This window comes from Streptomyces odontomachicola, from assembly GCF_039605595.1.
Taxonomy (GTDB): Bacteria; Actinomycetota; Actinomycetes; order Streptomycetales; family Streptomycetaceae; genus Streptomyces.
The window spans coordinates 1-56,020 of sequence record NZ_JBCFOK010000018.1 but is presented as its reverse complement, the minus strand read 5'-3'; the positions used below and the strand labels follow the sequence as shown (position 1 = coordinate 56,020).

48 protein-coding genes (1 of these 48 cut by a window edge) are annotated in these 56,020 nt (G+C 73.0%); 25 read left to right on the top strand and 23 right to left on the bottom strand.

What is annotated here, in order from left to right:
* Positions 1–147, top strand: the 3' end of a protein-coding gene (locus tag ABEE00_RS28655; RefSeq protein WP_345748620.1) for a hypothetical protein. 939 nt of this gene lie to the left of the window's left edge; the window shows 147 of its 1,086 coding nt (coding positions 940–1,086); its start codon lies off the left edge, out of view; it ends in the stop codon at positions 145–147.
* 135 nt (positions 148–282) lie between these two features.
* Here the strand turns inward: ABEE00_RS28655 and ABEE00_RS28650 are convergent, their stop codons facing one another.
* Positions 283–564, bottom strand: a complete 282-nt coding sequence (locus ABEE00_RS28650) for a hypothetical protein (RefSeq protein ID WP_345748619.1) — start codon at positions 562–564, stop codon at positions 283–285.
* 308 nt (positions 565–872) lie between these two features.
* Here ABEE00_RS28650 and ABEE00_RS28645 point away from each other — a divergent pair, with 308 nt between their 5' ends.
* Positions 873–1,343 (top strand): Fur family transcriptional regulator, encoded by a 471-nt coding sequence (locus ABEE00_RS28645; RefSeq protein ID WP_345748618.1) that lies wholly within the window; start codon positions 873–875, stop codon positions 1,341–1,343.
* 46 nt (positions 1,344–1,389) lie between these two features.
* Here the strand turns inward: ABEE00_RS28645 and ABEE00_RS28640 are convergent, their stop codons facing one another.
* A complete protein-coding gene (locus ABEE00_RS28640) occupies positions 1,390–2,928 on the bottom strand; it encodes a UbiD family decarboxylase (protein ID WP_345748617.1) in 1,539 nt (512 codons plus the stop codon).
* A 163-nt stretch (positions 2,929–3,091) separates the two neighbouring features.
* Between ABEE00_RS28640 and ABEE00_RS28635 the strand changes: the two genes are divergently transcribed.
* From ABEE00_RS28635 to ABEE00_RS28625, 3 genes are all read left to right on the top strand, one after another.
* Entirely contained in the window at positions 3,092–4,015 is a 924-nt protein-coding gene (locus tag ABEE00_RS28635) for an AraC family transcriptional regulator (RefSeq protein WP_345748616.1), read from the top strand.
* 237 nt (positions 4,016–4,252) lie between these two features.
* Positions 4,253–5,842, top strand: a complete 1,590-nt coding sequence (locus tag ABEE00_RS28630; protein ID WP_345748615.1) for an MFS transporter — start codon at positions 4,253–4,255, stop codon at positions 5,840–5,842.
* Positions 5,839–6,462 (top strand): TetR/AcrR family transcriptional regulator, encoded by a 624-nt coding sequence (locus ABEE00_RS28625; RefSeq protein WP_345748614.1) that lies wholly within the window; start codon positions 5,839–5,841, stop codon positions 6,460–6,462. Before ABEE00_RS28630 ends, ABEE00_RS28625 begins: the two co-directional genes overlap by 4 nt.
* 115 nt (positions 6,463–6,577) lie before the next feature.
* Here ABEE00_RS28625 and ABEE00_RS28620 read toward each other — a convergent pair whose 3' ends face one another.
* The 3 genes from ABEE00_RS28620 to ABEE00_RS28610 form a co-directional block, all read right to left on the bottom strand.
* Positions 6,578–7,078, bottom strand: coding sequence for a nuclear transport factor 2 family protein (locus tag ABEE00_RS28620; RefSeq protein WP_345748613.1), 501 nt, complete (start codon positions 7,076–7,078; stop codon positions 6,578–6,580).
* Positions 7,079–7,154: 76 nt separating this feature from the next.
* Positions 7,155–7,682: a flavin reductase family protein gene (locus ABEE00_RS28615; protein ID WP_345748612.1), complete on the bottom strand. Its 528-nt coding sequence runs from the start codon at positions 7,680–7,682 to the stop codon at positions 7,155–7,157.
* Entirely contained in the window at positions 7,679–8,140 is a 462-nt protein-coding gene (locus ABEE00_RS28610) for an ester cyclase (protein ID WP_345748611.1), read from the bottom strand. The genes ABEE00_RS28615 and ABEE00_RS28610 overlap by 4 nt, the downstream gene beginning before the upstream one ends.
* A 270-nt stretch (positions 8,141–8,410) precedes the next feature.
* Between ABEE00_RS28610 and ABEE00_RS28605 the strand changes: the two genes are divergently transcribed.
* The 5 genes from ABEE00_RS28605 to ABEE00_RS28585 are packed head-to-tail and all read left to right on the top strand — an operon-like array spanning position 8,411 to position 13,115.
* Positions 8,411–9,565, top strand: a complete 1,155-nt coding sequence (locus ABEE00_RS28605) for an LLM class flavin-dependent oxidoreductase (protein ID WP_345748610.1) — start codon at positions 8,411–8,413, stop codon at positions 9,563–9,565.
* Complete coding sequence (locus ABEE00_RS28600; protein WP_345748609.1) at positions 9,562–10,263, top strand: amino acid synthesis family protein; 702 nt, start codon at positions 9,562–9,564, stop codon at positions 10,261–10,263. Before ABEE00_RS28605 ends, ABEE00_RS28600 begins: the two co-directional genes overlap by 4 nt.
* Complete coding sequence (locus tag ABEE00_RS28595) at positions 10,260–10,820, top strand: amino acid synthesis family protein (protein ID WP_345748608.1); 561 nt, start codon at positions 10,260–10,262, stop codon at positions 10,818–10,820. The genes ABEE00_RS28600 and ABEE00_RS28595 overlap by 4 nt, the downstream gene beginning before the upstream one ends.
* Positions 10,817–11,641 (top strand): alpha/beta fold hydrolase, encoded by an 825-nt coding sequence (locus ABEE00_RS28590; protein ID WP_345748607.1) that lies wholly within the window; start codon positions 10,817–10,819, stop codon positions 11,639–11,641. Before ABEE00_RS28595 ends, ABEE00_RS28590 begins: the two co-directional genes overlap by 4 nt.
* A complete protein-coding gene (locus ABEE00_RS28585; RefSeq protein WP_345748606.1) occupies positions 11,613–13,115 on the top strand; it encodes an aldehyde dehydrogenase in 1,503 nt (500 codons plus the stop codon). Before ABEE00_RS28590 ends, ABEE00_RS28585 begins: the two co-directional genes overlap by 29 nt.
* Positions 13,116–13,194: 79 nt before the next feature.
* Here ABEE00_RS28585 and ABEE00_RS28580 read toward each other — a convergent pair whose 3' ends face one another.
* Positions 13,195–13,920: a GntR family transcriptional regulator gene (locus ABEE00_RS28580; RefSeq protein WP_345748605.1), complete on the bottom strand. Its 726-nt coding sequence runs from the start codon at positions 13,918–13,920 to the stop codon at positions 13,195–13,197.
* 203 nt (positions 13,921–14,123) lie between these two features.
* Here ABEE00_RS28580 and ABEE00_RS28575 point away from each other — a divergent pair, with 203 nt between their 5' ends.
* The 5 genes from ABEE00_RS28575 (at position 14,124) to ABEE00_RS28555 (ending at position 19,564) form a co-directional block, all read left to right on the top strand.
* Positions 14,124–15,629 (top strand): purine-cytosine permease family protein, encoded by a 1,506-nt coding sequence (locus tag ABEE00_RS28575; protein ID WP_345748604.1) that lies wholly within the window; start codon positions 14,124–14,126, stop codon positions 15,627–15,629.
* Positions 15,630–15,817: 188 nt separating this feature from the next.
* Complete coding sequence (locus tag ABEE00_RS28570; protein WP_451918690.1) at positions 15,818–17,041, top strand: low temperature requirement protein A; 1,224 nt, start codon at positions 15,818–15,820, stop codon at positions 17,039–17,041.
* 184 nt (positions 17,042–17,225) lie between these two features.
* Entirely contained in the window at positions 17,226–18,113 is an 888-nt protein-coding gene (bla, locus tag ABEE00_RS28565) for a class A beta-lactamase (protein ID WP_345748602.1), read from the top strand.
* Between the two features lie 135 nt (positions 18,114–18,248).
* A complete protein-coding gene (locus tag ABEE00_RS28560; RefSeq protein WP_345748601.1) occupies positions 18,249–18,728 on the top strand; it encodes a DUF7144 family membrane protein in 480 nt (159 codons plus the stop codon).
* Positions 18,725–19,564: a YhjD/YihY/BrkB family envelope integrity protein gene (locus ABEE00_RS28555; RefSeq protein WP_345748600.1), complete on the top strand. Its 840-nt coding sequence runs from the start codon at positions 18,725–18,727 to the stop codon at positions 19,562–19,564. The genes ABEE00_RS28560 and ABEE00_RS28555 overlap by 4 nt, the downstream gene beginning before the upstream one ends.
* A 74-nt stretch (positions 19,565–19,638) precedes the next feature.
* Here ABEE00_RS28555 and ABEE00_RS28550 read toward each other — a convergent pair whose 3' ends face one another.
* A complete protein-coding gene (locus tag ABEE00_RS28550; protein WP_345748599.1) occupies positions 19,639–21,042 on the bottom strand; it encodes a DUF2252 domain-containing protein in 1,404 nt (467 codons plus the stop codon).
* 119 nt (positions 21,043–21,161) lie between these two features.
* Here ABEE00_RS28550 and ABEE00_RS28545 point away from each other — a divergent pair, with 119 nt between their 5' ends.
* Complete coding sequence (locus ABEE00_RS28545; RefSeq protein ID WP_345748598.1) at positions 21,162–22,559, top strand: cation:proton antiporter; 1,398 nt, start codon at positions 21,162–21,164, stop codon at positions 22,557–22,559.
* 99 nt (positions 22,560–22,658) lie between these two features.
* Here ABEE00_RS28545 and ABEE00_RS28540 read toward each other — a convergent pair whose 3' ends face one another.
* Positions 22,659–23,096 carry a DUF7144 family membrane protein gene (locus ABEE00_RS28540; RefSeq protein ID WP_345748597.1) on the bottom strand — a complete coding sequence of 146 codons (438 nt, stop codon included), beginning with the start codon at positions 23,094–23,096 and terminating at the stop codon, positions 22,659–22,661.
* A 239-nt stretch (positions 23,097–23,335) separates the two neighbouring features.
* On the opposite strand from ABEE00_RS28540, the gene ABEE00_RS28535 reads away from it, so the two are divergent.
* A complete protein-coding gene (locus ABEE00_RS28535; protein ID WP_345748596.1) occupies positions 23,336–23,593 on the top strand; it encodes a hypothetical protein in 258 nt (85 codons plus the stop codon).
* Positions 23,594–23,623: 30 nt separating this feature from the next.
* On the opposite strand, the gene ABEE00_RS28530 is transcribed toward ABEE00_RS28535, so the two are convergent.
* Together ABEE00_RS28530 and ABEE00_RS28525 are read right to left on the bottom strand one after the other, a co-directional pair.
* Positions 23,624–26,182 (bottom strand): winged helix-turn-helix domain-containing protein, encoded by a 2,559-nt coding sequence (locus ABEE00_RS28530; protein ID WP_345748595.1) that lies wholly within the window; start codon positions 26,180–26,182, stop codon positions 23,624–23,626.
* A 175-nt stretch (positions 26,183–26,357) separates the two neighbouring features.
* The gene (locus ABEE00_RS28525) at positions 26,358–26,876 is read right to left on the bottom strand and encodes a DUF1269 domain-containing protein (protein WP_345748757.1); all 519 of its coding nucleotides are present in this window, start codon (positions 26,874–26,876) and stop codon (positions 26,358–26,360) included.
* Positions 26,877–27,093: 217 nt separating this feature from the next.
* Here ABEE00_RS28525 and ABEE00_RS28520 point away from each other — a divergent pair, with 217 nt between their 5' ends.
* The 3 genes from ABEE00_RS28520 to ABEE00_RS28510 are packed head-to-tail and all read left to right on the top strand — an operon-like array spanning position 27,094 to position 32,802.
* Positions 27,094–28,563, top strand: a complete 1,470-nt coding sequence (locus ABEE00_RS28520; RefSeq protein WP_345748594.1) for a hypothetical protein — start codon at positions 27,094–27,096, stop codon at positions 28,561–28,563.
* A 49-nt stretch (positions 28,564–28,612) separates the two neighbouring features.
* Complete coding sequence (locus ABEE00_RS28515) at positions 28,613–31,327, top strand: MGH1-like glycoside hydrolase domain-containing protein (RefSeq protein WP_345748593.1); 2,715 nt, start codon at positions 28,613–28,615, stop codon at positions 31,325–31,327.
* Positions 31,324–32,802: an alpha-amylase family protein gene (locus ABEE00_RS28510; RefSeq protein WP_345748592.1), complete on the top strand. Its 1,479-nt coding sequence runs from the start codon at positions 31,324–31,326 to the stop codon at positions 32,800–32,802. Before ABEE00_RS28515 ends, ABEE00_RS28510 begins: the two co-directional genes overlap by 4 nt.
* 29 nt (positions 32,803–32,831) lie before the next feature.
* On the opposite strand, the gene ABEE00_RS28505 is transcribed toward ABEE00_RS28510, so the two are convergent.
* From ABEE00_RS28505 to ABEE00_RS28490, 4 genes are all read right to left on the bottom strand, one after another.
* Positions 32,832–34,235, bottom strand: coding sequence for an MFS transporter (locus ABEE00_RS28505; protein ID WP_345748591.1), 1,404 nt, complete (start codon positions 34,233–34,235; stop codon positions 32,832–32,834).
* Entirely contained in the window at positions 34,232–35,632 is a 1,401-nt protein-coding gene (locus ABEE00_RS28500) for a diacylglycerol/lipid kinase family protein (RefSeq protein WP_345748590.1), read from the bottom strand. The genes ABEE00_RS28505 and ABEE00_RS28500 overlap by 4 nt, the downstream gene beginning before the upstream one ends.
* A 36-nt stretch (positions 35,633–35,668) precedes the next feature.
* Positions 35,669–37,381, bottom strand: coding sequence for a SulP family inorganic anion transporter (locus ABEE00_RS28495; protein ID WP_345748589.1), 1,713 nt, complete (start codon positions 37,379–37,381; stop codon positions 35,669–35,671).
* Positions 37,382–37,770: 389 nt separating this feature from the next.
* On the bottom strand, positions 37,771–38,778 hold the full coding sequence (locus tag ABEE00_RS28490) for a helix-turn-helix transcriptional regulator (RefSeq protein WP_345748588.1): 1,008 nt from the start codon (positions 38,776–38,778) through the stop codon (positions 37,771–37,773).
* A gap of 60 nt (positions 38,779–38,838) precedes the next feature.
* Here ABEE00_RS28490 and ABEE00_RS28485 point away from each other — a divergent pair, with 60 nt between their 5' ends.
* Positions 38,839–41,145 (top strand): ATP-binding cassette domain-containing protein, encoded by a 2,307-nt coding sequence (locus tag ABEE00_RS28485; protein ID WP_345748587.1) that lies wholly within the window; start codon positions 38,839–38,841, stop codon positions 41,143–41,145.
* Positions 41,146–41,167: 22 nt separating this feature from the next.
* Here ABEE00_RS28485 and ABEE00_RS28480 read toward each other — a convergent pair whose 3' ends face one another.
* From ABEE00_RS28480 to manD, 4 genes are all read right to left on the bottom strand, one after another.
* Entirely contained in the window at positions 41,168–42,205 is a 1,038-nt protein-coding gene (locus ABEE00_RS28480) for an L-idonate 5-dehydrogenase (protein ID WP_345748586.1), read from the bottom strand.
* Positions 42,202–43,650: an MFS transporter gene (locus ABEE00_RS28475; protein ID WP_345748585.1), complete on the bottom strand. Its 1,449-nt coding sequence runs from the start codon at positions 43,648–43,650 to the stop codon at positions 42,202–42,204. Before ABEE00_RS28475 ends, ABEE00_RS28480 begins: the two co-directional genes overlap by 4 nt.
* Before the next feature lie 75 nt (positions 43,651–43,725).
* Positions 43,726–45,240, bottom strand: a complete 1,515-nt coding sequence (locus ABEE00_RS28470) for a mannitol dehydrogenase family protein (RefSeq protein ID WP_345748584.1) — start codon at positions 45,238–45,240, stop codon at positions 43,726–43,728.
* Positions 45,241–45,245: 5 nt separating this feature from the next.
* Positions 45,246–46,454: a D-mannonate dehydratase ManD gene (gene manD / locus ABEE00_RS28465; RefSeq protein WP_345748583.1), complete on the bottom strand. Its 1,209-nt coding sequence runs from the start codon at positions 46,452–46,454 to the stop codon at positions 45,246–45,248.
* Between the two features lie 183 nt (positions 46,455–46,637).
* On the opposite strand from manD, the gene ABEE00_RS28460 reads away from it, so the two are divergent.
* Together ABEE00_RS28460 and ABEE00_RS28455 are read left to right on the top strand one after the other, a co-directional pair.
* Positions 46,638–47,357, top strand: a complete 720-nt coding sequence (locus tag ABEE00_RS28460; RefSeq protein WP_345748582.1) for a GntR family transcriptional regulator — start codon at positions 46,638–46,640, stop codon at positions 47,355–47,357.
* Positions 47,358–47,462: 105 nt separating this feature from the next.
* The gene (locus ABEE00_RS28455; RefSeq protein ID WP_345748581.1) at positions 47,463–48,449 is read left to right on the top strand and encodes an SGNH/GDSL hydrolase family protein; all 987 of its coding nucleotides are present in this window, start codon (positions 47,463–47,465) and stop codon (positions 48,447–48,449) included.
* Between the two features lie 97 nt (positions 48,450–48,546).
* Here the strand turns inward: ABEE00_RS28455 and ABEE00_RS28450 are convergent, their stop codons facing one another.
* Positions 48,547–48,999 carry a flavodoxin family protein gene (locus ABEE00_RS28450; protein WP_345748580.1) on the bottom strand — a complete coding sequence of 151 codons (453 nt, stop codon included), beginning with the start codon at positions 48,997–48,999 and terminating at the stop codon, positions 48,547–48,549.
* A gap of 138 nt (positions 49,000–49,137) precedes the next feature.
* On the opposite strand from ABEE00_RS28450, the gene ABEE00_RS28445 reads away from it, so the two are divergent.
* The gene (locus ABEE00_RS28445; RefSeq protein WP_345748579.1) at positions 49,138–50,313 is read left to right on the top strand and encodes a chitinase; all 1,176 of its coding nucleotides are present in this window, start codon (positions 49,138–49,140) and stop codon (positions 50,311–50,313) included.
* 79 nt (positions 50,314–50,392) lie between these two features.
* On the opposite strand, the gene ABEE00_RS28440 is transcribed toward ABEE00_RS28445, so the two are convergent.
* From ABEE00_RS28440 to ABEE00_RS28425, 4 genes are all read right to left on the bottom strand, one after another.
* The gene (locus ABEE00_RS28440) at positions 50,393–51,091 is read right to left on the bottom strand and encodes a transglycosylase SLT domain-containing protein (RefSeq protein WP_345748578.1); all 699 of its coding nucleotides are present in this window, start codon (positions 51,089–51,091) and stop codon (positions 50,393–50,395) included.
* Positions 51,092–51,706: 615 nt separating this feature from the next.
* A complete protein-coding gene (locus ABEE00_RS28435) occupies positions 51,707–52,645 on the bottom strand; it encodes a glycine betaine ABC transporter substrate-binding protein (protein WP_345748577.1) in 939 nt (312 codons plus the stop codon).
* 220 nt (positions 52,646–52,865) lie between these two features.
* Complete coding sequence (locus tag ABEE00_RS28430) at positions 52,866–53,858, bottom strand: NAD-dependent epimerase/dehydratase family protein (RefSeq protein ID WP_345748576.1); 993 nt, start codon at positions 53,856–53,858, stop codon at positions 52,866–52,868.
* A gap of 137 nt (positions 53,859–53,995) precedes the next feature.
* Entirely contained in the window at positions 53,996–54,472 is a 477-nt protein-coding gene (locus ABEE00_RS28425; RefSeq protein WP_345748575.1) for a DUF309 domain-containing protein, read from the bottom strand.
* Between the two features lie 280 nt (positions 54,473–54,752).
* On the opposite strand from ABEE00_RS28425, the gene ABEE00_RS28420 reads away from it, so the two are divergent.
* Complete coding sequence (locus ABEE00_RS28420; RefSeq protein ID WP_345748574.1) at positions 54,753–55,901, top strand: D-alanyl-D-alanine carboxypeptidase family protein; 1,149 nt, start codon at positions 54,753–54,755, stop codon at positions 55,899–55,901.
* Positions 55,902–56,020: the final 119 nt, after the last annotated feature.

Here is a 56,020-nt window from a genome sequence, read left to right as displayed (position 1 = left end):
CCGCGTTCGCTCTACGCCGTGAGCAATCTGCACGAGACGGACCGCGCATTCTTCGCCACCAGCCCGGAGTTCGAGACGCGCCTGGTGAATGCCTTCGCGAAGCGGTCGGCCGAGCGCCGCGACTGCGAGGACCTGAGGATGCCGTGAGCGGGAGTACGCCGCGAACGGGAGTACGCCGTGAGCGGGAGCATGCGTGAGCCCGAGGACGCCGTAAGCACGAGGACACCGTGAGCCTGAGGACGCCGTGAGCTCACAGCTCCGTGAGGCGCCGTACCCTCCGGCTCAGAGCGAGCGCTCCGCCCCGTAGCAGGTCTCGCACAGCACCCGGCGCCCCGGCTGGTCGCCGGTCGACTTGCCGGTACCCCGAGGCTGGTGGATCACGGTCCGTATGACCCTCGCGTGCGTGCCGCAGACGACCAGGCAGCAGCGCGAGCAGAAGCCGATCACGGGCCGGCCACCCGTGCCGCCCGCACCATCGCCGCCCTCCGCATCATGCGCGCCATCCACGTGATGCGCGCCGGCCGCGCCATCGGCGCCGTCCTGCTGGCAGTCGTAACAGATCATGGTCAACTCCGTTCGGGTCGGAGCGCAGGGCTGCTCACGCCCAAGTGCCGTGGCTTCTTGGGCGATTCAGGCGTCCAGCGCGGGTGGTCGAGGCCGGCGACGGAGAACTCACGCCAGCCGGCAAAGGTGGCCGCATCTTCGCCGGCCACTGGCAAGTGAACCATGCTAGATTGGACGGAGTCAATTCTCTGCGGGAGCTCCAGATAGACCTCGGGCCCCCGGGAGTGCGGCGGGCCGCGAAAGTCCGCGAGGCGCTGTCGGAGCCCCCCGCTAGAGTTGAGTCAGTCAACAGAGGAGGGGACCGCGCCATGGACCAGCAGGCAGTCGATCTGCTCAAGGCCAAGGGCCTGCGCAACACTGCACAGCGCCGGGCCATACTGGTCGCGCTGCGCGGCCACGCGCACTCCACCGCCACCGAGCTGGAGAGCAGGGTGAGCGCGGCCCTGGAGGAGAACGCCTCGTCCGGCGGCCTCTCCCGGCAGGGTCTCTACAACGTCCTCGACGACCTCACCCAGGCCGAGTTGATCCGCTGCATCGAGCCCGCGGGATCCCCCGCGCGTTATGAGCTGCGCGTCGGGGACAACCACCACCATCTGGTGTGCCGCGGCTGCGGGCGCATCGACGACGTCGACTGCACCGCGGGCCGCACGCCCTGCCTGGACCCGGAGGACGCGAAGGGCTTCGCCATCGACGAGGCCGAGATCGTCTGGTGGGGCCTGTGCGGCTCGTGCCGAAGAGACAGCGCGACGACGAACACCGCGCGGTCTTCCGCGTCCTGAAGGGCGGGCGGCCCGCACGCCCCACGGCCGCACGGCGGGTGGCGTCTTACGTCGTCGCGCCCCCGTCACCGTCACTGTCCCCGTTCCCGTAGCCGTAGGCGGTCCAGTTGTCCAGGACATGCTGGCGCAGTTCCGCAGGGTAGGAGGTGCGGAACGAGGCGGTGGTGCCGCGTACGGTGCCGTCGAACTCCTCGGGGCGCAGGCAGCTCGTGACCGACTTCCCGCCGCGGCCGGCCGCGGCCTCCTCGGCGGTGAGGTAGGGGACCATCGGGATGCCGGGCGCCTCGGGGAAGACGTATTCGCTCTCGCCCGGGCGGCTGCGCGTCGCCATCGCCCACACGACCTGCCCCGTGTCGGTGATGTCGATGTCGTCGCCCACGAGGAGCACCTTGGGCACCAGCCAGCCGGTGTGCGAGGAGAAGAGGACGTCCGCGACCCATCGCACCAGTTCGGCCTCGGTGGTCCGCATCCGGCCGAGCCGCGCGGTGTCGACGGCGAGCACGATCCAGCAGGTGGCCGCCTCGTACGAACACCAGGCGAGGGACACCGGCAGGCCGGCGGACCGCAGCAGGTCCAGGCTGGTCGCGGAGATCATCGTGCCCCAGATGGTGTGGTTCTCCTCCGGGGGCAGCCCGGCGGCGCAGACCGGGAGGACCGGGTCGTCGCGGTGGGTCACGGCCTCCACGTGGAAGACGGGCTGGCGCTTGCCGTGGCCGAAGGAATAGCCGTGGTATTCCCCCATCGGTCCCTCGGGCGCCGTCTCGTCGGGGCTGATGTGTCCCTCGAGGACGATCTCGGAAGTGGCGGGCACGTGCAGGCCGTTGGTCTCCGTCTCGACGACCTCGACCGGGCTGCCGGTGAGTGCGCCCACGTAGCCGTCCTCGTTCACGTGCGCGGGCAGCGGCATGCCCGCGGCGGCGAGCGCGGCGGGCGGGGCGCCCAGGACCATGGCCCACGGGGTGGGCTCGCCGCGTTCCCGCCACATCGCGTGGATCATGCCGATGTGCTGCTGCGGCATCGCGGGACCGGTCAGCGTGGTGCGGTCGTGCAGCATGGTGCGGGCGACCGACCAGCTCGTCCAACTGCCGTCAGGAGTGCGGACGATGTGGAAGCCGTAGGTGCCGAAGTAGCGGCCGCCGTCCTCCTGGTGCAGCAGTGGTACGGGGAATTCCTCGAGGTCCACGGCGTCGCCGGTGCGGATGTTCTCCTTGCAGGGCGCGGCGCCCCGCCCCTCCGGCGCGGCCACGGGCGGCACCGGCCGCGCGTGCATCGCGGTGATCAGGTGCTCCAGGATCTCCCGCGGGGTGCTGTGCCGCGGGAGGCCGAAGTGCGCGGCGATCCTGCCGTACGCGCCCCGCCCCGGCGTGCTCATCCCGGCGGGCGCGCCGAGGATGCGGTGTCCGCGCGCGCCCGTGCTGAGCGAGCCGAAGAGCGGTGCGGGTGCGCGGGTTTCATAGGCGCGGCGCGTGACGGCGCCCACCTCCAGGTGCGGGTCGACGGTGCGCCCGACGGCCACGGCGTCGCCGTCGGCGAGGAGGCCGCCGAGGAAGTCGCGGAAGTTCAGCGCGGGGCCTTGCTGCGTCATGCGGGTTACCTCGTCCTCGGGTGCGGTGCGGGGGCAGGCCGCGCGCCAGGCGCAGAGGCTCGACCTTTTCGGTCAGCCCAGCGAGCGGTACGGCAGGCGGCCTGCTCAATAGCCTCACGCTAAGTACGCATTCGCGGGGTACGGTGCTCGGAGAGGACAGGTGATGAGCAGAAACGGACAGGTTGGCGCGGGCGAGGCCGTATCGCGGATCCCGCGCGTCCCCTTCCCCGCGACGCCCGGTGGGCCGCCCGGGGTGGAGGTCCTGGACCTCGCGGGGCTGGGCACCGTGACGCGCGCGCCCGGCACGGAGTCCGGCGCCCCCGTGCGGCCCGCCTTCCATCAGCTCATCTCCGTACGCGCGGGCACGCTGCACTGCTCGGTGGACTCGACGGAGTGCGCCGTGGGTGAGGGTGCCTGGCTGTGGGTGAGGCCGGGGCAGATCTTCCAGCTCGCGGCCGGCCCCGTACGCGACGGGAAAGCGGACGCCCCCGAAGGCACCGTCGTCCTCTTCCAGCCCAGCTTCCTCGACCGCGCCACGACCGGGCTCGCGCGGCTGGACCGGCGGGCCTGGCGACTGCCGCTGACTCCCGAGGGGGCGGCGGGCGAGCAGGTGCGACGGACGCTGGAGATGGTGGAGGAGCAGTACCGGCGGTTGACGGATCTCCCCCTGGAGGTCCATGTCGAGGTGGTGCGCCATCTGCTGGGCGTCCTCGTGCTGCGGCTGTCCCATCTGCCGGGCGGGCAGCGGAATCCGGGCGCGGGCGGTCCCGCGTTCCGCCGCTTCCAGGAGGCCGTGGAGCGGGACTTCGCGCGCCGGCACCGCGTGGAGGACTACGCGCACGAGCTGGGCTACAGCGTCCGCACCCTCACCCGGGCCACCCGCGCCGCGGTCGGGCGCGGGGCGAAGGGGTTCCTCGACGACCGCCTCGTGCTGGAGGCGAAGCGGCTGCTGCTGCACACCGATCTGAGCGCGGCGGCGGTGGGCGAGCGGCTGGGGTTCCCCGAGCCGACGGTCTTCGCGCGCTTCTTCCGCCGGGGCACGGGCGAGACGCCGACGGCCTTCCGGCGGCGCGCGACGGGCGGCTGACCTCGCACGACGGGCGCCCGACGCCGCGCGAGGGACCCACGCCCCGGCACCACGTGAGGGGCACGCCTCCCCACGGAGCCGCGCAAGAGGCACGCCCCGCACCACGAGCGCCCGACACTGCGCGAGAGACCCACACCCCGGCACCGCACGAGAGGCCCGCCTCCCCCGCACCCCCCACCCACGTGGCCGGACTCACACCCCCACCCCCCACTTGTCATCGTACGATGACATCGCTTGATGACATCGAACGACGGGAGGCTCCCCACCGTGCAGTCAGCGGACCCCGCGCAGACGAATCCGGCGGCGGGCAGCGCGACCCCACCGCGGAGGGCGTGGCGGGAGCGGGCGTTGGTGCCGGTGTTGCTCTCGGTCGGGATGCTGGTCGCGGTGATCAGCAGCCTGGGTGCGCCGCTGATCCCGACGATCGCGCGTGTCCATCACGTACCCCTCGGTGCCGCGCAGTGGTCGCTGACCGTGACGATGCTGATGGGCGCGGTGTCCACTCCCCTGATGGGGCGGCTCGGCGACGGGCCGCACCGGCGGCGGGTGATCCTCGCCGGGCTGGCCGTGGTGCTCTTCGCGAGCCTGCTCGCGGCGCTGCCCACCGGCTTCGCCGGGCTGCTGGTGGGGCGCGGGTTGCAGGGCATCGGCCTCGGGCTGACCCCGCTCGCGATGGCCACGGCGCGTGACGCGCTGCCGCACGAACGCGCCCGGCACGCGGTGGCCACCCTCTCCCTCACCTCGGCGGCCGGCATCGGGCTCGGCTATCCGCTGACCGGGCTGCTCGCTCAATATCTGGGCCTGCAGGCCGGGTTCTGGTTCGCGGCGGTGGCCGCCGCGCTGGCGCTGGCCGCGCTCGCGCTCGTTCTCCCCGCTTCGCCCTCGCGCCCCCGCAATCCGCTGGACGTGGCGGGTGCGGTGCTGCTGGCCGGGGGCATGGCCGGGCTGCTGTACGCGGCGACCGTCGGCGAACACTGGGGCTGGGCCTCGCCCCGGCTCCTCGCGCTGGCCGGGATATCCGTGCTGCTGCTCGTGTGGTGGGTGGTGCACGAACTGCGTACCGCGCACCCGCTGGTGGACGTGCGGCTGGTCAAGGACCGCGAGGTGCTGGCCGCGAATCTGACCGCGCTGCTCTCCGGGGTGGCGATGTACGTGATGCTGTCGCTGGTGAGCCAGTACGTGCAGACGCCGGAGTCGGCGGGGTACGGATTCGGCGCCTCGGTCGTGGTGGCGGGGCTCGTGCTGGTGCCGTTCTCCGCGGCCAGCATGGTCTCCGGGCGGCTCGTGCGGCTGGTCTCGGGCACCGTCTCGCTCGCCCATGTGCTCGCGGCGGGCTGTGTGCTGTCGCTGTGCGGGACCGCGCTCTTCGCCTGGAAGCACGACGGCATGTGGCAGGTGCTGGTGACCATGGGGCTCATCGGCCTGGGCGCGGGGGTGACCATGTCCGTGATGCCCGCGCTGATCGTGAGCTCGGTGCCGGCGCACGAGACCGGCAGCGCGATGAGCTTCAACCAGGTGGTGAAGTACATCGGTTACTCCATGGGCAGCGCCTTCGCTGCGACCGTGCTCGCCTCGCACACGACCGGCGGCGGGATGCCGGCCGAGGGCGGTTACCGGGTGGCCGCGCTGTCCTCCTGCGCGGTGTGGGTGGTCACGGCGCTGAGCGGCTGGCTGCTGGCTCGCGCGCGGCGCACCACCGGGCCCGACACCTCGGCGCCCGCCGGCTCCGACGCCCCCGGGCTCGTACGGGGAACCCGCGCGGAGTCACGTACGGTAGCCGTGACCCAGGGTGAGAACGAGGCGCGGGCGGACACGGAGGCACGGTGAGCGAGAGCGGCGGCGCCGCACGGCGCAGGGATTCGGCGCAGAGCCGCGCGCTGCTTCTGCGCGCCGCCGGCGAACTGTTCTCGGAGCGTGGTTTCGACCGCACCACCATCAGGGACATCGGGCGGCGCGCGGGCGTGGACCCCGCGCTCATCGCCCGCTACTTCGGCGGCAAGACCCAGCTCTACCTGGCCGCCGTCGTCGCCGAGCGGAGCGAGGAGGGCGAGGGCGCGAGCGGTCCGGCCGACCTCCTGGAGGGCAACCGCCTGGCGGAGATCCTGGAGCGGACCGACCGGCGCGGCCTCGTACCCATCCTCCAAGTCGCGGTGCAGCACCTGAGCGAGCCGGAGGCGCAGCAGGCCGCGCGCGCCGCGCTGCACCAGCGGCTGGTGGAGCCGCTGCACCGGCGCTTCGCCGCTGAGGGGTGCGAACGGCCCCTGCTGCGCGCCGAGTTGGTGGTGTCCTCGGTGATCGGGATCGTGCAGGGGCGGCGGTCCGGCGCGTTCGACGAGCTCGGCTCCGCGAGCCCCGAGGAGCTCGCGGAGCTGCTGATCGGCATGCTCGGCGCGGAACGCGAGCCGGCGGAGCGCGAGTCGGCGAAACGCGAGCCCGCGGAGCACTGACCGGGCCGAGCACCGACCCGGCAGAGCACCGACCCGGCAGAGCACCGACCCGGCGAAACGCCGACCCGCCCGAACACCGGCCCCGCGGACCCGACATCAGCCGCACGCCCCGGCCTCACACCTCCGGCGCGACCCCCTCCGGCAGTACCGGCGGCCGGCCCGTCGTCCAGAGCGCGCGGATCGCGAGGCGGCTGATGCGCCAGCCCGCCTCCGTACGCCGCAGCTCCGCCTCGCACAGGCCGCCGACGGTGAAGACCGGTTCGGCGCCGGGGCCGCGTGCCGCCAGGGTCTCCTCGCGGTGGACGTGCGCCATCAGCGCGTTCCAGCTCGCGGTGGCCGTCCGCGCGCCGGGTTCGGCCTCGGCCAGCACTCCGGAGGCGAGGTGCTGCGTGCGCTCGAACCTGCCCACCGCCTCCTCGGAGTGCCGGACCGCCTCCTCGCCCCGCACGGTGCCGATGGGTGTCTCGGCCCGTACGTCCTCGGTGAAGTACGCACGGGCCCAGCCCTCCTCGAACTTCCGCTCGTCGAGGGCGCGGAAGAAGCGGTGGACGAGGGCGTCGATCTCGAAGTGATCCGCGTATGCGGTCTGCGCGGTCTGCGCGGCCTGTGTGGTCATGCACAGAGCCTCGTACTTGAACGGGACTTCAAGTCAAGAGCCCTGCGATGCCCCCCCGATGACCCGCCCCGCGACCTCACTGCGCCGCCTGCTCCAGCCGTCCTCCGTCGTAGAACCCTCCGGCGCTGTAGACCAGCGGCGGCCGGTCGGAGGAGGCGGCCTCGACCACGCGGCCCACGAACACGGTGTGCGTCGCGGTCTGGATGCGCTCCTCGATGCGGGCCTCCAGCGCGGCGGCACTGTGGTCGATGAGCGGCGAACCGTTCCCCGCGGTGCTCCACCGCAGGCCGGCGAACTTGTCCTGGCTCTTGCCCGCGAACACCGAGGCCACCGGGAGCTGGTCGGCCGCGAGGATGCTGATGCCCATGTGCTCGGCGCGGAACAGCGGTTCATAGGTGGAGGACGTGCGCTGCACGCACACCATGACCAGCGGCGGGCTCAGCGAGAGGCTGGAGAAGGCGTTGACCGCGAGGCCGCGCGGGCGCTCGCCGTCCATGGTGGTGACGATCGTGACGCCGGTGACGAACTTCCGGTGCACGCCCTTGACCTGGTCCTCCGGGGCGTCCTGGAGGAGACCGCCGTCGGCGTGTGCGCTGCTGCTCATGCGGTGGCCGCCTTCCGGTCGGAGTTCTCGGACGCGCCGGACCCCTCGAACGCGCTGTGCAGCGGGATGATCCCGAGCGCGTGCAGCATCTGCCGCGGGTCCCAGGTGACCCACTCCTCGGCGATCAGCCCGTCCCGTACGCGGGAGAAGGTCGCGCCCGAGACGGTGAGCCGGCGGCCGGTGGGCGGGACGTCCAGCAGGGTGCCGGTGTGGGTGCCGCTGCTGTGCCAGCGGACGGCCATCCGGTCGCCCTCGATCACGCAGTCGTCGATCGCGGTGCGCAGGTCGGGCATCCCGGCGCGGCAGGCGGCGATGCCGCTCTTCAGGTCCTCCAGACTCTGTTCGGAGCGGCCGTGGCGCACGTATCCGGGCGCCGCCAGCCGGTCCAGGGCCTCGGTCTCGCCCCGGTTCCAGGCCGCCTCCCACGCCTCCTCGACCCTGCTTCTGAGGTCGCTCATCGCACTCCTTCCGCGGTGGTGGCCGTGGTGCTGTGATGTGGCAGGAAGCTATGAACGGCCACTCTTGCATGTCAATAGTCCGCGCGGATCCGATGCCTTGGCGGTGCCCCCAACTGCCCGCCCACCTGGCGTAACCAAGGGTTCTGCGACTCAACAAGCCAGCGTGACGCACCTCTTGACGCCCGGAAAACGGCGCTCCTATGTTCCTTCTTGCATGCAAGAGATGCTGCGCGTTCCGAGAGGACCACGACGGTTCCGAGAGGCAGACCCATGCGTTTTTCGATCTTTCACGCGCTCGGCGCTCCCGGCAGGCTGGGCGACTACCACCAACTGATGCGCGAGGCGCGGGAGTACGCGGTGGCCGCCGAGCAGGCCGGCTTCTGGTCCGCCTGGTACACCGAGCACCACTTCGGGCACGAGGGCCAGGAGCTGACCCCCAACCCGGTGCTCATGGGCGCCGACATAGCCGCGCGCACCGAGCGGCTGCGCATCGGACAGGCGGCGAGCATCGTCACCTTCTGGCATCCGCTGCGCCTGGCCGAGGACCTGGCCCTGCTCGACCAGCTCTCCGGCGGCCGCGTCGAGGTCGGGGTGGGCCGCGGCCTGTACGGGAGGGAGGCGGTCAACCTCAACCCGCAGGCGGACCCGCGCGATCCGGAGCAGAACAGGGCGCTGTTCGAGGAGACCATGGAGGTGCTGCGCAAGGCGTGGTCGGGCGAGTTCTTCGCACACCACGGCCGCTTCTACGACTTCCCCGCGCCCGGTGTGCAGTGGAACCACCCGCTCTCACCGCCCAGCGAGGAGTTCATGCGGGACGGCGTGATCGAGAAGCTGAAGGTGGTGCCCGCGCCGCACCAGCGCCCGCATCCGCCGTTGTGGCAGGTCATCGACTCGCCCCGGTCCATCGAGTCGGCCGCACGCGAAGGGGTGCAGGGCATCTTCTGGATGCCGCCCATATCCGAGCTCAAGAAGCGCTTCGACCTGTATCGGCGCACCGCGTCCGAGGCATCGGGGCGCGCGTACGCACCGGGTGAGGGCCTCGCCCTCGTACGCGATGTGTACGTGGCCGACACCATGGAGCAGGCGCGCGCCGACTTCGAGCACGCGCTGATGCAGACGTACCAGTGGGTCACGCACTGGCGCGGGCTCGGCAACCTCATGGAGGACGGCGAAGAGGTGGGCCCGCAGCACGAGTTGAGCTTCGACTTCCTGGACGAGCGCAATCTGCTGGTCGGCACGCCCGAGCACGTCGCCGGGAAGATCGAGGAGCTGCGGGACGAGATCGGCCTGGAGCATCTGATGCTGTGGACCACCCACCCCGGGCTGCCGCACGAGAAGGCCATGCGCAGCCTGGAGCTGTTCTCGGAGAAGGTCATGCCGCGCTTCTCCGGCGAGGGCCTTTCCGGCGAGGGTGACCGCCCGTGAGCGCGACGCCGGACGAGGGCGCGACTCCGGACGAGGGCGCGATGCCGCGCGAGGGCGCAACACCGCGAGAAACCGCCACGCCGCCCGCGAGTCCGATCCGCCGGATCGTCGCCTCCTGCGAGGAGCTGACGGCCGAGCTGGGCGAGCCGGTGAGCACGCCCGTACGCCGGGGCGCTGTGGCCGTCGCCGTGCGCAACCCCTGGGCGGGCCGCGGCGTGCTCGACGACCTCCAGCCGGAGGTGGAGGAGCTGGCCCCGGTGCTGGCCCGCGAGATCGCCGACCGGCTCACGGCGATGCTGGGCGGGGCCGGCGCGGTGGCCTCCTTCGGCAAGGCCGCGCTGGTGGGCCTGGACGGCGAGGCCGAGCACGGTGACGCGCTGATCCACACCCCGTACTTCGGCAACGTCCTGCGCGAGCTCCTGGACGGCACCTCGATCATCGCGTTCAGCGAGGAGCGCGCGGCGCCTGGCACCACCGTGACGGTGCCGGTCTGGCACAAGAACGAGGCGGCGACCCGCTCGCACTACGCCGCCACGCAGATCCGCGTACCGGACGGGCCGCGCCCGGACGAGCTGGTCATCACCGCCGCCGCGGCCACGGGGCCGCGCCCCAACGCCCGTATCGGGGACCGGCGGAGCGATCCCGTCGTGACCCTGGAGACGCTGGAAACCCCGGAATCCCTGGAGGGAACCCGATGAGCCCGATGAAGCTGCGCAAGACCGTCACCCTGCTCGACGAGGTGCACACCGAGGGCGGCCGCGCCGTCTCGCCGCCCGCCCAGACCGCGGTGGTCGCCGCCGTGATCACCAACCCCTGGGCGGGGCAGGGGTTCGTGGACGACCTGGCGCCCGGCATCGACGAAGTGGCCCCGGAATTGGGCGCGTTGCTGGCCCCTCTGGTGGTCAAGGCCCTGGGCCGCCCGGTCGAGGCGTACGGCAAGGCCGCGGTCGTCGGTCTCGACGGCGAGGTCGAGCACGGCTCGGGGCTGATCCACACGCTCAAGTTCGGCGATCACTTCCGTACCGCCGCCGCTGCCACCACCCTGCTGCCCGCGCTGGAGAAGCGGGCGGCGGCCGGCACCGTCTTCGACATCCCGCTCAAGCACATCACCGACGCCACGGTGCGTTCGCACCACCAGAGCGTGGAGGTCCGCATTCCCGACGCGCCGCGCGCCGACGAGATCGTGGTCGCGCTGGCCGCAGCCGCGCAGGGCCGCCCGCAGGCACGCCTCGCACCACTGGCGACCGAGCAGTGAGTCCGGGCCACCCAGCGGGAGACCCCGCAGCGCTCGCGTACGACGACGAAGGCGCGGGCACTCCCCTGCTCCTGCTCCACGGCGTCGGCCTCGACCGCCGCATGTGGGACCGCTGCCGCCCCGCGCTGTCGGCCAGGCACCGCACCCGGGCCCTCGACCTGCGCGGACACGGCGCCTCCCCGCACGCCGAGCCGGGCGTGACGCTCAGCGACCTCGCCGAGGACGTGCTCCAGCACATCGGTGAACCGACCGGCGAACCGGCCCACTTGGTCGGCTTCTCCCTCGGCGCGCTGGTCGCCGCGCGCGCCGCGCTGATGCACCCTTCCGCCGTCGCCTCGTTGACCCTGGTCAGCTCGGTGGCCCGGCGCACCGAGCGGCAGCGCGAGGACGTACTGCGGCGCCTGGAACGGGCCCGTACCGATCGCGAGGCCTCGGCTGAGGCGGCCGTCGAGCGCTGGTTCACGCCCGAATGGCGGGCCGCAGAACCGGAGTTGGCCGCCTCCGTACGCGAGACCCTGCTGCGCCAGGACCCCGGCTCGTACCTGGCCTGCTACGAGGTCTTCGCGCGCGCCGACGCGCTGCTGTGGCCCCGGCTGCCACTGCTCACCGCGCCGGCGCTGGCCGTCACGGGCGCCGAAGACCCGGGCTCCACACCGGAGATGACCCGCGAGCTGGCCTCGGCGCTCCCCCGCGCCCGGCACGCGATCGTCCCCGGCGCCCGCCACCTGCTGCCCCTGGAGGATCCCGGGGCCCTGACCGCACACATCCTCCGACTCACCGAGGAGGTGGACCGTGAACGCGCCACCACTGCCGCGTCATGACCACTACATCGGCGGCGCGCCCGTGCCGCCCGCGACCGGCGCGTACCTGCCCAGCGTCAATCCCACGACGGGGGCGGCCTGGTACGAGACCGCGCGCGGCGACGCCCAGGACGCGCGCCGCGCCGTGGAGACCGCGGCCGCCGCGTTCGAGAATCCCGCCTGGCGCGATCTGCCCCAGCCCAGGCGTGCCGCGCTGCTGCGCCGCCTGGCCGAGCTGATCGGCGAGCACGGCGAGCAGCTCGCGCGCACCGAGACCCTCGACAACGGCAAGCTGCTCACCGAGATGCGGGCCCAACTGGCCAGCCTCCCGGACTATTTCCACTACTACGCGGGCCTCGCCGACAAGCCGCACGGGCACACCATCCCCGCGGCCCGCAAGGAGATCCTCAACTACACGGTGCGCGAGCCGCTCGGCGTGGTCGTGGCGATCACCCCGTGGAACTCGCCGCTGCTGCTCACCGCCACCAAGATCGCCCCGGCCCTGGCGGCGGGCAACACCGTGGTGATCAAGCCCTCCGAGCACACCTCGGCCTCGCTGCTGGAGCTGGTCCCGCTCTTCGAGAAGGCCGGCTTCCCGCCCGGGGTGGTGAACGTGGTGACCGGCTACGGCGACGAGGTGGGCACACCCCTGGTCGAACACCCCCGCGTGGCCAAGGTGTCCTTCACCGGCAGCACCGCCACGGGGTCGCGGATCGCCGCGCACTGCGGCTCGCGCTTCGTGCGCAGCACCCTCGAACTGGGCGGCAAGTCGCCCAACATCGTCTTCCCCGACGCGGACCTCGGCAACGCCGTCACCGGCATCGTGGCCGGAGTGTTCGCGGCGGCGGGCCAGACATGTGTGGCGGGCAGCCGCGTCTTCGCGCACCGGTCGGTGTACGAGGAGGTGGTGGCACGCGTCTCGGAGCGCGCCGCCGCGATCAGGCTCGGCGACCCGTTGCAGCCCGAGACCCAGTTGGGGCCGCTGGCCATCGAGAGCCAGCGCGACAGGGTGGAGGAGTACGTGCGCCTGGGCCGGACCGAGGGAGCGCGCACCACCACGGGCGGTCAGCGCCCCGACCCGGAATCCGGTCTTGACCAGGGCTTCTTCTACCGGCCCACGGTGTTCGTGGATGCGGACAACTCCATGCGGCTGTGCCAGGAGGAGATCTTCGGCCCGGTCACGGCCGTGCTGCCCTTCGACTCCGAGGACGAGCTGGTCGCGCAGGCCAACGGCACCGACTACGGGCTGGCCGCGGGCGTGTGGACCCGCGACCTGTCCCGCGCGCACCGGGTGGCCGCGCGCCTGGAGGCCGGAACGGTGTGGGTGAACACCTACCGCTCGATGTCCCCCATGTCACCGCGCTCCGGTTTCAAGTCGAGCGGCATGGGCGTCGAGCACGGCACCGAGGCGCTGGAGGAGTACACGCGGCTCAAGAGTGTGTGGATCGACACAGGCGAGGGTCCTGCGGACGACCCCTTCGTCCTGCGTTCGTGAGGCTGCGTCCTGCGCTCGTGAGGCGTGCCGCGCTCATGTGCGGCGGCCGGCCCGCGCTCCCGGGCGGCGGCACCGGTGCTCACTCGCCGTCCGCCCGCTCCTCCCCCTCCTCCGGGGCCCGCCGGTCCAGGCTGTCCATCAGCGCCCGGTAACTGGCCCGCACATGCTCGCGCATGACCCGCTCGGCGCCCTCGCCGTCCTTGGCGTCGATGAGCTCCAGCACCCGCTGGTGCTCGGACTCCGAACGGGTCGGGCGGCCCGGCTGGGAGAGGGAGGTGTGCACGAGGCGGTGGTAGGAGAGCTGGTTCATGAGCGTCTGGTAGTGCTCGGCGAGCTTGGCGTTGTCGGCGCCGCGCACCACCAGGTCGTGGAATTCGTGCACCAGCTCCGCGTACCGTTCCTGGTCGCCGTCGGCGACGGCCTTGTCTGCGCGGGACAGGTTCTCCTCCAGCTCGGCCAGTTCGGGAACCCGCCCGCGCTGGGCGAGCAGCCGGGCCGCCGCGCCCTCCAACAGCTCCTTCATCTGGAAGAGTTCGGTGATCTCCCGCCGGGAGGGCGCCGAGACGAAGGTGCCGACCCGGGGCCTGATGTCGACCAGGCCCTCGGTCTGGAGCTGCTTGAGGGCCTCGCGCACCGGGGTGCGGCTCACGCCGAACGCCTCCGAGAGCACGATCTCCGACAGGCTGGTGCCCGGGGCCAGCTCCCCGGAGATGATGCGGCCGCGCAGCTCGTCTATCACACGGCTGCGGACGCTGGTGCCCTTGAGCGGCTGCTTGCGGAAACCCGCTGCTGATGCATCTGGCATGGCACAAAAAGCTAGGTAGAGTTCGCAGTTCGCGTCAAGGAGATCGGCCGCCCTCCGCGGCTCTCACCCCCATAAATCCTCTTCACCAGGCCCCCGTTGCGGCACCTTCGCCGGGCCCTCCCCTCCCCCTGCCCGTGCACGCATTCCCCGTAACTGGCATGCAACAACCCACCACCCCTCTACCCGCTCCAGGGAGCCGCACCATGAGTCACCCCTCCGCCGGGCCGGGAAGCGCGGCGCAGCCACGCGACCACGGCTACCGGGACAACATCGCGCAGGTCGAGCCCTATGGGATCGATCACATCCCGGACGTCGAGCGGCACGGGAAGCCCTCGTCGCAGTTCTTCATCTGGTTCGCCGCCGGTCTCAACTTCCCCATCATGCTGCTGGGCTTCAGCGCCGCCTCGCTCGGCCTGTCGCTGACCGCGGCGATCTGGGCCATCGTCGCCGGTGCGCTGGTCGGCGCCGTCACCATGGGCGTGATGTCGCGCATGGGCGTCCACCTGGGCGTTCCGCAGCAGATGCAGGCGCGGGGACCGCTCGGCTATGTCGGCAACCTGCTGCCGGTGGCCTACATCAACGTCTTCGCCGGGATCGGCTGGGCCGCGGTGACCGTCATCCTCGGCGGCAAGGCGCTCGGGGTGCTGCTCGGCATCCCGTTCTGGATCTCGGCCGTGATCCTGACGGCCCTTCAGCTCACCGTCGCGGTGTTCGGCTACAACATGATCCACTACCTGGAACGCATCCTGGCCTACGTACTGCTGGCCCTGTTCCTGCTGGTCACCGTCGTCTCGCTGGTCCGCGGCAGCTCCTTCCTGGAGGCCGACGCCAACGCGCCCGAGTACCACGGGCCCACGGCGGGCTGGATCACCCTGGCCGGGCACTTCCTCGCGTTCCTCATCGCCTGGCTGCCCTTCGCCTCGGACTACTCGCGCTATCTGCCCTCCACGCCGGGCGTCAGCCGCAAGGCCGGAGTCCTCACCACGCTGGGCAACTTCCTCACGCTCTCGTGGCTGGGCATCACCGGCGCGGTGCTGGCCGGGGCCTCGGACGCCACCGACCCGATCACCGCGCTCAAGGAGCTCACGGGCCCCTGGTGGGTGCCGGCGATGCTCGCGATCCTGCTGTCCTCCTTCTCGCAGAACTTCCTCAACGTGTACGGCGGCGCCATCTCGCTCCAGACGCTCGGGCTGCCCCTCAAGCGCAGCACCTGCGTCAGCCTCATCTGCGTGTGCGCGCTGGGCGTGAGCCTGTGGGCGGCCGACGGGATCTACACGTCCTTCGAGGTGTTCCTGAACCTCACCGCGTACTTCATCGCGCCCTACACCGCCGTGCTGCTGATGGACTACTACTTCGGGCCGCGCCGCGACCGCTCGCGCATCCCGGAGCTGTACGACCGCAGCCGGGTGCTCGAATGGGGCTTCGTGGCCTGGGCGGTGGGCGCGCTGAGCGCGGTGCCGTTCTGGAAGTCGGACCTCTACACCGGCTTCCTCGCCGCGCGGCACCCGGAGTGGGGCGAGGTCTCGTACTACATCGGCTTCCTCGTCGCCGGGCTCGTCTTCCTCGCCACCCGCAACCTGCCCCCGCTGTGGCACCGCACCCCCGCGGGCCGGCAGGGCGCGGACGCCGGGCGGCCGGAGCGGGACGGGCGTGCCGAGGGGGACGGGCCTGCCGAGAAGGCCGAAGGCGCGGAGCACGCGCCGTCCTGATCACCCGTCAGCCCGGCCGCCTCGCGCGGCAGGTGAGGCCCGCGCGTGCGTCCCTTCGGAGGGCCGAGGGGACGCACGCGGGGCATCGCCCCAGGTCCGGAACGGTATGCGGCATCATGCCCCGCATGAGCAACTCCGATCACACCGACACCGCAGGGCGCGGCAGACTGGCGCACCGCCTGCTGCCGATGACCGGCCGGGACCCCGACGAGAGCGGGCGCGCGGCCACACCTCTTGAGCTGCTGTTCGACCTGACCTTCGTGGTCGCCGTCGGCACGGCGGCGTCGCAGTTCGCCGAGCTGATCGCGGCCGGCCACACCGTGCAGGCGGTCGGCGCCTTCGTGCTGGCGATGTTCGCCATCACCGTGGCGTGGATCAGCTTCAGCTGGTTCGCCTCCGCCTTCGACACCGACGACTGGCTGCACCGGGCGCTGACCATGGTGCAGATGATCGGCGTCGTGGTGCTCGCGCTGGGACTCCCGGCGATGTACCACTCCGTCGACGAGGGCGACCACCTCGAACTGCGCGTCGTGGTGCTGGGCTACGTCGTGATGCGGGTGGCGATGGTGTGCCAGTGGTGGCGCGCCTCGCGCAGTTCGGACGACTTCCGCTCGGTGGCGCACGCGAACATCCTGTGGACCGTGATCGCCCAGATCGGCTGGGTCGCGGTCGCCTTCGTGAAGCTGCCGCTCGCGGCCGTGTTCCCCTGCGTCCTCGTGCTCGGCGCGCTGGAACTGCTGCTTCCCGTGCTCACCCAGGGCCACGCGGGCGGGACCCCTTGGCACCCACACCATGTCGCCGAGCGCTACAGCCTGTTCGCCATCATCGCGCTCGGCGAGGGCGTGGTCGGCACCGTCGCCTCCTCCGGCGAACTGCTCGGCGGCGCCGACGGCACGGAGTGGACCGGCAACGCGATCGCCGTCGTCGTGGCGGGCGTCGGCCTGACCTTCGGCATGTGGTGGGTGTACTTCGCGACGCCCTTCGGCGAGGTGCTGGAGCACCGCAGGCGCCGCGGCTACCTGTTCGGGTACGGGCACATCCCGCTGTTCATGGGCATCGCGGGCGCGGGGGCCGGACTGCACGTGGCGGGGCTCCAGTTGGAGCACCACTCGAAGGTGGGCGAGGTCGCCGTGGTGCTGTCCCTGGCGATTCCGGTGGGCGTGTTCCTGCTGATGGTGTACCTGCTGCACACCCTGCTGCTGTCCGCCGCCGACGCCTTCCACCTGCTGCTGATCTCGCTCACCCTCGCGGTGCTGCTCGCCGCCGTGCTGCTGGCCGCCGCCGGTGTCGCGCTCGCCGTGTGCCTGCTGGTGGTGATGCTGGCCCCGTTCGTGACCGTGGTCGGCTTCGAGACGGTGGGCCACCGGCACCAGCAGCGGATGCTGGAGGACCTCGCGGGACGGGCCCGCTGAAAGCCCACGCGCGGAGGGCGCGTACGGAGGCCGCGTACGGGGGCGTACGGGGCCGCGCGGGCTGTCACGCGGAAGCTGTTATGCGGGAACGGCATCGAACTGCGCATTCCAGTCTTGGACCACATGAGTCGGCTCGGGCAGTGTGACCGCACCCCTGCAAGCAGACCGGAGGTCAGTCCAGCCCATGCCCCGTACCACCACGCTGCGCGGTTCCCTCGCCGCTCTCTGCGCCCTCACGCTCGTGCCCCTCGCCGCCTGCACGCAGGAGGCCGACGGTGCCCCGGCCCGGGACACCACGGACGCCGCCTTCAAGAAACTGGAGGGGAAGTACGACGCCCGGCTGGGCGTGTACGCCGTGGACACCGGGTCGGGGCGCTCGGTCTCGTACAACGCGGACCGGCGGTTCGCCTACGCCTCCAGCCACAAGGCGTTCTCGGCAGCGGCCGTGCTGCGCTCGCACAGTGACAAGGAGCTGGACAAGAGGCTCCACTACACGCGGGACGAGGTGCTGCCGCACTCCCCCGTCACCGAGAAGCACGTGCGGGACGGCGTCACCGTGCGGCAAGCCGCCGCTGCCGCCGTCCAGCACAGCGACAACACCGCGGCCAATCTGCTCTTCGAGGAGATCGGCGGACCGAAGAAGCTGGGCGCCTTCCTCGCCGGGCTCGGCGACGGCACCACCCGCGTCAGCCGCGTCGAGCCCGACCTGAACGAGGCAGCGCCCGGCGACACACGGGACACCACCACCCCGCGCGCCTTCACCGAGGACCTGCGCAAGGTGGCCCTGGGCAAGGTGCTCGGCAAGGGCGACCGCGCCCGGCTCCTGCACTGGATGGGCGACAACAGCACCGGCGCGACGCTCACAGAGGCGGGCGTGCCGAAGAGCTGGAAGGTCGCGGGCAAGAGCGGCGGCGGCCGCTACGCCTCGCGCAACGACATCACCGTCGTCACGCCTCCCGGCCACGCGCCCCTCGTCATGTCGATCATGTCCCGGCGCGGCGAGCGCGACGCGGCGTACGACGACAAGCTGATCTCCTCGGCCGCGCGCACGGTGGCGGACGAGCTCTCTTGACACGGGGTCTCCCGAGGCGGCTCTCCCGATACGGCCGCTCCCGCGCGGAGTTCACACCTACCGGGTGACGAGAACCCCTCGGCCGCGCGCCACCCTCGACCCCACCATCGACGTACGGCTGAGGGGGTGGCGAGGATGGCCGAGGGAGCCTCGACCGGGAGGCTGCACACGGGGTACGTGCCCGCCGACGCCCCGGCGGCCGACCCGCGGGTCACCAGGATGTCCGTCAGCGGCGTCGTCTTCGCCGCCATCGCGCTGCTGCTCGGCGGGCTGTTCCACGCGATCCTGGGGCTCGCCGTGATGATCGACGACGGCATGTCGGAGCCGCCGCGCAGCTACCTCTACGACTGGAGCTCGCAGGGCTGGGCGTGGCTGCACCTGGGCTTCGGGGTCGCCGCTGTGGCCGCCGCGCTGAACCTTTTCAGCGCCCGTCCCTCCGCACGCGTCATCGGCATCGGGGTCGCCGTGCTCAGCGCGGTGAAGAACTTCTTCTTCGTGCCGTACTCCGGCGTGTGGTCGGCGGTCATCATCGGCCTCGACGTGCTGGTCATCTGGTCCCTGACCCGGTACGGGCCCGAGCAGGCGCGGAAGGTGTACGGGGCTCAGCCGAGGTGAAACCGCCGGGCGCGCCCCGCACCGCGCGCGGCGCGCGGCGCCTCGCGGGACGGGTCGCCCGGCAGCTCGCCGGCATCAGCGTGCTGGACATGGCGACCCGCCTCGCCGCGCAGGCGTTCCTCACCGCGCTGCCGCTGCTCTTCGTTCTCGCGAGCTACTGCCCCGACTCCGTGCGCGAGCAACTGCGCGCCTCGCTGCGGGAGTTGCTGGGCGCGGGCGGCGCCGCGATGCGGCAGATCGACGCCGTGTACGCGGGCACCGCGCGCTCCCCCGAGGCGTGGGGAGCGGCGAGCGCCGCGGTGGCCCTCGTCTCGGCGACCGCGCTCACCCGGGTGCTCCAGCGGCTGTGCGAGCGCTCCTGGCACCTGCCGCGCGCGGGAGCCCGCACCGCGGTGTGGCGGTGGGTCCTGTGGCTGCTGGTGTGGGCCGCGGCGCTGGTCTTCCAGGGCGTGCTGCGGAACGGGTTCGGCGCGGGTGCGGTGCTGGGCGTGCCGCTCAAGGCGCTCGCGGCGGTCGGCCTGTGGTGGTGGACCCAGCACCTGCTGCTGGCCGGGCGCGTGCGGTGGCTCCCGCTGCTTCCCGGCGCGCTGCTCACGGGCGTCGGGACCACGGCGTTCGCGGCGACCTCGGGCCTGTGGATGCCGCGTTCGCTCCAGCAGAGCGTGGACCGCTTCGGCCTGCTCGGATCGGTCTTCACGCTGCTGTCGTGGCTGATCCTCTTCTGCGCCGTGGTGGTCGTGGGGATCGCGGTCGGCCAAGTCCTCGCGTACGAGGAGCGGTTGAGGCGCAGGCTGGGACCGCCGGAGGGTCTGGAGGCCGAGCCGGGTGCCCTGTGAGCGCGGGCTCCCAGCGGGCCCGGGTGCTCTGTGAGCGCGGATGCCCTGCGCGCGGGCGCCCTCGCGGGCGGCCCTCAGCCCGCCGCCGTGGTGATCCGGCCGTCCTTCGCGGCGCGGGCCAGCGCGTCGTGGTCGCTCTCGTTCTGGTCGGCGTACCGCTCGGCGAACTCCGCGACGGCGTACTCGAAGCTCTGGCCGCGGCCCAGGTAGGCGGCGATGGCGATGCGGTCGCCCGAGCGCGCGTGGGCGCGGGCCAGCGCCGTGCCGCACACCTCCCCGAACAGCCGCATGGTGCGCGGGCTCATCACGTCGGCCTGCGGGATCGCCTTCCAGTCGCGCAACTGGCGTACGTAGAAGTCCCGTTGCCGCCCGTCGATGCCCTCGACGCGTTCCCAGCCCAGGAAGATGTCGCTCGCCGCCTGCATCAGCCGCTGGCCGGTGACCACCCGTTCGCCCTGGTTCTGGAAGCCGGGGGACGCCGTGTGCGGGGCGAGCACCGACTCCCCCGCCTCCTTGGCCTGGAGCAGCAGCGGGTCCTCCTCGTCCCTGCCGAGCAGCAGGATGATCCAGCACCGGGTGCCGACGCTGCCGACCCCGACGACCTTGCGGGCCATGTCGACCACCCGGTACTGGCGCAGCAGCGATGCGCGGTCCGCCGACAGGCTGTGCGCATAGCGCTCGACCAGCCCGCGCAGCTGCCGGTCGAGCCGGTGCCTGTCGGTCTCGGGCAGCAGGTCCGACGCGGGCACCACCAGGGGCGGGTCGGCCGCGATGCGCCGGGCGCCGCCGAGCCGGTGGGTGAGCCTGGCGTACGCCTGGAGGTGGTCGCGGCTGCGGGCCCTGGTCAGGGTGCGGGACAGCCGTTCGCGTGCCTTGGCCCCCAACTCCCCCGCCATGGCCGTGTACAGCTCGTCGGCGTCGGTGTGCGCGTACCACACCTCCAGGTGCCGCATCCCGGAGAAGCCGATCATCGCCTCGCGGTAGGAGCGGACCGCGGCGCGCAGCACCGCCGCGCGCTGCTTGTCGGTGAAGCCGTTGGCGCGCCCCGCCACGGCGAGACTCGCGGACAGCCGCTTGACGTCCCACTCCCAGGGCCCCGACAGGGTCTCGTCGAAGTCGTTGATGTCGAAGAGCAGGTGCCGCTCGGGCGAGGCGAGCAGGCGGAAGTTCAACAGGTGCGCGTCGCCGCACAGTTGGGCCGTCAGGCCGGTGGCGGGCGTGCCGGCCAGGTCGGCTGCCATCAGCGCGGCCGCCCCGCGCAGGAAGCGGAACGGCGACTCCAGCATCCGGCCGTAGCGCAGCGGCACCAGCTCGGGCACCCGGGACGCCGAGTGCTCCTCCAGCACCGACACCGGGTCCGGCCTGCCGGGCCGCGGGGCGTACTCCGCGTGGGCCGCGCGCGGCACCCGGGTGCGCACCGCCTTGCCGTGGGCAGCGCGCTCTCCTGCGGTACGCGGAGGGTTCCCGTTCCAAGTCATGGCCGACGCACCCTTCTGAGGCGAGGGTTGAGGCCCCGACCCTCGCGCGCGCGGAGCGGCGGGGCATCACACGCCGGGGGTGATGCCGACCCGCCCTCCGCGGCCCATACCGGAGTGTCATGACGTCCGTTCCGGGGCTCCTCATCGCCGCGTCGGTGGCGCTCTACGCGCTCCTCTCCGCGCGCGCTGCCGCGGCCGCGATCTCGGGTCCGATGGTGTTCGTCGCCGTCGGCGTCGCACTGGGGCCGCCGGGACTGGGCTGGATCAGCCCCGTACGCGACGCGCAGACGGTGGAGACGCTGCTGGAGACCGCGCTGGTGCTGGTGCTGTTCGCGGACGCGGCCGCGCTCAGGTTCGGGGGGCTGCGCCGCGGCAGGTTCCTCCCCCTGCGGCTGCTCGCGATCGGGCTGCCGCTCACCCTGGCGCTCGGCACCCTGGCCGCCTGGCCCCTGCTGCCGGGGCTCGGCTTCTGGGAACTCGCGCTGGTCGGCACCGTCCTCGCGCCCACCGACGCGTCGCTGAGCCGGCCCGCGATCGCCGAGCCCCGGGTGCCACCGCTGGTGCGCCAGGGACTCAACGCGGAGAGCGGACTCAACGACGGCCTGGCCGTGCCGTTCTTCGTGATCTTCCTGGCGGCGGCCGCCGGGAGCGGGCAGCACGGCGAATCCCCGGGCGTGGGCGAGGTGTTCGTCCGCGCGCTGCTGCTGTCCACGGTGTGCGGCGCGGTGCTCGGCCTGCTCGGCGGCTTCGGCCTGGCGCGCTCCCTGCGCCGCCGCTGGACGGGCGCGGAGTGGGTGGGCATCGTGCCGGCCGCCGCGGCCCTGGCCTCGTTCGCCGCTGCCGACGCGCTGCACGGCAGCGGCTTCATCGCCGCGTGGGTGGCGGGGCTGGCCTTCGCCGCCGCGTACCGGAAGGGCGCGCGGGAGCCCGTACGGGAAGCGCCCGCCGCTCACCGCGCACTGCCCCGCGTCGGCGAGGTCGCCGGTCTCACCGACCAGTTGGGCGCGCTGGCGACCATGCTGTCCTTCTTCGCCTTCGGCGCGGTGCTGCTCGGCCCGGCGCTGGAGGAGCTGACCTGGCGCATGACGGTGTACGCGGTCCTGAGCCTCACCGTCGTGCGGATGCTCCCGGTGGCGCTGTCCCTGCTGCGCTCGGGGCTGGCCCGGCCGACGGTGGCCTACCTCGCGTGGTTCGGCCCCCGCGGTCTCGCCTCGCTCGTGCTGGGCCTGCTGGTCGTGCACGAGGAACTCCCCGGCGGCGGGCAGGTGTCCGCCGTGGTGGCCGTCACGGTGGGCCTCAGCGTGCTGGCGCACGGCGTCAGCGCGGGGTGGCTGGCGGCGCGTTACGGCCGCTGGTACGCGGGGGCCGCCGCCCGCGCGCCGGGGGCCGCGCTGCGGGAGAGCGTGCTGCCCGAGGACGAGGAGGGTGAGGGGCGGCCGGGACCTGAGCGGCCCGGCCCCGAGCAGCCGGAGTCCGAGGGGCCGGAGCCCGAGCACCCGAGTTCCGGACAGCCCTGAGCAGTTGCCCCCTGCCGCCGGGCGGTCCGCGCGCGCAAGCGAGGAGCCCGGGGCTCCCTCGCCCCCGGGCTCCCGCTCTCCCGACGCGGAAAGCTCACCTCACAGGTTGTCAGCCTCCTGTGGGCCGTAGGTGACCAGCGCCCAGATCACCAGCACGTCCAGGGCGATGATGATCACCGACCAGACCGGGTAGTACGGGATGAAGAAGAAGTTCTCCACCGCGCTCAGCACGGCCACCACGATGCCGACGATCCGCGCCCACAGCTTCCCGGTGAACAGGAAGAGGCCCGCGGCCACCACGACGACGCCGGACACCAGGTGGAACCAGCCCCAGGCCGTCACGTCGAACTTGTACACATAGTCGCGTCCGAGCACGTAGAACTGGTCGTCGAGGATCGCGGCCAGCCCGAGTATCGCGTGGTACGAACCGATCACGACCATCACGCACACCGCGAACGCGATGCCGCCGACCGCCAGCGGCTTGGGGCGGTGCCCGCGCGCCACCGGTCCCCGTCCTGGTGAGGTCTGCTCAGCCATGTCCTGTACCTCCTCCTCATGGCTCCCCGTGGGGCGGCACGGCGTCTCCTGGGGCAGCCCCGGTTCGGGGCAGCATCCCGCCGTGCGCCCGGCGCCGTGGTCACCCGCCGCGGATGATTCCGCGCGGCGGCGTACGCGCGGGCATGCCCGCTCCTCACCCCCGGGAGGTGATGCGGGTGCCGGGGCGTCGGGGGCGGAATGGAGCGGCACGTGCGGACCGCGGCGCGGGAGGTGCAGGCATGGGCGGGACAGAAGGGGCCGAAGCACCGGGCGGCGGCGGTGAGTTCGAGATCCGCATCAGGGGCACGGTCAGCGGGTCGTTCCAGGAGGCCTTCGGCGAGCTGGCGGTCACCCGGCATCCGGCCGAGACGGTGCTGCGCGGTGCGGGCCTGGACCAGGCCGCGCTGTACGGCATCCTCGACCGCATCCAGTCGCTCGGGCTCGAACTGGTCGAGGTGCGGAGGCTCCCGCCGCCCGAGGGCGCGGGCGCGGGCTGAGGCGTTCGCCGTGCACCCGCGCGCCCGGGATCAGAGCAGTTCCAGCTCGCGGGCCCGCCGCACAGCGGCCGAGCGCCGGGTCACCTCCAGCTTGCGGTAGACGCTCTTGAGGTGCGTCTTGACGGTGTTGACCGACAGATACAGCTCGGCGGCGATCTCCTCGGTGGTCATGGTCCGCGCCAGGTACGCGAGCACGTCGCGCTCCCGCCCGCTGAGCGTCCCGGCACGCCCCGCACCCCGCCCCTCATGCCCCTCAACTGAGCGCCCTGGGGCGGGCGTTGAAGCCGCGCCCGCCCCCGTACGCGGCTGCCGCTCGGCGGTCGCCACTGCGGCGCAGGCCAGGTGCACGGCACGCTCCAGCGCCTGCGCCGGCGCCGCGGGCCAGACTCCGGTGGCCGCCGCGCACAGCCCGCGTACCGCCTCGACCGTGGGCGGCGCGCCGCGCTCGCACAGCGCCACCGTCTCCCCGGCCGTCACCAGCAGGGCGGCGACCGGCGGATCGGGCAGCGCGCGCAACGCCGCCTCCCCGCGGTCGATTTCGGGCCGCGCCCGTACGGCGTCGCCGCGGGCCAGCGCCGACCAGGCGCACACCGCGTGGAGCGCGGCGCGGGAGCGGTCGGCCGGTGACGGCGGGGGCATCGCGGGACTTTGCGCGCGCGCCGCGAGGTCGGCGGCCGAGCGCATGCGGCCGCGCAGCGCCTCCAGGAGGGCGAGGCCGACGAGGCAGTCGCGGCGCAGCGGTCCGCCGCCGGCGGGGCCCAGGGCCTTGAGCGCCGCGAGATACGCCCGTTCGGCGCCCTTCGGCCGGCCCCGCCGCAGCTCGGCGTCGCCGCGTACGCACAGCACGAGCGCGCCCAGCTCCGGGTGGGCCTCCCGGGGCCCGGGGCGCAGCAGGGCGCCGAGTTCCTCCGCCTCGGCCGCCGCTGCCAGCGCCTCCTCGGGGCGCCGTGAGCGCTCGGCCTCCGTACGGATCACCGCGCGGGTCAGCCGCGCGGCCACCCCCGGCCCCTCCCGCGAAGGCTCGTCTCCGCGTACGCCCTCCCCCTCGGCGCCGTCCTCGGCGAGAGCTTCGAGGGCCGCGAAGGCCGCATCCGCCTCCCGCAGCGCGCGGTCACAGCGCTCCGCGTCCCCCTCGCCCAGCGCCAACGCGGCGGCCACCAGGGCGGGTTCGGGCTCGGGCCGTACGGGATGCGGGGCGGCGGTCGTGTCCTGGGCGAGGCCCTCCGCAGCGGAGTCGGTCGTGGGCCCCTGCGCGAGCGCCCGCGTGAGCTCGCGGGCCAGCTCCTGGGGCAGCCGCTCTCCCGTCAGCCCGAGGAGCGTGCCGACGGCGGGGCCGCTCACGGCCAGCCGTGCCGCGTACCGCGGATCGCCCGCGGCGAGCGCGTGGGACAGCGCCTCGGGCAGCAGGCCGTGCGCGGCGAGCCAGGCGGCGGCCCTGCGGTGCAGCCGCGCGATCTGTCCTGGCGCCTCGTGGCGCAGCCGCAGCAGCAGCACGTCGCGGAACATGCGGTGGCACCGGTACCAGCCGTGGCCCAGCGGGTGCAGGAAGGAGTTCTGCCGGACCAGCGCGGCGAACAGGCCCTGGGACTCCTGCCCCGCGACGGCCGCGGCCAGCTCGGCGTTCACCCGTTCCAGGACGCTGATGACCAGCAACTGGTGCCGCAGTTCCGGGGGTTGCGCGTCCAGCACCTCCTCGGACAGATAGCTGACGACGGCCTCCTCGTCCCCGGCGAACCGCCGCACGAACTCCGCCGGGTCCCGGTGTCCGGCGAGCGACATGGCCGCGAGCCGCAGACCCGCCGCCCAGCCCTCCGTCCGCTGGGCGAGGCGGCGCACGGCGGGCGCGGCAAGGGTGACACCGTGCTGGGCGAGCAGCGCCGTCGTCTCCTTCTCGGTGAACGCGAGGTCCACGGTGCGCAGTTCGGCCAGTTCGCCCGCCAGCCTGCGGCGGTGCAGGTGCAGCGGCGGGTCCCTGCGGGAGATCACCAGGAGGCGTACGGCGGGCGAGGCGTGCCGCAGCAGCAGGGACACCTCTTCGGCCGTGGCCGAGCCCGGCTCGGGCTCGAAGTCCTCCAGGACCAGCACCACGGGCTCGGCGCGCAGGGCCAGGCCGTCGGCCACGAGCGCGGCGGAGAGCGGCCCGCCCCCTGGTCCGCCGCCCGGGCCGGCCTCGGAGACCCCCGAGCCGGCGCCGGAGAACGGCAGGTCCACGCCGGCCGCGCCCAGTTGGGCCGCCACGCGCGGCCACAGCACGCCGGGCGGCTCGGCGCCGCCGTCGCAGGCCACCCACGCCACGGGGCCCGGCGGCACGGCGGTGTGCGCCCACTCGGTGACCAGCGCCGTCTTGCCTGCGCCCGCGGGGCCGACCACCACGGTCAGCGGTCCGAGCACGCCGCGCGAGAGCCGGGCGACCAGGCGGGGTCTGGGGATCAGCCACTCCGGCAGGGGCGGCGCGGCGGCGCGGGCGTACGGCGCGGCGCCGGGCGCCACCGCGGCTCCTGGCCGAGGGGGCGGGCGGTCCGCCGCGTACTGCCGTTCCGCCGCGAACGGCTGCTCCGCCGCGTACGGTCGTTCCGCGAGCTCACCCATGGCGGCACCTCACTCTCGCGGGAGTGCGGGGGTGGTGCGCATGAGTGTGCCCGCGGGCGGCGCGGGTGCGCCCTTCCCGCGGCCGACTCCTCGGCGGTTTGGCCCGGTCGGCCCCCGCGGGTGCCCGAAGCCCCCGGCGCCCCGGGCCCTTTGGCCCGCCCGGGCCTTGCGCGGGTCAGCCCTCGGACGACCGGTCCCGCGCGCCGGACGACGCGGCGTTCCGCTCCGAGGCCGCCGTCAGCTCCGCCGCCACCGGGGCCAGTGCCTCCGGGGTGAGGAAGCCCTCGGCCAGGGGGACGCCGCCCTCGCCCCGTACCGCCTCCTTCAGCCGCCGGGCCCAGACGTGTTCGAGGAGGACGAAGGCGGCGGACGTGCCCGGGGGCAGCTCGTCGGCGATCTCGCCGAGATGCCACGCGGAGAGGCCGAAGGCCCGCCCCTGGCGCAGCGAGGGCACGTCACGCTCGGCCGTGCGCAGCGCGCCGGGCGCCATGCCCAGCAGCGCGGCGACGGTCTCGCCCATGCCCTCGGCCTGGTAGCCGAGCGCGACCAGCTCCCCGTCCTCTTCCCGCTCCACGAAGAGCAGGTCGAGCACCCGTATCTGCCCGCTCTGCTCCAGGAGTTCGAGCTCCGACCTGATCCCGTCGAACCCGGCGCCGGCGCCGAATCCGAGGGTCAGCATCTGCACCGGTCCCATCGCGGCCACGACGTCTCCCTCCCGACCCCCGTCAGCTCCCCGGCCGCCGCGCTCGGGCGGCGCCCGGCCCGCCTCCATCCAGCAGCCGCACCGCCGGCCCGCACATCACCTCCGCGGGGTGAGGCCCCTCGCCGCGGGCCCCGCGACGGTGTACGGCACGGGCGGCCCCTTCGCCCGTACGCGTCCGACGGCGCGTCAGCAAAGGGGGTGCGGCGCCATGAGCGAGGGCACGAACGGCAGCAGGGGCGAGGGCGAGCCGCCCGGACCCGCCACCACCGAGCTGGAGCAACTCCGCGCCGAGGTCGCCGACCTGCGCACCCGCGTACGCAGCGAGGCCCAGCGCCGCGACTGGCTGCTCTCCCTCCGCCGTGCGCTGGCCGCCGTGCTCATCGCGCTGGTCGCGGTGTGCACGGTCACCTCGGTGGTGGGGCTGTGGGGCGCGCGTACGACGCTGAACACGGACCGCTGGGTGGCCACGGTGGCCCCGCTCCCCCGGGACCCGAAGGTGAACGCGGCCGTGTCCGCGTACCTCACCGACCAGGTCTTCTCCGCGGTCGACGTGGAGCGGCGGCTCAAGCGGGCGCTGCCGCCGCGCGCCGCCTTCCTCGCGGGGCCCGTCACCGACTCGGTGCACGACTACATGCGTACGTCGGTCTCCCGGCTGCTCAAGAGCGACAGCTTCCAGGACCTGTGGCGCGGCGCCAACCGCGCCGCACACGCCCGCCTCGTCGCCACCCTGGAGAACAAGAACGGGAACGTGCGCGTCCAGGGCTCGACCGTCACCCTCAACCTGCTGCCGATGACCAACAACCTCCTCACCGCGCTGGAGGCCCAGCTCCCGCAGCTCTTCGGCAAAAAGCTCGACCTCCCCACGCTCACCTCGGGCGAACTGCCGCCCGCGCTGCACCAGAGGATCGAGAAGGCGCTCGGGGTGCACCTGCCCAAGGACTTCGCGCAGATCACCCTCTACGACCGGCACCAGCTCGCCCAGCTCCAGGACGCCGTGCTGCTCTTCAAGCGCGGCCTCGCCGGCCTGGTCGCGGGCACGGTCGTGCTGCTGGGCCTCGCCCTGTGGGCCTCCCCGCACCGCCGCCGCACGCTGCTCCAGCTCGGCCTGTGGCTGGCCGTCACGGTGACCGCGCTGTCGGCGGTGCTGCGCGCCGTGCGGGACCAGATCCTCGGCCAGGTACCGAAGGGCGTCTACCGGGACGGGGTACGCGAGGCCCTGCACCACCTGTTCGCGGTCCTGCGGGACCGGGCCGACCAGCTCCTGTGGTTCGGCATCGCGCTGGCCGTGCTGATGTACGCGATCGGCCCCGGGCGGCTCCCCAGCGCGGCACGCCACGGCGCCTCTCAAGGGGCCCGCGCCACGGGCACCTTCGCGGCGGCCACGGGAAAGCGCCTGGCCTCAGCCGCCGAGATCCGCGCCCGTACCCGCGCGCACGCCGACGTGCTGCGCGTCGGCGGCGCCGTGCTGGCCGCGCTCGTCGCCCTGCTCCTGTCCTCGTGGACGGGCCTGCTGGTGGTGGGCGCGCTGCTGGCCGCGTACGAGATCGCCGTGACACTCCTCGCGCGGGGCCCTGACCGGGACACGGCACAGGGCACGGCCCTGGCCCCGGAGCAGGGCACCGAGCGGGGCTCACCCACCGCAGGTGAGGACCCCGTACCGGCCCGGCCGCGACACTGAGCCGCAGCCGGTCCGCAGCCGGTCCGCAGCCGAGGAGAGGAGCGCGGGCATGGGGACGCAGACGGAGGGCGCGGGCCCCGGGGCCGTCGTCGACGCGGAGGGGCGCGCGCGGCTGTGGGGCCCGTATCTGAGTGAGCGTCAGTGGGGCACGGTGCGCGAGGACTACAGCGAGGACGGCGAGGCCTGGACGTACTTCCCGCACGACCACGCGCGCTCCCGCGCCTACCGCTGGGGCGAGGACGGGCTCGGCGGCGTCTGCGACGAGAAGCAGCGGCTGTGCCTGGCGCTCGCGCTGTGGAACGGGCGCGACCCGATCCTCAAGGAGCGCGCCTTCGGCCTGACCAACGGGGAGGGCAACCACGGCGAGGACGTGAAGGAGTACTACTTCTACCTGGACAGCACGCCCAGCCACTCCTCCATGCGCTACCTGTACAAGTACCCGCAGGCGGCGTACCCCTACAACGACCTGGTGACCGTCAACGGGGCCCGCGGGCGCGGCGACTTCGAGTACGAGCTGCTGGACACCGGCGTCTTCGCGGACAACCGGTACTTCGACGTGACCGTCGAGTACGCCAAGGCGGGGTACGAGGACCTGCTGATGCGGATCACGGTGGAGAACCGCGGGCCCGAGCCGGCGACCCTGCACGTGCTGCCGACGCTGTGGTTCCGCAACACCTGGTCCTGGCGCGAGGGCGCGGCGAAGCCGCACATGGCGGCGGCCGAGGGCCCCGGGGGCATGACCGCCGTGCGCGCCGATCACCCCGAACTGGGCGCGTACGAGCTGCATCTGGTCGACGACGCACCGCTCCTCTTCACCGAGAACGAGACGAACAACGAGCGGCTCTTCGGCACCCGCAACGCCTCCCCGTACGTGAAGGACGGCATCGGGCGCCGCGTCGTGAACGGCGAGGAGGGCGCGGTCAACCCCGCGCGGGAGGGCACCAAGGCGGCGGCGCACCATGTGCTGACCGTCCCGGCCGGCGGGTTCGCGACGGTGCGGCTGCGGCTCTCGCGCGCGGGCACGGTGACCGATCCGGCGGCCGGCTTCGACCTCGTCCTCCGCGACCGGAGGGCCGAGGCCGACGCCTTCTACCGCGGGCTGACCCCGGCCGGAGCCGGCGAGGACGAGGCGCGGGTGCTGCGCCAGGCGCTCGCCGGAATGCTGTGGTCCAAGCAGTACTACCTCTTCGACCTGGAGACCTGGCTCGCCGAGCACGGCCTGGACCCGTGGAGTCCGCCGGAGCTGCGGAGCGCGGTGCGCAACCGCGCGTGGTTCCACATGACCTGCGACGACGTGATCTCCATGCCCGACACCTGGGAGTACCCGTGGTTCGCGGCATGGGACCTTGCCTTCCACTGCGTGGCGCTCTCGGTGGTCGACGCCGCCTTCGCGAAGGACCAGCTGGAGCTGCTGCTGCGCGACCCATATCTGCACCCCAACGGGCAGATCCCGGCCTACGAGTGGAACTTCGGCGACGTCAACCCGCCCGTGCACGCCTGGGCCGCGTACTTCCTCTACAGCCTGGAGGAGCGCACCACGGGCCGCGCCGACCACGCCTTCCTTGAGCGGGTCTTCACCAAGCTGCTGACCAACTTCACCTGGTGGGTCAACCGCAAGGACCCCGGCGGCCGCAACGTCTTCCAGGGCGGCTTCCTCGGTCTGGACAACATCGGCGTCTTCGACCGCAGCGCGCCGCTGCCCACGGGGGGCTCGCTGGAGCAGGCGGACGGCACCGCGTGGATGGCGCTCTACTGCCAGACGATGCTCCAGATCGCCGCCGAACTCGCCGAACGGGACCCGGCGTACGAGGAGTTCGTGCTGCGCTTCACCGAGCACTTCCTGTGGATCGCCGCCTCCATGGACCGCGTCGGCGACCTGCCCGACGAGCTGTGGGACGAGGAGGACGGCTTCTTCTACGACGTGCTGCGGCTGCCCGCCGGCAACGCCACCCGCCTGCGCGTGCGCTCCATGGTCGGCCTGCTCCCGCTGTGCGCCTCCACCGTCTTCCGGCCCGGACAGCTCGAGCGGATGGCGGGGCTGCGGGAGCGGCTGCGCCGCTTCGCCGAGCGGCACCCCTCGCTGTCCGCGCCCGTACAGGCGGCCCAGGCGGGCGCCGAGGGCGGGCCGCGGCTGCTGTCGGTGGTCGACGAGAAGAAGCTGCCGCGGATGCTGGAACACCTGCTGTCCGAGGAGGAGTTCCTCTCCCCGTACGGGATCAGGGCGCTCTCCCGCCGCCACGCCGACCACCCGTACGTCTACCGGCTCGACGGCCGTGAGCTGCGGGTCGGCTATCTGCCGGCCGAGTCGGACTCGGGGATGTTCGGCGGCAACTCCAATTGGCGGGGCCCGGTGTGGTTCCCGGTCAACGCGCTGATCATCCGCGGGCTGCTCAACCTGTACGCCTTCCACGGCGACGACTTCACGGTGGAGTGCCCCACGGGTTCCGGCAACCGCATGACCCTCTTCGAGGTGGCCCAGGAGCTCTCGCACCGGCTCACCCGCATCTTCCTGCGGGACGAGGAGGGCCGGCGCGCGGTGTACGGGGGCATGGAGACGTTCCAGAACGACCCGCACTGGCGCGATCTGATCCTCTTCCACGAGTACTTCCACGGCGACAACGGCGCGGGCCTTGGCGCCGCGCACCAGACCGGCTGGACGGGCCTGGTCGCGGCCCTGATGACGGTCTTCGGCACTCTCGCGGCCGAGGACTTCGCGCCCGCCGCACCGGTGGAGACGCCCGCGCCCCCGCAGGAGGCACCATGACAGCGCTGCCGGCCCAGCCCGTCGTGTACGAGGTCAACACCCGGGTGTGGATGGGGGAATGGGCGGCGCGGGTGGGCCGCCCCGTGGACCTCGGCGCCCTCCCTTCCGAGGCGTGGGACGAGATCACCCCGCACGGCGTGGACGCCGTCTGGCTGATGGGCGTGTGGGAGCGCAGCCCGGAGGGCCGGGACATCGCGCTGCGCAACGCCCCGCTCCGGCGCTCCTTCACCGACGCGCTGCCCGACCTGCGCGAGGAGGACATCGCGGGCTCGCCGTACTGCATACGCCGCTACGAGCCGGACGCGGCCCTCGGCGGCGACACCGGCCTCACCGTGGCGCGCGCCGAACTCTCCTCGCGCGGCGCGGGCCTGCTGCTCGACTACGTGCCCAACCACGTCGCGCCGGACAGCCCGTGGGTGCGCGAGCACCCCGAGCACTTCGTGCACGGGACGCCGGAGGCGCTGCGCCTGGACCCCGCCTCCTTCCTGGAGGTCGGGGACCACGTCCTCGCGCGCGGCCGCGACCCCTTCTTCCCGCCGTGGCCCGATGTGGTGCAGCTCAACGCCTTCGAGCCGGGGATGCGCGCGGCCACGGCCGATCTCCTCGCGCGCATCGGGGAGCGCTGCGACGGGGTGCGCTGCGACATGGCGATGCTGCTGATGAACGACGTGTTCGCCAAGACCTGGGGGCAGAGCGCGGGCGCGCCGCCCGAGCGGGACTTCTGGCCCGAGGTCATCGGCGCCGTACGGGAGCGGCACCCGGACATGGCCTTCCTCGCCGAGGCGTACTGGGACCTCGAATGGGCCCTCCAGCAGCAGGGCTTCGGCTTCTGCTACGACAAGCGGCTCTACGACAGGCTGCTGCACGAGGGCCCGGCGTCGGTCGGCGCGCATCTGCTGGCCGGCGAGGACTACCAGCGCCGCCTCGTACGGTTCCTGGAGAACCACGACGAGCCGCGGGCCGCCGACACCCTCGGCCCCGGCAAGGAGTGCGCGGCCGCCGTGCTGAGCGCCACGCTGCCCGGGGCGACGCTGTGGCACGAGGGCCAGTTCACCGGGCGCAGGGTGCGGCTGCCGGTGTTCCTGACCCGCCGCCCCGAGGAGCCGGAGGACGGCGAACTGCGCGTGTTTTACACGCAGTTGCTCGCCGCGGTGCACGACAGCGGCATGCGCACCGGCCGGTGGCGCCTGCTGGAGTGCACGGGCTGGTCGGACAACCCCACGCACCAGTCGGTCCTGACCTGGTACTGGTCCGGGCCCGCCGGGCGCTTCGTGGTCGCGGTCAATCTGTCCGAGGGGCCGGCGCAGGGGCGGATCCCGCTGCCCGCGGAGGAACTGGCGCCGGGCGCCTGGACGTTGCACGACCTGCTCAGCGGCGCCTCGTACGAGCGCCCGGCGGAGGAGCTGGTGGGCGCCGGGCTCTACGTGGGTCTCGAAGCCTGGGGCGCCCACCTGTTCACGCTGCGCCAGGCGTGATCCTGGCGCGGCGCGACGCTGCGACCCGCCTACGTTCCGCTCGCGGCGGCCTCTTTCCCGCCCCTCGGCAGGAAGGAGGCCGCCGCGAGTCCGCCGAGCCCGACGACCGCCAGCACGACCATCGCCGCCGTGTAGGCGTGGTTCGTGAACTCGGCGACCAGGATCGTGCCCGCCACGGCCGTGCCCAGCGAGGAGCCCAGGTTGGACACGCTGCGCGACAGGCCGGAGATCTCGCCCTGCTGCCCCTCGGGGAAGGCGGACTGCACCACGTTCACCGAAGGGGTCAGCATCGCGCCGCAGCCCGCGCCGATCAGGAAGAGCCCCGGCGCGGAGGCCCACGGGCTCGCCGTGCCGCCCGCCATGGCCAGCAGCACCGCGATGCCGCCGACCGTGATCGCGAACCCGGCCATGATCAGCGTCCGTTGCGCCCGCCGCTTCGCGAACCGCTCGGCCGCCAATGAGGACGCGAGCAGTCCCACGGTCGCCGAGGTGAAGATGACGCCGGACTCGATCGCGTTGTAGCCGCGCACCACCTGGAGGTAGGCCGACACCACGAAGGAGACGCCCATCAGGAGCAGCCACTGGATGTTCTGGGTGACCAGGCCGATGTTGGACACCCGGCTGCGGAACAGGCTGGTGGACAGCAGCGGTTCCTTCCCGGCGCGTTCCTTCGCGCGGATCGAGCGGAAGAACCACACCAGCACCAGCGCGCCACCGGCCATCAGCCCGGCCATCAGCCACACGTTGTTGTCGGTGGCCAGGATCCCCGACACGACGAGGATCAGGCCGACCGCCGAGAGCACCGTGCCCTGGACGTCCAGCGCGGCCGAGGGCACCGGCGGCAGCGGGTCCTCGATCCGTCGGCTGAGCAGCACGATCACCACGATCACCAGGGCCTGGAAGAGGAAGGCGTAGCGCCAGCCCAGCGTGGAGGCGATGAGCCCGCCGATCAGCGGCCCGGCCGCCGCGCCGACCCCGCCCATCGCCATGATCGAGCCGAACGCGCGGGCCCGCGAGGCCACATCGGTGAACAGCAGCGTGGTGAGGATGTAGACGGGCGGGATGAGCAGCGCCGTGCCGACGCCCTCCAGCACCGAGTTGCCGAGGACGAGCACGCCGAGCCCCGGCGCCACCGCGCTCAGCAAGGCGCCGGCGCCGTAGACCACAAGTCCCACGACGAGACAGCGCTTCCGGCCGTAGCGGTAGGTCAACTTGCCGCCCGGGATCATCAGCGCCGCCATCACCAGCAGGAAGATGGTGATCGCCACCTGCACGCCCTGCGGGGTGGTCCCCAGGTCCTTGCTGATGTCGCTGATCATCACGTTCATGTTGGAGCCCGCGAAGCTGCAGATGAACTGCGCGAGCGCGAGCGGGATCAGCACGCCCCGCGCCCCCGTCCCCGCGTACTGTCCGCGCGCGCTTGTGCCGGTCATGGGCGCACACCTCCCGTGGTCGTGTCGCGGCGCCGCCCGGCGCCGCCGGAACGCGCGCCGCGCGGCGGGCGCAGCCCCAGCGCGAGCAGCCGCCGCCAGTCGGGCCGCGGGCGGGGCGGGGGCACGCCCGGCCGGTTCCGCGGCACCAGCACCCGCAGGGCGCCGGGCCGCACGACGCAGCGCACCGGCACGGGGAGGCTCAGCGCCTCGCCGTCCACGCCCACGGGGATCTGCTCGGCGTCCGCGTACACCACCACTTCGGGCCCGGTGCGCCGCGTCACCCCGGCCGAGCGCCGTCCGCGCAGCAGCCCCGCCGCCTGCGCCGCGCTGGAGACGGTGACGCCGACGACGCCCAGCACCCCGGCGTCCAGGCGGGCGCGGCGGCCGAGCCCCGACAGGTCGCCGAGCCCGTACGGGTTGTTGCCGACCAGCAGCGCCTGCGGCCCGTCGGCCTCCCACCCGTCCATGCGCGCGGTGAGCCGGGCGCCCTGGTGTCCGGCCAGCACCTCGGGCAGCAGGTCGGCGACCGTACGGGTCTTGCCCTCGCGGTACGAGGCCGACTGCACCACCTCGGCGTAGGCGCCGAAGGAGGCGTTGTTGACGAAGGGGCGGCCGCCCACCGAGGCGAGGTCGACGCGGAGTTCGACGCCCGCGCCCGGGCGCAGCGCCTCCAGGGCGAGGGCCGGGTCGGTGCGGTCCAGGCCCAGGTCGAGCGCGAAGTGGTTGCGGGTGCCCGCCGGGACGACCAGGAAAGGCAGCCCGTAGGTCGCGGCGACCCCGGCGACCAGCGCCTGGGTGCCGTCCCCTCCGGCCACCCCCAGCAGGTCCGCTCCCCCGGTCGCCGCCTCCTCCGCGAGCTGCACCACGTCACGCGTGCCCGGCCCCTCCAGCAGGACCACCTCGGCGCCCAACTCCCTTGCTTTTACGTCGAGTTGGAAGCGCGCCACCTTGCCGCCCCCGGAGCGCGGATTCATGAACAGCACGGGCCTGGTGACCGCCCCCGCCGGTGACTCCGGCATCCGCACCGGCATGTCGGCCCGCACCAGCGCCGAGCGCCCCGCGGCGACCGCGAGCAGCCACAGCGCGGCGGAGAGGGCCACCACCCATGCCAGGTGTGCCCGCACGTACAGCACCAGCACCAGCAGCGGGGCCGCCACCGCCAGGGCGACGGCCAGCCAGCGCAGCACCCCGCGCCGGGTGAGCGCCCACCACACGGCGGCGAGCGCGACCACCAGCGCGGCGGCGCCGGTGGCGAGCAGCGCGAGGGTGCGCAGCCCCGCGAAGACCAGCAGCACGAGGGCGGCGCCGAGCGCGGCGGCCAGGGCGGCGCGTGCGGGCCACCGGGGGCCGGGCGTACGGCGCTTGCTGTGCCGGGAACCGTAGTGACGACCGTCCATGAGGACACCTCCAAGCGGCCGGCGGCGTGCCCGCGCTCACTGCTCACCGGGCTGCTCACCCGGCCAGCGGGCGCCGGTCCGTTCGCGGTAGGCGGCGACCGCCGCCTCCACGGTCGGGAAGAAGTGGTGCGGGTCGATGGTGCGGGTCAGCTCGTAGCGCTCGATCTTGCGCCGCACCGGGTCCTTGAGCTCGGCGAACACGAGGCTGATGCCCCGCGCGTTCAGCTCCAGGTCCAGCTCCTCGAGCACGTCGGCCGCCGTGGTGTCCACGTCGGTGACCGGCTCGGCCGCGATCAGGATCCACGCGGGCGGCGGTTCGGCGCGGGTGATCCTGCGCACCTCGTCGCGGAAGGTCTTGGCGTTGGCGAAGAACAGCGGCGCGTCGAAACGGCAGATGACCAGCCCCGGAAGCCGCTCGGCCCGCGGGTAGGAGCGGACGTCGTGGTAGCCCTCAAGGCCCGGTACCCGGCCCAGCACCGCGTGGTACGGGCGCCAGACCCGCCGGAAGACGTCGAGGATGGACAGGCCCACCGCGAGGGCGATCCCGGGCAGCACCCCGAGCAGCGCGACCCCCAGGAACGCCGAGAGCGAGAGCAGGAATTCGGCCTTGCGCTGGTGCCACAGCCGCACCGTGCCGGGGAGGTCGGCCAGCGACAGCGAGGCCGTGACGACCACGGCGGCGAGCGCGGGCTGCGGCAGATCGCGGAACAGCCCCGGCAGCAGCACGATCATGAGCAGGATGAGGGCCGCGCCGACCACGCCGGTCAACTGGCTGCGCGCGCCCGAGCGTTCGGCCACCGCGGTGCGCGAGCCGCTGGTGCTGACCGGGAAGCCCTGGAAGAGCCCGGCGGCCAGGTTGGCCGCGCCGATGCCCGCCATCTCCTGGTTGCCGCGCACCTCCTGCTTGGTGCGGGCCGCGAACGCGGTCGAGGTGGAGATCGTGTCGGCCACCGAGACCACGGCGATGCCCAGCGCGCCCGCGAACAGCGGCCCCATGTCCTCCAGTCCGACACGGGGCACGGTCAGCGGCGGGAAGCCCTCGGGCAGCCGGCCCACCGTCTCGACGCCGTGCCCCTTCAGGCCGAACAGGTACGTGGCGCCGATCGCCAGCACCACCATGACCAGCACGGCCGGCACCTTCGGCAGCCACCGTTGGAGCACCAGCACGAGCACCGTCCCGCCGGCCCCCACCAGCGCCGCGGCGCCCACCGCCTTGCCGTCCGCGAGCCCCCGTACGAATCCGGCGGCCTCGCCCAGCATGTCGTCCGCTTCCACCGAGAAGCCGCACAGCTTCGGCAACTGGCCGATCAGGATGGTCAGGGCCAGCCCGTTCATGTAGCCGATCATGGTGGGCTTGGAGATCAGGTCGGCGACGAAGCCGAGCCGGGCCACCGCGGCGAGCACCATGATCCCGCCGGTCAGCAGCGCGAGCACGGAGGCCAGCGCGACGGCCCGTCCGGGGTCTCCCCCGGAGGCGACCAGCGGCAGCACGGTCGCCGCGATCATCGGCCCGAGCGAGGAGTCGGGCCCGAGCACCAGGATGCGGGAGGGCCCGAAGACCGCGTACCCGAGCAGGCACAGGACCGAGGTGTAGAGCCCGGTGATGGGCGGGAGGCCCGCGAGTTCCGCGTACGCCATGCCCTGCGGGACCAGCAGCGTGCTGAGCACGGCACCGGCGACCAGGTCCTTCACCAGCCACTCGCGCCGGTAGGACGCCACCGCGCGGACTCCGGGCGGCACTTCCAGCATCGGCACCACACCCCCGGCCGCACGCCCCCGCACGCCCCGTCCGCCGCACGGTCACACCGGATGGTCCCGCCGCGCCGGGGACGGCGCCTCACCCGCTCCGGGCGAGAACCCTCACTTTCCGCCGTACGGGACGCCGTCGACGGCCCCCGCCGCCGCCCTGATCGTGACCCCGCCGGCCAGCCCCTGCTGAGGACCCATGTGGCCCGACCGCCTCGCGAACGCCCTGCTGCTCCTGGTCGGAGCGGTCACCTGCTCCCCGGCCTGATCGCCTTCGCGCCGTCCCGCATCGGCACGGCGTACGGTGTCTCGCTCGGCGGACGTGACCGCACCGACCTCACCCTGCTGCTGTGGGGCGGCACGTGTGAGGCTCGGCGACTCGGAGGTCCGCGTCAGCTCCCGTACCCCTCAGCGGGGACTGCGGAGGTCGCGGTCAGCAGCCGTTCCGCGAAGTCCCGGATCTCGCGCGCCGATCGCTCGGGCAGCTCCAGGGCGAAGTCCGCGTCCAGGGAGGCGAGCGGGAGCAGCAGCCACTCCCAGGTGTCCAGGGCCAGGCTCACGCGGGTGCGCCGCGCGGAGAGCGGGACGATCTCGGCGTCCTGGTACTTCAGCGCGTCGGCGACCCGCGCCGCCGGCGCCTCGATCACCAACCGCACCGGTTCCCTGCCCCTGTTGAGCCCCTGGCGCAGATACTCCAGCGCGGAGGCGGCGGGCAGCGTACGCGGACCGTAGCGCTCCCCCGTCCGCAGCGGCTCCGTGATCCGGTCGAGGCGGAACATGCGCCAGTCGCCCCGGTGCACGTCCCAGGCGAGCAGGTACCAGCGCAGCAGGTGGTGCACCTGCCGGTACGGCTCGGCCCGCCGCTCGCTGCGCCGCCCGCGCGCGTCCGTGTAGCCGAAGGTCACCACCTCGCGCTCGGCGATGGCGGCGGCGAGCAGCGCGATGTGCCCGGCGGGAACGCTGGGCGCCCGCTCCCCTCCGGTGTCCAGGCTGGCCCGTACGGCGGCGACGCGCGGGCGCAGCCGCGCGGGCAGGAACTGCTCCAGCTTCCCGTACGCGGTGGCGGCCGCGCCGTCCACGCCCGCGTCGCCCTCGGCCCCCTCGCCCCCGGTCCCCGTCGAGCTGGCCGACGCGAGGGAGGCGAGGGCGAGCAGCGTCGCGACCGCCTCGTCGTCGCCGAGTACCAGCGGCGGCATGGTGCGTCCGGCGGCCAGCCGGTAGTGACCGCCGGGTCCTGGGCGGGTGTCCACCGGATACCCGTAGCCCCGCAGCCGTTCGACGTCCCGGCGCAGGGTGCGCGGGCTGACGCCCAGGCGGCGGCTCAGCTCCTCGCCGCTGAAGGAGCCCCCGGTCTGGAGGGTGGAGAGCAGGGTCAGGGTCCGTTCGGTCACATCCGCCACGTGTCCAGTGTCGGCGGAATGCGGTCAGGATTCGACCGCATCTGGCCGGAGCCTGAGGGCATGGCTCAGCATCTCCACCACGCAGCGCCCCGCGATCACGCCGTCCCCCACATCACCGTCCGCGGCGCCCGTACCCACAACCTCGCGGGGCTCGACCTCGACATCCCGCGCAACCGGCTCGTGGTGTTCGCGGGCGTCTCGGGCTCGGGGAAGTCCTCGCTGGTGTTCCACACGCTGGCCGCCGAGGCGGGGCACCAGCTCAACGAGACCTTCCCGCCGTTCGCCAGGAACCGCCTGCCCAAGTGGCCGCGGCCGGAGGCGGAGCACCTCGGCGGCCTGTCCCCCGTGATCGTGATCGACCAGCGGCGGCTGGGCGGCAACGCACGCTCCACGGTCGGCACGATCACCGACGCCTGGACCTATCTGCGGCTGCTCTACTCCCGCCTGGGCACTCCGTGGGTGGGCGAGTCCGGGCACTTCTCCTTCAACGATCCGGCCGGGATGTGCCCCACCTGCTCGGGGCTGGGCGAGGTCGTGGTCAGCGCGGTGGACCGCTTCCTCGACCAGGACAGGTCGCTCGCGGAGGGCGCGGTCGTGCTGCCGGGCTTCGGCCCCGGCGGGTACTGGTACTCCCAGTACGCCGACATCGGCGTCTTCGACCTGCACACCCCCGTGCGGAAGTGGCCGGAGGAGGCGCGTGCGGCGCTGCTCCACGGGGCCGCCGGGGCACCGGAGTTCGCGGAGCGGCACGGGCTGCCCGCCGCCTACGAAGGCGTCGTCGACCGCTTCGAGCGCATCCACCTGCACACCTCAGACCACCTCTCGGAGCGCAAGCAGGAGGCCATCCGCCGCTTCACGCGCGCGGACGTCTGCCCCGACTGCGACGGGGACCGGCTGAACGCGGAGTCGCGCGCGGTCACCCTGCTCGGCCGCACCATCGGCGAACTGTCCCGCATGGAGGTGGCCGAACTCGCCCCGCTGGTCCGCACGATCGACTCCCCCTCCGTCGCCCCGGCCGTCACCGCGCTCCAGCAACGTCTTGAAGCCATGGACGCCATCGGGCTCGGCTACCTCACGCTGGCGCGCGCCACCACGACGCTCTCCGGCGGGGAGTCCCAGCGGATCAAGATGGTCAAGCACCTGGGGTCCAGCCTGACGGAGATGCTGTACGTGGTGGACGAGCCGACCGTGGGGCTGCACCCCACCGAGGTCGACGCGATGGTCCGGCTCCTGGAACGGCTGCGGGACGGCGGCAACTCCGTGCTGGTCGTCGAGCACGATCCGGCCGTGCTGGCCCGCGCCGACCAGGTCGTGGAGATCGGCCCCGGCGCGGGCGGCGACGGCGGACGCCTGGTGTACCAGGGCCCGCCCTCCGGGCTCCGGCACAGTGACGGCCCCACGGGCCGGGCCCTCGCCCGCCGCCGCCCCCTCAAGCGGAGCCCGCGGCACGCGACCGGCCACCTCACCGTCGCCGGGGCCTCCCGCAACAATCTGCGCGAGGTCACCGTGACCCTCCCCCGCGGGGTGCTGACGGCGCTGACCGGGGTCGCCGGGTCGGGGAAGTCCAGCCTCGCGGCGGAGGTGGCCGCGCAGCACGAGGCGGTCGTGGTGGACCAGCGGCCCGTCGCGGCCAACCGCAGGTCCACGCCGATCACGTACACCGGCACCGCCCCCGGAATCCGCCGCCTCTTCGCCCGCGAGAACGGCGTCTCCACCTCCCTCTTCAGCGCCAACTCCGAGGGCGGGTGCCCGGAGTGCAAGGGGCTCGGCGTCCGCTACACCGACCTGGCCTTCATGGAGGGGCAGGAGGTCGTGTGCGAGGTGTGCGGGGGTCGCCGCTTCACGCCCGAGGCCCTGGCGCACACCGTGGCCGGGCTGTCGATCGCCGACGTGGACCACCTCACGGTCACCGAGGCCATGGACCGGCTGCCCGAGCGGTCGCTGCGCACCGCGCTCGCACGCCTGGCGGACGTGGGCCTCGGCTACCTGCGCCTGGGCCAGTCCCTCAGCACGCTCTCCGGCGGCGAATGCCAACGCCTCAAGATCGCAAAGGAGCTGCACGAGCAGCGCAGCCCCACCGTCTACATCCTCGACGAGCCCACCACGGGCCTCCACCGCAACGACATGGACACCCTCCTGCACGTGCTGGACAGACTGGTCGAACAGGGCCACACGGTGGTCGTGATCGAGCACAACCCGGACGTCTTCACCCAGGCGGACTGGCTGATCGACCTGGGCCCCGGAGCGGGCCGCCACGGCGGCCGAATCCTGTACGAGGGCCACGTGACGGATTACAGGGGCTACGACACCCCGACATGCGAGGCGCTGGAGCGGTACGCGGAGAGGGGCGGGGCGGAGGCGGGCTGACGGGCATCCCAACTCACCGGGCTCACTGGGAGGTTGAGCTGTCCAGCCGCAGCATCACCTTCCCCGACGTGGCCGGATCGGCGGCGTGGGCCAGTGCCTTGTCCGCCTCCTCCAGCGGGTAGCCGGCGGTGATCAGTGGGGTCAGGTCCAGGCCCTCTGCCAGGGCCCGGAGGGCGTCGTCGATCTCGTTGGTGAAGCGGTAGGACCCGGTCCAGGTGATCTCTCGGGTGACCAGGGCGCCGAGGGCCGAAGGGGCCGGGGTGCCGGGGAGGTTGCCTACCTGGATAAGGGTGCCGCCGCGTGCGGTGGCCGCCAGTACGGGGCCGAGTACCGCCGGTACGCCGGTCGCCTCGAAGACCACCTCGACGTCCTGCGGCAGCGCCTCCCCCGTACCGACGTCGACGGTGCGGTCCGCACCCAGCGCGCGGGCCACCGCGAGCGCCCCCGCCGAGATGTCAGCCGCGATCACCTCGGCCGCGCCCGCGCGCCGGGCAGCGGCGACGACCAGCGCGCCGATCGGTCCCGCGCCGTTGACCAGCACCGTACGCCCCCGTACGGCAGGCGCCCTGCGCACGGCGTGCAGCGCCACGCCCAACGGCTCGGCGAGCGCGCCCTGTCGGGTGTCCACGCCGTCGGGCAGCGGACGGATCTGCGCGGCCCGCACGGCGCGGTACTCGCTGAACCCGCCGTCGGTGTGCGGGTCGAAGGCGGCCGAGCCGAAGTACGCGCTGTCCGGGCACAGATTCGTGCGCCCGGCGAGGCGCTCGGGCAGCGCACCCTCGGCGACCGGATCGGCGGGGTGGACGGTGACCGGCTGCCCCTCCTCAAGCCCCGTGACCCCCTCGCCCAGCGCCGCCACCCGCCCGGCGACCTCGTGCCCCAGCACCAGCGGGTGCCGCAGCGCGGCCGTACCGGAGGCGCCGTGCTTCCAGTAGCCGATGTCGGAGCCGCAGACGCCGCCCCACTCCATGGCGAGCAGCACCTCGCCGGGCCCGGGCGAGGGGTCGGGCCTTTCGTCGATCCGCAGGTCGCGGGGTCCGTGGGCGACGACTGCCTTCATGCGGCGTCCTCCAGGCGTACGAGGTCGCGCCCGCGCGTCTCGGGGGCGAGCAGCGCGGAGACGAGGGTGATGAGCGAGTAGACGACGAGCATCGCGGCGACCGGCCACCAGCTCTCGGTGGCCGCCGTGAGCGTCGCGGCGAGCACCGGGCCGATCGCGGTGGCGAGGGTCCCGCCGATCTCCTTGGTGAGGGCGAGCTGCGTGAACCGGGTGCGCGCGCCGAAGAGTTCGGCCATGGTCACGCTCTCCAGCGCGAACAGCCCGAGCACGCCCACGTTCAGCCCCACGATCACGCCGAGCGTGACGGCGGCCGTGGAGCCGGTGGCGATCAGCATCATGACCGGGAAGGCCAGCAGCACGGTGGCCACGCTGAGCAGCGCGTACATCGGGCGCCTCCCGAAGCGGTCGCCGAGCAGCCCGAACAGCGGCACGGTGGCGAAGCCCAGCAGCGAGCCGTACACCATCGCGTCGGTGGGAACGGAGCGGTCGGTGCCGATGGTGGTGGCGATGTAGCCGACCAGGAAGGTCTGGATCACGCCGGAGTTCCCGGCCTGCCCGAAGCGCAGCCCGAGCGCGAGGAAGAACGCCCGCCCCTTGCGCTGCCGCAGCCCGGCCTCCAGCACACCGGCGCGCGTCCCCGGGACCTCCGGGGTCTCCTCGTGTACGGCCTCCGTACGAGGCCCCGGCGCGGCCTCCTCGCGTACGGCCTCCTCCGCCTCCGTACGGGAAAGGGCCACGCCGTCGACCACGTCGGCGCGCTCCTCGAAGACCGGGCTCTCCTTGAGGTTGCGGCGGAGCCACACGGCGAAGAGCAGCATGACCAGGCTGAGCAGGAACGGCAGCCGCCAGCCCCACGAGAGGAGCTGGTCCTCGCTGAGCACGGCGAGCAGCACGGCCCACAGCCCGGAGGCGGCCAGGGTGCCGGAGTTGGTGCCGAGCGACACGAGCGCGGAGATCACTCCGCGGCGCCTGACCGGTGCGTACTCGGCGAGCATCACGGTCGCCCCGGCGATCTCCGCACCCGCGCCGAAGCCCTGGACGAGCCGCAGCAGCACGAGCAACGCGGGCGCGAGCAGGCCCACTTGGGCGTGGGTGGGGAGCGCGCCGATCAGCGTGGTGGAGCCGCCCATCAGCACGATGGTCAGGAACAGCACCTTCTTGCGCCCGATACGGTCGCCCATCCGCCCGAAGTAGACGGCGCCGGCAAGCCGGGCGACATAGCCGACTCCGTACGTGCCCATGGCGGCGATCAGGCCGAGCGCCACCCCCGTACCGGGGAAGAAGACCTTGTTGAAGACGATGGCGGCGGCCAGCGAGTAGAGCTGGAAGTCCATGAACTCCATGGCCGTGCCCAGCCATCCGGAGACCGCCGCTCTGGCGAGGTCGCGGGTGTTGCGCGCGACGACGCCGGGCGGCGGCCCGCTCGTCGCTGTGGTGTCCGTCATCGTGAACTCCGTTGTCCGTGGCGGGTGGTGAGGGGCGTCCGGCGCGTGGCCGCTCAGCCCTCGTGTGCGAAGCGCTCAGCCGTCGTGGAGGTCCGGGCGCCCGGCGCGCAGCGCGGGCAGGCGCGCGGCCACGGCGGCGACCAGCGCGTCGTCCTCGGCGAGGTCCGGCGCGCCGAGCGTGCCGAGCAGCCGGCGTACGACGCTCCGGTCCCGCTCACCTGCGGGAACGGCCGTGTCCGCGGTCCAGCACGCGGCGAGTTCGGCGGCCGCGGGGTCCTCGGTCCCGAAGAGCTGACCGCCGTCGGAACCCGGCCGGGTGGCGTTCGCCCAGGCGGCGAGGGCGAGTTCGAGGTACGGGGTGGGGGCCGGGGAAGCCCCGGCGCGCAGGTGCCGCAACGGCCCGAACCACCGCTCCGGAATCTTCAGCGAACCGTCGGAGCCCACCTGCCGCAGCAGATGCCGCATCCCCGGATTCCCGAAGCGGCCGACCAGCTCGTCCGCGTACGCAGCCGGTTCCGGCCCTCCCGGCGGCAGCGTCGGGGCGAGCTCGGCGCAGAGCCCGCGCACCAGCCCTGGCGCCCAGCCCTCCCGCATGGTCTCGGAGATGGTGGCGCGGCCCGCGACGGCGCCGAGGTACGCGAGCGCCGAGTGCGAACCGTTGAGCAACCGCAGCTTGGTCACCTGGTACGGCAGCACGTCGGGCACGAGCAGCGCGCCGTCCAGCTCCCAGCGGGGGCGCGCGGCGGCGAAGCGGTCCTCCAGCACCCACTGGCGGTAGGGCTCGCCCACGACCGGGACCTCGTCGCGCACGCCCAGCGCGGCGTCGGCCGCGGCGCGGTCCCCGTCGGTCGCCGCGGGCACGATCCGGTCCACGACGGTGGAGGGAAACGCCACGGAGGCGGTCATCCACTCCAGCAGGGCGCGCCGTTCGGGCCAGGCCGAGGCGCCGATGAAGTCGCGCAGCACGGTCTCCAGCGCGGCGCCGTTGCCCGCCATGTTGTCGCAGCACACGAGGGTGATCGGGGCGCCGCCGCCCGCGCGCAGCCGGGCGGCGAGGCCCGCGGCGAGGCGGCCCACCACGGTTGCGGGCTCATGCTCCTGAGGCAGCGTCAGGTCCGCGCTGATCCCGGGATCGTCCAGGTCGAGGCGGCCGGTGTGGGGGCTCCGGTGGTAGCCCTTCTCCGTCACCGTCAGGGTCACCACGGTCACGTCGGGGGAGGCCAGCAGCTCGGTCAGGCGCGCGCCGTGGCGGCGCATCTCCAGCGCCTCGACCAGCGCGCCCACGGCGGCGGTCGCGGTCCCCTCGGGGCGCCGCTCGGTCAGCGAGTAGAGGCAGTCCTGGCGGCGCAGCGCCTCCGCCGTACCGGCCGAGCGCGGCGCGACGGCGGCCACGCCCCAGGGCTCGCCGGCGAGGGCGGCCGCGTTCTGCGTGTAGAGCGCCTGGTGGGCGCGGTGGAAGGCGCCGAGCCCGAAGTGCACGACGCGGGGCCGCAGTTCGCGCGGGTCGACGGCGGGACGCTGCTCGGGCGCGAGGCGGGGCAGGGCGGCGAGGCTCAGCGGGGGCTGCCCCGTGGACGTCGGCTGTTCCATGGCGCTCACCAGTCGTGGACCGAGCCGTCGAGGCGCCGCGCCACGGGCAGGTAGCGGGCCTGGTACGGGTAGCGTTCGGCCGCCTTCTCGTCGTACGAGACACCCAGCCCCGGCTCCTCCGAGGGGTGCAGCATGCCGTTCGCGAAGGTGACGCCGCCGCCGAAGACCTCCAGGGTCTCCTCGACGTGGCCCATGTACTCCTGGATGCCGAAGTTCGGCACGGCCAGGTCGAGATGGACGTTGGCTGCGAGCGAGACAGGCGAGAGATCGGTCGCGCCGTGCGAACCGGTGCGCACCTGGTAGAGCGAGGCCAGGTCGAAGATGCGCCGCAGATGCGTGATGCCGCCCGCGTGCACGACGCTGGTGCGCACGTAGTCGATGAGCTGCTCGGTGATGAGCTGCTGCACGTCCCAGATGCTGCTCAGCACCTCGCCCACCGCGACCGGGGTGGTGGTGTGCTGCCGGATGAGCCGGAACGCCTCCTGGTTCTCGGCAGGCGTGGGGTCCTCCATCCAGAAGAGCTGCGCTTCCTCCACGCGCTTGCCGAAGCGGGCCGCCTCGATGGGGCTGAGCCGGTGGTGGACGTCGTGCAGCATGTGGAAGCCGAAGCCGAAGCGTTCGCGCACCGCGTCGAGGTAGGTGGGTGCGAAGCGCAGGTACGCCTCGGTGTCCCAGGGCTGCTCGTCGGGGAGCGCACTGTTCGCCGGCTCGTACACCCGGCCCTTGCGCACCCCGTACGTACCGCCGACGTCGGGCACCGCCGCCTGCACCCGTACGGCCTTGTAGCCGAGGCCCAGATAGCGCTCCACGTCGTCGAGCAGCGCGGGCACGTCGGTGCCGCTGGCGTGCGAGTAGACCATGACGCCGTCCCGCGAGGCGCCGCCGAGCAGCTGGTAGACGGGCAGGCCGGCGACCTTGCCCTTGATGTCCCAGAGCGCGGTGTCCACCGCGGAGATCGCGGTCATCTGGACGGGGCCGCGCCGCCAGTAGGCGCCGCGGTAGAGGTACTGCCACATGTCCTCGATGCGCGCCGGATCCTTGCCGATCAGCAGCGGTACGAGGTGGTCGCGCAGGTACGAGGCGACGGCGAGCTCACGGCCGTTCAGGGTCGCGTCGCCCAGTCCCGTCACGCCGTCGGAGGTCGTGATGCGCAGGGTGACGAAGGTGCGCCCCGGCGAGGCGACGAACACCTCCGCGTGCTCGATCGTGCTCAAGATCCGGCTCCTTCGGGGTGTGCGTGCGGCGTGCGGCGGACCGCTCCAGCTTGTCGGCCAGCACTGGTATACAAGCACTGACCGACAGGCCCGCACAATGCCCGTGTGATGCAGATCACCCACCTGACCAGCCACGACGCCCTCAGCGCCTGGTCACGTCCGGCTTCCCCTTACGATGACGGCATGGCCCCAACCGACCGGCAGCGCAGCAACCGCCGCACCGTCTACGAGATGCTGCGCCGCAAGGTGCTCACCCTCGAACTCCCGCCCGGCGCCGCCCTGTCGGAGAACGAGCTCGCCAAGTCCCTTGGCGTCAGCCGCACTCCGGTGCGCGAGGGCCTGATCCTGCTGACCCAGGAGGGTCTGGTGCAGATCTTTCCGCAGATCGGCACCTTCGTGTCGCGCGTCGACCCGGACAAGGTGGCCGACGCGCAGTTCCTCCGCGAGGCCGTGGAGCTGGCCGCGCTCGACGACCTGCCCGGGCCCGACGGCATGGACGAGGGCGTACTCGCGGAGCTGCGCGGCAACCTGGAACGCCAGCGGAGCGAGGACCTGGAGCTGGAGGAGTTCTTCGCGCTCGACGAGGAGTTCCACCACGTGCTGCTGCGGCTGAGCGGGCACGGCAACGCATGGGCCACGGTCGTCGCGGCCAAGGGCCACCTGGACCGCGCGCGCCGCCTGGGCCTGTACGACACCGCGTCGCCGCAACGCTTCGCCGACCAGCACCAGGAGATCGCCGACGCGGCCCTGACCGGAGACCTCGCCCGGGCCCGCACCGCCATGCGCACCCACCTGCGCGCGGTCTTCGACGACGTGGAACGCATCAGGGAACAGTCCCCGGAGTTGTTCGCCACGGACTCGGGGACGGTGCCGGTGCGGCGCAACATCGTGGTGTGGGAGTAGCACCGGACACGCGCCGCGCATCTTGACGTTTACGGCGTACGTCCTCATATTGCCTGCGTACTACGCATCGGTAATCGCCCTTCCTCCTGAGCGAGAGGCATGCGCATGCGTACTTCGCGAGGCACGTCCGGAGACACCGCACCGAGACTCCGACCCCACTCCCGTACCGGCGCCGGAACCGGCTCCCGCACCCGACCCCGTACCCGCGCCGCGACCCTGGCCGCCGTCGCCGCGACCGCGGCGCTGACCGCGGGGTCCGGGCTCGGCGCCGCGCCCGCGCTGGCGGCCGGCGCCTCCGGCAACACCGCCGGGACCGGCCAGGACGACACCACCCGGCGCTATGTCGCGCTCGGCGACTCGTACGCCTCGGGCGCCGGGGTGCCCCAGCAGACCGACACCGTCTGCGCCCGCTCCGACCGCAACTATCCGACGCTGGTGAACGCCGCGCTGACACCCGCAGCACACAAGGACGTCACCTGCGGCGGCGCCACCACGAAAGACATGACGCGGGCCCAGAATCCGACCTCTCCCCCGCAGTTCGACGCGCTGAACGCCGAGACGGACCTGGTCACGCTCACCATCGGGGGCAACGACATCGGCTTCGGCGGGATCATCCTCCGCTGCGTGACTCTGGGCGCCCTCGACCCCAGGGGCGCGCCGTGCAAGACCAGTTACACCTGGACGGGCACCGACAAGCTGGCGGCCACGGTCGACGCCACGGCGCCGAAGATCGCCGCGACCCTGGACGGCGTACGGGCACGGGCACCGCACGCGCGGATCCTGGTCACCGGCTATCCCGCGATCCTGCCCGACGACGGGAGCAACTGCCCCTCCGTGGTGTCCATCGCGAAGGGCGACGCACCGTATCTGCGGGACGTCCACAAGCGGCTCAACGGCATGATCGCCGCGCAGGCCGCGGCACGGGGCGCGACGTACGTGGACACCTACACCAAGTCGGTGGGCCACGACGTGTGCAAGGCCCGGGGCACACGCTGGATGGAGCCGCTCAACAGCAGCGAGGCCGCGGCCTTCCACCCCAACGCGGCGGGCGAACGCGCCATGGCCGACGCGGTGCTGGGCGCACACGGCTGAGAGCTCGCCGACGTACGAGAGGCGCGGCGTACGAAGGGAGCGGCGGGCATCCACCCGCCGCTCCCCTGCCTCACGGCTCTACTGCCTCAGTGCTGTCCTACGGCATGAGCCCGGCCGCGACCGTCGCGCCCAGGTTCCAGCACGCCTCGGTGTCGGCCTTGTCGGGCTCGCCCGTGACCAGCACGTTCTCCGTGGCCTTGGTCCAGCCGAGGCCGGTGATGATGGATTCGATGCCGCGTACGGTGCCGGTGGTGTCGTTGTTGCCGTGGACGTACAGGCCGTACGGGCGGCCCGCGGTCGCGTCCAGGCACGGGTAGTAGACGGTGTCGAAGAAGACCTTGAGTGCGCCGCTCATCATGCCGAGGTTCGCGGGTGTGCCCAGGATGAGGCCGTCGGCGTCCAGCACGTCGGAGACGGTGGCGCCGAGCGCGGGCCTGCGGACCACCTCGACGTCCTCGATCTCCTCGGTGGTGGCGCCCGCGACGACGGCCTCGAACATGGCCTGCACGTTGGGCGAGGGCGTGTGGTGAACGATCAGGAGTTTCGACACGGGGGCGAGGGTGCCGTGCGGCGCGAGGCGATGCAACTCCCGCCGTTTCCTTGACGGTTGGTCTGGACCTGTTTACCGTCCAGCGCACAACGCCCGGGGCACCGGGCGTCCCACGAGGTCTCAGGACGGGAGCGCGTCATGGGTGGTCGTCGTTCACGCACGGGGTTACGTTCGCGCACGGGGTTACGCGCACGCACCGGGTCGCGCGGAAGGCTGCGCACGCTGGGCATCGGCCTCGCGGTGGCCTGCGCCGCACAGGCCGGGGCCATCGCACCGAGCTTCGCGCAACCGGGACCCGCCGGGCCCGCGCAGAAAGCGGCGGCACCTAAGGCCGCCGCGCCGAAGACGACCGCGGCCGACACCTGCGCGCTCAAGCCCAAGCCCGCCGGCAAGGTGCTCCAGGGCTACTGGGAGAACTGGGACGGCGCGTCCAACGGCGTGCACCCGCCCTTCGGCTGGACGCCCATCACCGACCAGCGGATCCGCGCGCACGGCTACAACGTGCTGAACGCGGCGTTCCCGGTGATCCGTTCGGACGGGACGGTGCTGTGGGAGGACGGGATGGACGCGACGGTGAAGGTCGCGACGCCCGCCGAGATGTGCCAGGCCAAGGCGGACGGCGCCACGATCCTGCTGTCCATCGGCGGCGCGGCGGCCGGCATCGATCTGAGCTCGCGCGCGGTGGCGGACCGGTTCATCGAGACGGTGGTGCCGATCCTGAAGAAGTACAACTTCGACGGCATCGACATCGACATCGAGACCGGGCTCGTCGGCAGCGGGAACATCAACACGCTCTCGCCCTCGCAGGCCAACCTCATGCACATCATCGACGGCGTGCTGGCGAGGATGCCCGCGGGCTTCGGCCTGACGATGGCCCCGGAGACGGCGTACGTCACCGGCGGCAGCGTGGTCTACGGGTCGATCTGGGGCGCGTACCTGCCCCTGGTGAAGAAGTACGCGGACAACGGGCGGCTGTGGTGGCTGAACATGCAGTACTACAACGGCTCGATGTACGGCTGCTCCGGCGACTCGTACCAGGCGGGGACGGTCCAGGGCTTCACGGCCCAGACGGACTGCCTGAACAAGGGGCTCGTGGTGCAGGGCACCACGATCCGGGTTCCGTACGAGAAGCAGGCGCCGGGTCTGCCCGCGCAGCCTGGCGCGGGCGGCGGCTATATGGCTCCGAGCCTGGTGTCACAGGCGTGGAACGCGCACGGCGGGAAGCTCAAGGGCCTCATGACCTGGTCCCTGAACTGGGACGGGTCGAGGGGCTGGACCTTCGGCGACAACGTCAGGTCCCTTCAGGGACGCTGAGTCCTCCAGGGACGCTGACGCTGCCGCCGAGGCAGGCCCGGGCCGCCGGGACCGCTCCATCGCGGGGCCGCGGGCCGGTTCAGTACGCCGAGTCGACGTTGTCCATGGAGCCGTAGCGGTCGGCCGCGTAGTTGCAGGCGGCCACGATGTTGGCGACCGGGTCGGTCAGGCTCTTCTTGGTGCCCTTGACGTGGTAGTGGTCGAAGGTGGGCTGGATCACCTGGAGCAGCCCCTTGGACGGGACGCCCTTCTGCGCGTTGATGTCCCAGTCGTTCTGCGCCTTCGGGTCGCCGCCGGACTCGCGGATGATGTTGCGCTTGATGCCGCTGTAGGAGCCGGGTATGCCCTGCGACTTCATGATCGCGCGAGCCTCGCGGATCCAGCCGTCCAGATTGTCCGGGTAGTCCTTCACCGCGGCGCGCTTCGCGGAGCGGCTGGCGGCGGCCTTCTGGTCGTCCGCCTGCTTCTCCGCGACGGCGGCCTGGCGGTTGGCCACCGAGCCGCCGGCGACGGTGTGCGCCTTGACCAGGCCGGTCTGCGGGTCGGCGCCGGTGCGCTGGGCGGGCACGAAGCTGTCGCTGCCGCCGTAGGACACGGTCTTCGCGTGGACGGTGGTGGGCTTGGCCTCCTGCGCCTTGGCGGCGCCGTGGGCGTCCGCGCCGGAGGAGACGCCGGGGACGAGCGTCACGGTGAGCGCCGCGGCACCGGCCGCGGCGACGCCGGCGGCGGAGTAGCGCTGGGCCTTGGTCAGTCGGGTATTGCCGGTGGTGCTGAACATGGGGAGCGGTCCCTTTCCTAGCGGATGACGCAGAGGCCGGGCGGCGCGGAGGCCGGGGCTGAGATCGCCGAGTTCCTTTCTCGGCGCGCTGCGACGTCAGCAATTGTTAGGGGACGCAAAAACGAGAATCAAAGGTGTGACGTACTATCCGGATTCGTGCGCGAGGGAGGGTTTCCCTGATCGCCTCGGGGGGCGCATTGCGCGGCATTCAGGGCCGCACCGGAGGAATCCCGCACTAATCCCGTTCGTAAGTGACGTGCGTCCTATGCGCGGCATCACAACAGCGCGGGCGGTTTACGACAGTGTGCGTTCGCCGCTGCGCACTGCGTGAGCGATCCGAGGGGATGAAAAGGACACCGAGGGACCCAGTAGACGTTCTTGCGGGCACGGTGCGTCGACGGCGCGGGCACACTGCGTACGGAATTCGGCTCCGAGCGGCGCGACGGGAAAGACACCGGAAAACGATCAGCGGAATCGGCCGACCGAAGACCGGGCGAAGAGCCGCCGAAGACCCGCCGAACCGGCCGCCGGAACCACAAAGATCCGCGGGCCCGCACCATGGCGGACCCGCGGATCAATTCCCCTCCGGGGGACGGGTGTTGCGTTATCTGGCCGTTATTCGCCCTGGTCAAGCCCCCAGAGCCAGACCTTCCAGACGCCCGGGTTCTCCTTCACCCACTCCTCGGCTGCCGACTCGGGAGAGAGCCCGTCGTCGGCGATGCGCTTGGCGACCTTGTTCTGGTCCTCCTCGCTCCACTGGAAATTCTTGAGGAACTTGGAGGCGTCGCCGCCCTTCTTGCTGAAGTCCGCGTTGAGGTACTTCTGCAGCTCGCTGTCCGGGTAGCCGCAGGTGACCTTCTGGGCGTCCTCGCAGCCGTCGTAGTACCCGGGAAGGTCGACCCGGGTGAGTTCCACTTCGGCGCCGAGCCAGTGCGGCCGCCACCAATAGGTGAGGAAGGGCTCGTGCCGCGCGGCGCGCTTGCGGATCTCCTTCAACTGGGCCGACTCACTGCCGGTGTACCGGGTGTCGAAGCGCAGCCCGAGATTCTTCAGCAATTCCTCGTCATGCGTGAGGAATTCCTTCGACCCCTCCAGGAGCTCCGCCTTGCCGCTGCCCTTGGCGAAGAGCGGCGCATAGCGGTTGAGCTTCTTCCAGTCGGTGATGTCGTGGTGCTCGTCGGCCATGTAGGAGGGGACGTACCAGCCGAGCTGACCCTTGATGCCCAGCGAACCGGCGGGCGCGACCGTCTTCTTCTGGTACACCCACTTCTCGCGCTCGGCCTGGCGGCCCCAGTCCTCCAGGATCGCGTCGGCCTTGCCGGTGCCGACGGCCTTCCACGCGTCGGATTCGTCCATCTTCTTCAGGGTCACCCGGTATCCGAGCTTCTCCTCCAACAGGTACTTCGCGACGGCGGCATTGGCCTCTCCGCCCGCCCAGGTGGGCACGGTGAGAACGACGGACCGGTCACGCTGCGTCGACCCTCCGCTGCACGCGCTGAGCAGCAGGAGCGCGAGGGCGCAGAGCAGGAACCGGTTCTTGCGTATGAGCGGCATGACTGTGCTGACCAGTTGATTCAGGGGACGTGGGAGTGAGGGAGATCCTAGTGGTACCGGCGGGTAGCCCCCGCCGAGGGGCCCCGCCGACCGGCCACCCACCGGTTACCACTAGTAAGCAACTCCCGTCCCCCGCGCCGCACTCCGCACGCGGCAGGCCCGCGCGTCACGCCGTACGCCGGCCTCGCCCCGCACACCGGACGCGCCCCGTCCGCCGCACTCACCCCGCCCGCAGCAGCGCCTCCTCCTGGCTCGCGGAGAGCCCGTGCCGCGGCCCGTGGGGGCGCAGCGGCGGCGGCCCGTCCAGGGAGCGCATCCACGCCCAGGTGCCGGCCACCGTCTCCTCGGCCGGGCGGCAACGCAGCCCCGCGGCCCGGGCCTTGGAGGTGTCGGTGGTGTGCAGGCACGCGTGCAGCTCGCTCTCCGGCGGCACCCACACCGGCAGATCGGTCCACGGCTCGACCCCCGCGGCGAGCACCGACTCCGGCGCGGTCCAGCGCAGTTGGGCCCCGGATCCCGTCGCGCGCACGCAGGCGTCCAGGAACTCCCCCATCGTGGTGTGCCCGGGCGGGGCCACCAGTCCGTAGGGGCCGGCGAGCCCGCGCTCCGTCGCGTCCAGCACCCACGCGGCGAGGTCCCGCACGTCGATGAACTGGACCGGCAGCTCGCGGGGCCCCGGCGCCGGAACCGTCCCGCCGCGCGCGATGCGGCCCAGCCACCACGGGAGCCGCCCCACGTTCTCCCACGGACCGAGCACCAGCCCCGCGCGGGCCAGCAGCGCGCGGTCGCCGAAGGCGTCGAGGGCCGCGAGCTCCCCGCCGCGCTTGGCCCGCGCGTAGTCCTCGCCGTCGTCGCTGTCCGGGGAGGCGTCGATGACCGGGGAGTCCTCGTTCACCCCAGGCGGATGCGGCAAGGGGTGCACGCTCAGGCTGGATATATAGGTGTAGTGGGATGCGCGCCCTGCGAGGAGCCGGGCCGCGTCCCTTACCACGCGCGGAGCGCCGGCCCAGGTGTCCACCACCGCGTCCCATTCGCCCTCGCGCAGCGGCGTCAGGCCCTCGGGCGCCGTCCGGTCGCCGTGCAGCGCGCGCACTCCCTCCGGCGGCCCGTGCTTGCCCCGGTGGAAGACCGTGACCTCCCAGCCGCGCCGCACCGCGTCCTCGGCCAGGGCCCGCCCCACGTACTCCGTACCACCCAGCAGAAGCAGTCTCATGACGGCGAGTATCCCCCGGAGCGTGCGCCGCCGGGAGCGCGGAGCGGGGGCCGGATCACACGGGGAGTCGGTCAACCACCTTGCGGGGGCGGGAAGTTCGCCGCTTCACCGCGTCACCGCGTCACCGCTTCGCCGCGTCAGCCGCGCAGCCTCGGCGCCAGGGTCGCCGCGTCCGGCGCCTCGCCCTCTTCCTGCAGCTCCCGTACGCGCTCCCGCGCCCATGCGCGCAGCGCGCTCACCGCGATGCCGTGCGGCGGCGCGTCGGCGTACGGGGCGATGTTCGCCGCGCCGCGCTCCAGCAGCGAGGCGCCGCCCCTGCGGTTGCCGCGCGCCGCGTGGGTGACGCCCACGGCGAGCTGGGCCAGCCCGCGCCACAGCTCGCGCTCCTCCTCGGGGCCCGACTTCCACGCGTCCTCCAGCACCTCGTGCGCGTGGAAGGGCCTGCCGTCGTCCAGCAGCCGCTGGGCCTCGGCCAGGGACTCCTCCGGTGCGCGCACGACGCCCTCGGGCTGGCGCTCGACGCCCTCGGCCCCGTACGGCAGCGGCCTGCCCAGGCCGTCGCGCGGGCGGGCGTTGCGCGCGCGGCCCTCCTCGTCACGGTCCCTCTGGCGCATCCTCGGCCCCTTCTCTCGCGTTCGCTCGCGTTCTCGTGCGCTTGTGCCCCGGTCCTTGTGCTCCCGGCACGTCTCCGGTGTCCCACTGTGACGGATGCGCCCGGTGAGGGATGCGCCACATCCCGGAACCACCCGCCGCCCGGCGGCCGTCCACCGCACCGTAAGATCAGCCTCACGTCGTACGAACGCCGCCTGAGGTCAACTCGGCCGTACGCGGCTCCGGTTGTCCCGTACGAGGTGACAGGAACAGCGCAGCACGAAGCAGCGAGGAGCAGCCCCCATGGGAGCACACGCGCGCCCGAAGAAGTCCCGCAACACCGGCCTCATGATGAGCACGGCGGCCGTGGTGGGCATGGCGGCGCCCGTGGCCGTCTCCGGGGTGGCCAGCGCTGCTCCCGCGACACACTCCCCCGACGGCGCGGCGCAGGAGATATCCGGCGCCGCGGACTCCCAGGCCCCCGGCTCCCAGACCGCCGACGCCGCGCAGCAGAGCTCCGGCAAGCACGCCGCGCCCGGCGGCACCGCCAAGGAGAAGGACCTCGCCACCTCCGGCTGGGGCAAGAGCGGCAAGCACGCGGCGCCGAAGAACGCCACCACCGAAGCGCCCGCCACGAAGGCCGCGGCGACCACCGCGAAGACCGCCTCGGCGCCCAAGGTCCACACCCAGTACGCGCACCTCGCCGACGCGAAGGACGCGGCGTCGGGCACGTCCCTGTGGGCGGGCTCCAAGGGCGACACCGCCGTGCCGATGGGCAGCATCACCAAGGTGATGACCGCCGAGGTGGTCGCCAAGCACCACGCGGCGGACCTGGACAAGCTGGTCACGGTCAAGCAGGAGTACCGGGACTACGTGCAGAAGAACGGCGCCAGCACCGCCGACCTCAAGACCGGCGACAAGCTCACGGTGCGCCAGCTCCTGGACGCGATGCTCATCCCCTCGGGCTGCGACGCGGCGTACGCGCTGGCCGACACCCTCGGCGAGGGCGGCACCTCCAAGGAGCGGGTGGCCGACTTCGTGGGCCAGATGAACAAAGAAGCCCAGGCCCTGGGCATGGACAACACCCGCTTCGACACCCCGAGCGGCATCTCGCTGGACAACGGCAACCACTCCACCGCGTCCGACCTGACCAAGCTCGGCGCCTCCGTGCTCCAGGACAAGACCCTCGCGCAGGTCGTGAAGCAGCAGCACGGCCACCAGGTCGCCACCAACGGGCGCGACTACACCTGGGACAACACCGACAAGCTGCTCAAGCAGTACAACGGTGCGCTGGGCATCAAGACCGGCAGCGGTCCGGACGACGGCTACTGCCTGCTCTTCGCCGCCGAGCGCGACGGGCGCACCCTCGTCGGCTCCGTGCTCCAGGACACCGAGGCCCGCTTCGACGACGCCGCCGCGATGCTCGACTGGGGCTTCCAGCAGGGCGCGTAAGCGGACGGGCGGGCGGTGGGGGCCGGCGGGGCCCGCCCCCACCCCCCCCCACCCAGGGGGCGCCCTGAAAAAAAGGTCTGGGGGGGGCCCACCCCCCCGGAGAAAATGCGCCCCCCCCC

Excerpts from the sequence above, each read along its gene's own strand:
- ABEE00_RS28650 (WP_345748619.1), bottom strand. The coding sequence starts at position 564 with ATGATCTGTTACGACTGCCAGCAGGACGGCGCCGATGGCGCGGCCGGC.
- ABEE00_RS28645 (WP_345748618.1), top strand. The coding sequence starts at position 873 with ATGGACCAGCAGGCAGTCGATCTGCTCAAGGCCAAGGGCCTGCGCAAC.
- ABEE00_RS28640 (WP_345748617.1), bottom strand. The coding sequence starts at position 2,928 with ATGACGCAGCAAGGCCCCGCGCTGAACTTCCGCGACTTCCTCGGCGGC.
- ABEE00_RS28635 (WP_345748616.1), top strand. The coding sequence starts at position 3,092 with ATGAGCAGAAACGGACAGGTTGGCGCGGGCGAGGCCGTATCGCGGATC.
- ABEE00_RS28630 (WP_345748615.1), top strand. The coding sequence starts at position 4,253 with ATGACATCGAACGACGGGAGGCTCCCCACCGTGCAGTCAGCGGACCCC.
- ABEE00_RS28620 (WP_345748613.1), bottom strand. The coding sequence starts at position 7,078 with ATGACCACACAGGCCGCGCAGACCGCGCAGACCGCATACGCGGATCAC.
- ABEE00_RS28615 (WP_345748612.1), bottom strand. The coding sequence starts at position 7,682 with ATGAGCAGCAGCGCACACGCCGACGGCGGTCTCCTCCAGGACGCCCCG.
- ABEE00_RS28610 (WP_345748611.1), bottom strand. The coding sequence starts at position 8,140 with ATGAGCGACCTCAGAAGCAGGGTCGAGGAGGCGTGGGAGGCGGCCTGG.
- ABEE00_RS28605 (WP_345748610.1), top strand. The coding sequence starts at position 8,411 with ATGCGTTTTTCGATCTTTCACGCGCTCGGCGCTCCCGGCAGGCTGGGC.
- ABEE00_RS28595 (WP_345748608.1), top strand. The coding sequence starts at position 10,260 with ATGAGCCCGATGAAGCTGCGCAAGACCGTCACCCTGCTCGACGAGGTG.
- ABEE00_RS28580 (WP_345748605.1), bottom strand. The coding sequence starts at position 13,920 with ATGCCAGATGCATCAGCAGCGGGTTTCCGCAAGCAGCCGCTCAAGGGC.
- ABEE00_RS28575 (WP_345748604.1), top strand. The coding sequence starts at position 14,124 with ATGAGTCACCCCTCCGCCGGGCCGGGAAGCGCGGCGCAGCCACGCGAC.
- ABEE00_RS28570 (WP_451918690.1), top strand. The coding sequence starts at position 15,818 with ATGACCGGCCGGGACCCCGACGAGAGCGGGCGCGCGGCCACACCTCTT.
- bla (WP_345748602.1), top strand. The coding sequence starts at position 17,226 with ATGCCCCGTACCACCACGCTGCGCGGTTCCCTCGCCGCTCTCTGCGCC.
- ABEE00_RS28560 (WP_345748601.1), top strand. The coding sequence starts at position 18,249 with ATGGCCGAGGGAGCCTCGACCGGGAGGCTGCACACGGGGTACGTGCCC.
- ABEE00_RS28550 (WP_345748599.1), bottom strand. The coding sequence starts at position 21,042 with ATGACTTGGAACGGGAACCCTCCGCGTACCGCAGGAGAGCGCGCTGCC.
- ABEE00_RS28545 (WP_345748598.1), top strand. The coding sequence starts at position 21,162 with ATGACGTCCGTTCCGGGGCTCCTCATCGCCGCGTCGGTGGCGCTCTAC.
- ABEE00_RS28540 (WP_345748597.1), bottom strand. The coding sequence starts at position 23,096 with ATGGCTGAGCAGACCTCACCAGGACGGGGACCGGTGGCGCGCGGGCAC.
- ABEE00_RS28535 (WP_345748596.1), top strand. The coding sequence starts at position 23,336 with ATGGGCGGGACAGAAGGGGCCGAAGCACCGGGCGGCGGCGGTGAGTTC.
- ABEE00_RS28530 (WP_345748595.1), bottom strand. The coding sequence starts at position 26,182 with ATGGGTGAGCTCGCGGAACGACCGTACGCGGCGGAGCAGCCGTTCGCG.
- ABEE00_RS28525 (WP_345748757.1), bottom strand. The coding sequence starts at position 26,876 with ATGGGACCGGTGCAGATGCTGACCCTCGGATTCGGCGCCGGCGCCGGG.
- ABEE00_RS28520 (WP_345748594.1), top strand. The coding sequence starts at position 27,094 with ATGAGCGAGGGCACGAACGGCAGCAGGGGCGAGGGCGAGCCGCCCGGA.
- ABEE00_RS28515 (WP_345748593.1), top strand. The coding sequence starts at position 28,613 with ATGGGGACGCAGACGGAGGGCGCGGGCCCCGGGGCCGTCGTCGACGCG.
- ABEE00_RS28510 (WP_345748592.1), top strand. The coding sequence starts at position 31,324 with ATGACAGCGCTGCCGGCCCAGCCCGTCGTGTACGAGGTCAACACCCGG.
- ABEE00_RS28505 (WP_345748591.1), bottom strand. The coding sequence starts at position 34,235 with ATGACCGGCACAAGCGCGCGCGGACAGTACGCGGGGACGGGGGCGCGG.
- ABEE00_RS28500 (WP_345748590.1), bottom strand. The coding sequence starts at position 35,632 with ATGGACGGTCGTCACTACGGTTCCCGGCACAGCAAGCGCCGTACGCCC.
- ABEE00_RS28495 (WP_345748589.1), bottom strand. The coding sequence starts at position 37,381 with ATGCTGGAAGTGCCGCCCGGAGTCCGCGCGGTGGCGTCCTACCGGCGC.
- ABEE00_RS28485 (WP_345748587.1), top strand. The coding sequence starts at position 38,839 with ATGGCTCAGCATCTCCACCACGCAGCGCCCCGCGATCACGCCGTCCCC.
- ABEE00_RS28480 (WP_345748586.1), bottom strand. The coding sequence starts at position 42,205 with ATGAAGGCAGTCGTCGCCCACGGACCCCGCGACCTGCGGATCGACGAA.
- ABEE00_RS28475 (WP_345748585.1), bottom strand. The coding sequence starts at position 43,650 with ATGACGGACACCACAGCGACGAGCGGGCCGCCGCCCGGCGTCGTCGCG.
- ABEE00_RS28470 (WP_345748584.1), bottom strand. The coding sequence starts at position 45,240 with ATGGAACAGCCGACGTCCACGGGGCAGCCCCCGCTGAGCCTCGCCGCC.
- ABEE00_RS28460 (WP_345748582.1), top strand. The coding sequence starts at position 46,638 with ATGGCCCCAACCGACCGGCAGCGCAGCAACCGCCGCACCGTCTACGAG.
- ABEE00_RS28455 (WP_345748581.1), top strand. The coding sequence starts at position 47,463 with ATGCGTACTTCGCGAGGCACGTCCGGAGACACCGCACCGAGACTCCGA.
- ABEE00_RS28445 (WP_345748579.1), top strand. The coding sequence starts at position 49,138 with ATGGGTGGTCGTCGTTCACGCACGGGGTTACGTTCGCGCACGGGGTTA.
- ABEE00_RS28440 (WP_345748578.1), bottom strand. The coding sequence starts at position 51,091 with ATGTTCAGCACCACCGGCAATACCCGACTGACCAAGGCCCAGCGCTAC.
- ABEE00_RS28435 (WP_345748577.1), bottom strand. The coding sequence starts at position 52,645 with ATGCCGCTCATACGCAAGAACCGGTTCCTGCTCTGCGCCCTCGCGCTC.
- ABEE00_RS28430 (WP_345748576.1), bottom strand. The coding sequence starts at position 53,858 with ATGAGACTGCTTCTGCTGGGTGGTACGGAGTACGTGGGGCGGGCCCTG.
- ABEE00_RS28425 (WP_345748575.1), bottom strand. The coding sequence starts at position 54,472 with ATGCGCCAGAGGGACCGTGACGAGGAGGGCCGCGCGCGCAACGCCCGC.
- ABEE00_RS28420 (WP_345748574.1), top strand. The coding sequence starts at position 54,753 with ATGGGAGCACACGCGCGCCCGAAGAAGTCCCGCAACACCGGCCTCATG.